At 55.9% G+C, this 56851-nt stretch carries 56 protein-coding genes and 1 tRNA gene (1 of these 57 cut by a window edge); 34 read left to right on the top strand and 23 right to left on the bottom strand.

The window, feature by feature from the left end:
- Positions 1–451: 451 nt before the first annotated feature.
- The 6 genes from B4A77_RS12325 (at position 452) to B4A77_RS12350 (ending at position 6834) form a co-directional block, all read left to right on the top strand.
- Complete coding sequence (locus B4A77_RS12325) at positions 452–1510, top strand: MlaE family ABC transporter permease (protein ID WP_290741107.1); 1059 nt, start codon at positions 452–454, stop codon at positions 1508–1510.
- A gap of 9 nt (positions 1511–1519) precedes the next feature.
- The gene (locus tag B4A77_RS12330; RefSeq protein WP_073114629.1) at positions 1520–2302 is read left to right on the top strand and encodes an ABC transporter ATP-binding protein; all 783 of its coding nucleotides are present in this window, start codon (positions 1520–1522) and stop codon (positions 2300–2302) included.
- Between the two features lie 12 nt (positions 2303–2314).
- Complete coding sequence (locus tag B4A77_RS12335) at positions 2315–3241, top strand: MlaD family protein (protein WP_290741110.1); 927 nt, start codon at positions 2315–2317, stop codon at positions 3239–3241.
- Positions 3242–3250: 9 nt separating this feature from the next.
- A complete protein-coding gene (locus B4A77_RS12340) occupies positions 3251–3853 on the top strand; it encodes an ABC-type transport auxiliary lipoprotein family protein (protein ID WP_290741113.1) in 603 nt (200 codons plus the stop codon).
- 104 nt (positions 3854–3957) lie between these two features.
- Positions 3958–6324 (top strand): CotH kinase family protein, encoded by a 2367-nt coding sequence (locus B4A77_RS12345; protein ID WP_290741116.1) that lies wholly within the window; start codon positions 3958–3960, stop codon positions 6322–6324.
- Positions 6325–6417: 93 nt separating this feature from the next.
- Entirely contained in the window at positions 6418–6834 is a 417-nt protein-coding gene (locus tag B4A77_RS12350) for a hypothetical protein (protein ID WP_290730936.1), read from the top strand.
- A 61-nt stretch (positions 6835–6895) separates the two neighbouring features.
- On the opposite strand, the gene B4A77_RS12355 is transcribed toward B4A77_RS12350, so the two are convergent.
- Both B4A77_RS12355 and xseB read right to left on the bottom strand, forming a co-directional pair.
- Positions 6896–7726, bottom strand: coding sequence for an ATP-binding cassette domain-containing protein (locus B4A77_RS12355; protein ID WP_173382288.1), 831 nt, complete (start codon positions 7724–7726; stop codon positions 6896–6898).
- Complete coding sequence (gene xseB, locus B4A77_RS12360; RefSeq protein ID WP_173365988.1) at positions 7719–7931, bottom strand: exodeoxyribonuclease VII small subunit; 213 nt, start codon at positions 7929–7931, stop codon at positions 7719–7721. The genes B4A77_RS12355 and xseB overlap by 8 nt, the downstream gene beginning before the upstream one ends.
- A gap of 69 nt (positions 7932–8000) precedes the next feature.
- Between xseB and B4A77_RS12365 the strand changes: the two genes are divergently transcribed.
- The 7 genes from B4A77_RS12365 (at position 8001) to B4A77_RS12395 (ending at position 16433) form a co-directional block, all read left to right on the top strand.
- Positions 8001–8750: a hypothetical protein gene (locus B4A77_RS12365; RefSeq protein WP_290733479.1), complete on the top strand. Its 750-nt coding sequence runs from the start codon at positions 8001–8003 to the stop codon at positions 8748–8750.
- Positions 8747–10324, top strand: a complete 1578-nt coding sequence (locus B4A77_RS12370; protein ID WP_290733477.1) for a hypothetical protein — start codon at positions 8747–8749, stop codon at positions 10322–10324. The genes B4A77_RS12365 and B4A77_RS12370 overlap by 4 nt, the downstream gene beginning before the upstream one ends.
- Positions 10317–11720, top strand: coding sequence for a hypothetical protein (locus B4A77_RS12375; RefSeq protein ID WP_290741119.1), 1404 nt, complete (start codon positions 10317–10319; stop codon positions 11718–11720). Before B4A77_RS12370 ends, B4A77_RS12375 begins: the two co-directional genes overlap by 8 nt.
- The gene (locus B4A77_RS12380; protein ID WP_173365992.1) at positions 11717–12340 is read left to right on the top strand and encodes a hypothetical protein; all 624 of its coding nucleotides are present in this window, start codon (positions 11717–11719) and stop codon (positions 12338–12340) included. The genes B4A77_RS12375 and B4A77_RS12380 overlap by 4 nt, the downstream gene beginning before the upstream one ends.
- A 7-nt stretch (positions 12341–12347) precedes the next feature.
- Complete coding sequence (locus B4A77_RS12385; protein ID WP_173382282.1) at positions 12348–13952, top strand: hypothetical protein; 1605 nt, start codon at positions 12348–12350, stop codon at positions 13950–13952.
- 96 nt (positions 13953–14048) lie between these two features.
- Positions 14049–15692, top strand: coding sequence for a hypothetical protein (locus B4A77_RS12390; protein WP_290741122.1), 1644 nt, complete (start codon positions 14049–14051; stop codon positions 15690–15692).
- Positions 15693–15818: 126 nt separating this feature from the next.
- Positions 15819–16433 (top strand): DedA family protein, encoded by a 615-nt coding sequence (locus B4A77_RS12395; protein ID WP_349678219.1) that lies wholly within the window; start codon positions 15819–15821, stop codon positions 16431–16433.
- Between the two features lie 50 nt (positions 16434–16483).
- Here the strand turns inward: B4A77_RS12395 and B4A77_RS12400 are convergent, their stop codons facing one another.
- Positions 16484–17122: a toxin-antitoxin system YwqK family antitoxin gene (locus tag B4A77_RS12400; RefSeq protein ID WP_290741125.1), complete on the bottom strand. Its 639-nt coding sequence runs from the start codon at positions 17120–17122 to the stop codon at positions 16484–16486.
- A gap of 51 nt (positions 17123–17173) precedes the next feature.
- Here B4A77_RS12400 and B4A77_RS12405 point away from each other — a divergent pair, with 51 nt between their 5' ends.
- The 8 genes from B4A77_RS12405 to B4A77_RS12440 all read left to right on the top strand — a co-directional run bounded on the left by B4A77_RS12405 (position 17174) and on the right by B4A77_RS12440 (position 23856).
- On the top strand, positions 17174–18679 hold the full coding sequence (locus tag B4A77_RS12405; protein ID WP_290733471.1) for a B12-binding domain-containing radical SAM protein: 1506 nt from the start codon (positions 17174–17176) through the stop codon (positions 18677–18679).
- 83 nt (positions 18680–18762) lie between these two features.
- Entirely contained in the window at positions 18763–19662 is a 900-nt protein-coding gene (locus B4A77_RS12410) for a hypothetical protein (RefSeq protein ID WP_290741128.1), read from the top strand.
- Between the two features lie 26 nt (positions 19663–19688).
- The gene (locus B4A77_RS12415) at positions 19689–20045 is read left to right on the top strand and encodes a histidine triad nucleotide-binding protein (RefSeq protein ID WP_290730960.1); all 357 of its coding nucleotides are present in this window, start codon (positions 19689–19691) and stop codon (positions 20043–20045) included.
- A 24-nt stretch (positions 20046–20069) separates the two neighbouring features.
- Complete coding sequence (recO, locus tag B4A77_RS12420) at positions 20070–20840, top strand: DNA repair protein RecO (RefSeq protein WP_290741131.1); 771 nt, start codon at positions 20070–20072, stop codon at positions 20838–20840.
- A 105-nt stretch (positions 20841–20945) separates the two neighbouring features.
- Positions 20946–21692, top strand: coding sequence for a 3-methyl-2-oxobutanoate hydroxymethyltransferase (gene panB / locus B4A77_RS12425; protein WP_173382872.1), 747 nt, complete (start codon positions 20946–20948; stop codon positions 21690–21692).
- A gap of 436 nt (positions 21693–22128) precedes the next feature.
- A complete protein-coding gene (locus tag B4A77_RS12430; protein WP_173366708.1) occupies positions 22129–22422 on the top strand; it encodes a hypothetical protein in 294 nt (97 codons plus the stop codon).
- A 77-nt stretch (positions 22423–22499) separates the two neighbouring features.
- The gene (locus B4A77_RS12435) at positions 22500–22868 is read left to right on the top strand and encodes a hypothetical protein (protein ID WP_173382873.1); all 369 of its coding nucleotides are present in this window, start codon (positions 22500–22502) and stop codon (positions 22866–22868) included.
- A complete protein-coding gene (locus B4A77_RS12440) occupies positions 22861–23856 on the top strand; it encodes a phosphatase (RefSeq protein WP_173382874.1) in 996 nt (331 codons plus the stop codon). The genes B4A77_RS12435 and B4A77_RS12440 overlap by 8 nt, the downstream gene beginning before the upstream one ends.
- Here B4A77_RS12440 and B4A77_RS12445 read toward each other — a convergent pair.
- The 4 genes from B4A77_RS12445 to argB are packed head-to-tail and all read right to left on the bottom strand — an operon-like array spanning position 23853 to position 27263.
- The gene (locus B4A77_RS12445) at positions 23853–24812 is read right to left on the bottom strand and encodes a class I SAM-dependent rRNA methyltransferase (RefSeq protein WP_290722597.1); all 960 of its coding nucleotides are present in this window, start codon (positions 24810–24812) and stop codon (positions 23853–23855) included. The two genes, B4A77_RS12440 and B4A77_RS12445, sit on opposite strands and share 4 nt — an antisense overlap.
- Positions 24813–24826: 14 nt before the next feature.
- Positions 24827–25273 carry a transcriptional regulator NrdR gene (gene nrdR / locus B4A77_RS12450; protein ID WP_173366712.1) on the bottom strand — a complete coding sequence of 149 codons (447 nt, stop codon included), beginning with the start codon at positions 25271–25273 and terminating at the stop codon, positions 24827–24829.
- A 12-nt stretch (positions 25274–25285) separates the two neighbouring features.
- Positions 25286–26491, bottom strand: coding sequence for an aspartate aminotransferase family protein (locus B4A77_RS12455; RefSeq protein WP_290741136.1), 1206 nt, complete (start codon positions 26489–26491; stop codon positions 25286–25288).
- On the bottom strand, positions 26472–27263 hold the full coding sequence (gene argB / locus B4A77_RS12460) for an acetylglutamate kinase (protein ID WP_290722595.1): 792 nt from the start codon (positions 27261–27263) through the stop codon (positions 26472–26474). The genes B4A77_RS12455 and argB overlap by 20 nt, the downstream gene beginning before the upstream one ends.
- A gap of 136 nt (positions 27264–27399) precedes the next feature.
- Between argB and B4A77_RS12465 the strand changes: the two genes are divergently transcribed.
- Positions 27400–27597, top strand: coding sequence for a ferredoxin (locus tag B4A77_RS12465; protein ID WP_073115269.1), 198 nt, complete (start codon positions 27400–27402; stop codon positions 27595–27597).
- A 166-nt stretch (positions 27598–27763) separates the two neighbouring features.
- Here the strand turns inward: B4A77_RS12465 and B4A77_RS12470 are convergent, their stop codons facing one another.
- The 4 genes from B4A77_RS12470 to B4A77_RS12485 all read right to left on the bottom strand — a co-directional run bounded on the left by B4A77_RS12470 (position 27764) and on the right by B4A77_RS12485 (position 33834).
- Entirely contained in the window at positions 27764–29206 is a 1443-nt protein-coding gene (locus tag B4A77_RS12470) for a LamG domain-containing protein (RefSeq protein WP_290741139.1), read from the bottom strand.
- Positions 29203–30048, bottom strand: a complete 846-nt coding sequence (locus B4A77_RS12475; protein ID WP_290741142.1) for a TIGR02147 family protein — start codon at positions 30046–30048, stop codon at positions 29203–29205. Before B4A77_RS12475 ends, B4A77_RS12470 begins: the two co-directional genes overlap by 4 nt.
- 134 nt (positions 30049–30182) lie before the next feature.
- Complete coding sequence (locus B4A77_RS12480; protein ID WP_290741144.1) at positions 30183–31112, bottom strand: hypothetical protein; 930 nt, start codon at positions 31110–31112, stop codon at positions 30183–30185.
- A 316-nt stretch (positions 31113–31428) separates the two neighbouring features.
- Entirely contained in the window at positions 31429–33834 is a 2406-nt protein-coding gene (locus B4A77_RS12485; protein WP_290722585.1) for a Tex family protein, read from the bottom strand.
- A gap of 128 nt (positions 33835–33962) precedes the next feature.
- Between B4A77_RS12485 and B4A77_RS12490 the strand changes: the two genes are divergently transcribed.
- Entirely contained in the window at positions 33963–34514 is a 552-nt protein-coding gene (locus B4A77_RS12490) for a pseudouridine synthase (RefSeq protein ID WP_173380852.1), read from the top strand.
- Here B4A77_RS12490 and B4A77_RS12495 read toward each other — a convergent pair.
- Positions 34511–35416: a lysophospholipid acyltransferase family protein gene (locus tag B4A77_RS12495; protein WP_290741149.1), complete on the bottom strand. Its 906-nt coding sequence runs from the start codon at positions 35414–35416 to the stop codon at positions 34511–34513. The two genes, B4A77_RS12490 and B4A77_RS12495, sit on opposite strands and share 4 nt — an antisense overlap.
- A 96-nt stretch (positions 35417–35512) precedes the next feature.
- On the opposite strand from B4A77_RS12495, the gene cysK reads away from it, so the two are divergent.
- Both cysK and putP read left to right on the top strand, forming a co-directional pair.
- Positions 35513–36436, top strand: coding sequence for a cysteine synthase A (cysK, locus tag B4A77_RS12500; protein ID WP_290741152.1), 924 nt, complete (start codon positions 35513–35515; stop codon positions 36434–36436).
- 53 nt (positions 36437–36489) lie between these two features.
- Positions 36490–38031 (top strand): sodium/proline symporter PutP, encoded by a 1542-nt coding sequence (putP, locus tag B4A77_RS12505; RefSeq protein WP_290741155.1) that lies wholly within the window; start codon positions 36490–36492, stop codon positions 38029–38031.
- Positions 38032–38119: 88 nt separating this feature from the next.
- Here putP and B4A77_RS12510 read toward each other — a convergent pair whose 3' ends face one another.
- A complete protein-coding gene (locus B4A77_RS12510; protein ID WP_290741158.1) occupies positions 38120–40681 on the bottom strand; it encodes a VPS10 domain-containing protein in 2562 nt (853 codons plus the stop codon).
- Positions 40682–40872: 191 nt separating this feature from the next.
- Here B4A77_RS12510 and B4A77_RS12515 point away from each other — a divergent pair.
- Positions 40873–40945: transfer RNA gene (locus B4A77_RS12515), tRNA-Gly, on the top strand.
- Positions 40946–41207: 262 nt separating this feature from the next.
- Entirely contained in the window at positions 41208–41798 is a 591-nt protein-coding gene (locus B4A77_RS12520) for a hypothetical protein (RefSeq protein WP_290741160.1), read from the top strand.
- Here B4A77_RS12520 and B4A77_RS12525 read toward each other — a convergent pair.
- The 4 genes from B4A77_RS12525 to B4A77_RS12540 are packed head-to-tail and all read right to left on the bottom strand — an operon-like array spanning position 41776 to position 45523.
- On the bottom strand, positions 41776–42681 hold the full coding sequence (locus B4A77_RS12525; protein WP_290741163.1) for an HAD-IIA family hydrolase: 906 nt from the start codon (positions 42679–42681) through the stop codon (positions 41776–41778). The genes B4A77_RS12520 and B4A77_RS12525 overlap by 23 nt on opposite strands.
- Before the next feature lie 5 nt (positions 42682–42686).
- Positions 42687–43955 (bottom strand): hypothetical protein, encoded by a 1269-nt coding sequence (locus tag B4A77_RS12530; protein WP_290731028.1) that lies wholly within the window; start codon positions 43953–43955, stop codon positions 42687–42689.
- Positions 43948–44610, bottom strand: coding sequence for a hypothetical protein (locus tag B4A77_RS12535; protein ID WP_290722575.1), 663 nt, complete (start codon positions 44608–44610; stop codon positions 43948–43950). Before B4A77_RS12535 ends, B4A77_RS12530 begins: the two co-directional genes overlap by 8 nt.
- 1 nt (position 44611) lies before the next feature.
- Positions 44612–45523 (bottom strand): aspartoacylase, encoded by a 912-nt coding sequence (locus B4A77_RS12540; protein WP_290741167.1) that lies wholly within the window; start codon positions 45521–45523, stop codon positions 44612–44614.
- Between the two features lie 34 nt (positions 45524–45557).
- Here B4A77_RS12540 and dusA point away from each other — a divergent pair, with 34 nt between their 5' ends.
- The 6 genes from dusA (at position 45558) to rph (ending at position 51333) form a co-directional block, all read left to right on the top strand.
- The gene (gene dusA / locus B4A77_RS12545) at positions 45558–46586 is read left to right on the top strand and encodes a tRNA dihydrouridine(20/20a) synthase DusA (RefSeq protein WP_290733427.1); all 1029 of its coding nucleotides are present in this window, start codon (positions 45558–45560) and stop codon (positions 46584–46586) included.
- Between the two features lie 329 nt (positions 46587–46915).
- Positions 46916–47875, top strand: coding sequence for an ornithine carbamoyltransferase (gene argF, locus B4A77_RS12550; protein WP_173365766.1), 960 nt, complete (start codon positions 46916–46918; stop codon positions 47873–47875).
- A 68-nt stretch (positions 47876–47943) separates the two neighbouring features.
- Complete coding sequence (gene bioB, locus B4A77_RS12555) at positions 47944–48918, top strand: biotin synthase BioB (protein ID WP_290741170.1); 975 nt, start codon at positions 47944–47946, stop codon at positions 48916–48918.
- Between the two features lie 49 nt (positions 48919–48967).
- Positions 48968–49582: a C40 family peptidase gene (locus tag B4A77_RS12560; RefSeq protein ID WP_290731037.1), complete on the top strand. Its 615-nt coding sequence runs from the start codon at positions 48968–48970 to the stop codon at positions 49580–49582.
- An 18-nt stretch (positions 49583–49600) separates the two neighbouring features.
- Positions 49601–50452, top strand: coding sequence for a prephenate dehydratase (locus B4A77_RS12565; protein WP_290741173.1), 852 nt, complete (start codon positions 49601–49603; stop codon positions 50450–50452).
- A gap of 155 nt (positions 50453–50607) precedes the next feature.
- Positions 50608–51333, top strand: coding sequence for a ribonuclease PH (rph, locus tag B4A77_RS12570; protein WP_173380839.1), 726 nt, complete (start codon positions 50608–50610; stop codon positions 51331–51333).
- On the opposite strand, the gene B4A77_RS12575 is transcribed toward rph, so the two are convergent.
- The 4 genes from B4A77_RS12575 to B4A77_RS12590 all read right to left on the bottom strand — a co-directional run bounded on the left by B4A77_RS12575 (position 51311) and on the right by B4A77_RS12590 (position 54209).
- Entirely contained in the window at positions 51311–52117 is an 807-nt protein-coding gene (locus tag B4A77_RS12575) for a hypothetical protein (RefSeq protein WP_290741176.1), read from the bottom strand. The two genes, rph and B4A77_RS12575, sit on opposite strands and share 23 nt — an antisense overlap.
- A complete protein-coding gene (locus tag B4A77_RS12580; protein ID WP_290722568.1) occupies positions 52110–52943 on the bottom strand; it encodes a TIGR02147 family protein in 834 nt (277 codons plus the stop codon). The genes B4A77_RS12575 and B4A77_RS12580 overlap by 8 nt, the downstream gene beginning before the upstream one ends.
- Before the next feature lie 225 nt (positions 52944–53168).
- The gene (gene hisH, locus B4A77_RS12585; RefSeq protein ID WP_290722567.1) at positions 53169–53792 is read right to left on the bottom strand and encodes an imidazole glycerol phosphate synthase subunit HisH; all 624 of its coding nucleotides are present in this window, start codon (positions 53790–53792) and stop codon (positions 53169–53171) included.
- A 54-nt stretch (positions 53793–53846) separates the two neighbouring features.
- Positions 53847–54209 carry a hypothetical protein gene (locus B4A77_RS12590; protein WP_290722566.1) on the bottom strand — a complete coding sequence of 121 codons (363 nt, stop codon included), beginning with the start codon at positions 54207–54209 and terminating at the stop codon, positions 53847–53849.
- A 111-nt stretch (positions 54210–54320) separates the two neighbouring features.
- On the opposite strand from B4A77_RS12590, the gene B4A77_RS12595 reads away from it, so the two are divergent.
- A complete protein-coding gene (locus B4A77_RS12595; RefSeq protein WP_290741179.1) occupies positions 54321–55457 on the top strand; it encodes an LD-carboxypeptidase in 1137 nt (378 codons plus the stop codon).
- 29 nt (positions 55458–55486) lie between these two features.
- On the opposite strand, the gene B4A77_RS12600 is transcribed toward B4A77_RS12595, so the two are convergent.
- Together B4A77_RS12600 and B4A77_RS12605 are read right to left on the bottom strand one after the other, a co-directional pair.
- Positions 55487–56194: a hypothetical protein gene (locus tag B4A77_RS12600; RefSeq protein WP_173380835.1), complete on the bottom strand. Its 708-nt coding sequence runs from the start codon at positions 56192–56194 to the stop codon at positions 55487–55489.
- 60 nt (positions 56195–56254) lie between these two features.
- A protein-coding gene (locus tag B4A77_RS12605) for a patatin-like phospholipase family protein (RefSeq protein ID WP_290741182.1) crosses the window boundary here: on the bottom strand, positions 56255–56851 show its 3' portion. 249 nt of this gene lie beyond the right edge of the window; only the last 597 of its 846 coding nucleotides appear in the window; the start codon falls outside the window, past its right edge; the stop codon is at positions 56255–56257.

Consider the following 56851-nt stretch of genomic DNA (forward strand, 5'->3'; position numbering starts at 1 on the left):
CTTGTAAGAATGTTGACGCCGGTCACTTCGTGTTCCTGAGCGACACTTATTGTCCCCACTACGCTATCCGACGGATCAACGGAATTACTACAGGCGACAAGCAAAAATCCCAAAACTAAAAACGGAATATTTCTTTTCACCGTACAATCCAAGACAAATTCATCAGCAATAATTTATTTTGAAACTTTCGCCAAGTCAACAGAAATTCTTGTAAAATAATTCAAACGAATGGCCCGGTACAAGTGCAAAAAATCGAATTTGAGGATAAAAACCAAAAAAAGACGAAGAAACGGGGCAAAACCTTTCATTTTCACCGCAAAAATCAAATTTTGCAACCATTTTTAACCCGCGACAGCAACACTTTGTCGGCAAAACACGCCCGCTATCCCCTTAATGGTCAAAAGCGGGCCTTTTTTGGTTCATTTTTCTATATTTCGCCCGAAATTGTACCATGACGACCATTCTCTTGCCAGATACGCTCACGGCGGCGAACAGCAAAGACCTGCTCAGGAATTGCACGAAGCAGCTCCGCAGCGGTGCGCTGTGCCTTGACGGCAGCAATCTCGCAAGCATGGACTACAGCGGCGACGCGTTTTTTGCGCTCCTCGCCGAACTTTCCGAAAAGACGGGCAACGCGCTCACCCTCGCCCACTTCAACGCCGACATCAAGGCGCACCTTTCGGCACTCCGCAAGATGGAACCGCCCGCAAGGCCCGCGAAGGGCACGAGCAACGTTCTCGAGATGCTCGGCGGCATCGGCTTTGCCGTGCTGAAGGAATCCTTCGAGGTCCTCACACTCCTGTTCATGTCCATCTACTGGACCATCTTCGGGCCGTTCGACAAGGGCAAGATCCATTTTGGCGGTGTCGCCAAGCAGATGTTCAAGCTCGGGAGCGAAGCCATGGGAATATGTTTCTTGATGGTCGCCCTCATCTGCCTTACGATGGCGCTCCAGAGTTCCATCATGCTGAACGCGGTGGGCGGCGGTTCCTACCTCGCCTCGGGTCTCGGTTTCCTCATTTTCGCAGAAATCGGCCCGCTCCTCACGACCATCATCCTCGCAGGCCGCTCCGGCAGTGCCGTCGCCGCCGAAATCGCAAACATGAGCGTGTGCGAAGAAGTCAAGGCCATCAAGTCTATGGCAATCCCTCCGGTGCAGTACCTGGTGGTGCCGCGCTTTATCGCCATGAGCATCGCCACGCCCATCCTCTCGTTCTGCGCCTCCATTTTCGGGTGCTTCTCGGGGTTCCTCATCGCGTACTTCTTCTGCGACATTTCGTTTTCCAACTACATGATGGGCATCCGCGACGGTATCGCCCCCATCACGTTCCTAAAGAGCAGCATCAAGGCTCTCGTCTTCGGCTGGATAGTCACGCTCATCGCCTGCAACAAGGGCCTGAACGCGCACGGCGGCGCAGAAGCCGTGGGCAAGGCAACCACATCGAGCGTGGTCGCCGCTATTTGCTGCATCGTGCTCGCCGACACCCTCTTCGCCTTCATATTCTACTAGGGAGCAGCAATGGAAGAAATCCTGAAAGTAGACCACCTGAAGGCAAGTTACGGGCGCGAGTCCATATTGAAGGATATTTCCTTCGGGGTGAAGCGCGGCGAAATCCGCATGGTGCTCGGGAGCTCGGGCTGCGGTAAGTCAACGCTCCTGAACAACATCCTGAAGTTCATCAAGTCCGACGCGGGTACCATCACCTACTTCGGTAAGACCTTCGGGCCCAAGGAAGGGCTCGACAGCGAGACCCGCATGCGCACGGGCGTGCTCTTCCAGAGTGGGGCCCTCATTGCCGACCTGACCATCGCCGAAAATGCGATGCTCCCGCTCAAGCGCAGCATGCCCTACATGCCCAAGAGCCAGATGGAAGCCATCGTGGCCGACCGCCTGGAGAAGGTGCACCTGCTGCACGCCTTCCACAAGTACCCAGGCGAAATTTCGGGCGGTATGAAGAAGCGCGCAGCCCTCGCCCGCGCCATCGCGCTCAAGCCGGAACTACTCTTTTGCGACGAACCTTCCACGGGCCTCGACCCGGTAACGGCCCGCTCCCTCGACGAACTTTTGCTCGAACTGCGCGACACGCTCAAGGTATCGATGGTCATCGTGAGCCACGAACTCGAGAGCATCAAGATTATCTGCGACCGTTTTGTGTACCTCAAGGACGGCTACGTGCTCAAGGACGCCACGCTGCAAGAAGGCATGGAGTCCGACGACCCCACGTTACGCCACTTTTTCAACCGGCAGTGCCCCAAGGAAGAATACTCCGAAGGACTCTACCACTTTAATTTTATAGATTGATTCGGAGAAACGATGGAAACCACCCGATCCGAAAGAATTAAACTTGGCGCTTTCATGCTGCTGTGCGGAATACTCATCTGCGTATTCTTGGGCTACGTGCTCAAGCGCTACCTGAGCGAACAGTACGACAACTACTACACCATCTTCGACACCTCGGTGAACGGGCTCTTTGTAGACGCGAAGGTCAAGCTGAACGGCATCGACGTGGGTAGCGTCACACGCATCACGATAAACGAAGAGAACCTGAACGAGGTCGTGGTCAACTTCAAGGTGACGCACGGCACGCCCATCAAGATTGGCACCCGCGCGGGCATGACGGCAGGCATGAACCTCACCGGCGAAAAGCAGGTGGTGCTCTCGGGCGGCTCGTTCTCGGAACCGAACGTGCCCGAAGGCGGGCTCGTGCCGGCGGAAGTCTCGCACTTCGACCACATCACGAGCCAGGCGGGCAATATTGTCGCACACGTGGATTCCGTACTCGTTAACATCAACACGCTGCTCTCGGCCGAAAATGCGGAGAACCTGAGCAAGGCCATCAAGAATTTCGAAGCCATGACGGCGAACCTGAGCCGCGTCACGCAGGGCATGGCAAAGCCCATCGAGAACATTTCCAAGTCCGCCGAATCGATGCACCGCGTGATGGGCGAAATCGAAGAAGCGAAGATTGCCGCGAAGGCGGGCGAAGACCTCGACATTCTGAAGCAGAAACTCGACGCCATCGACACGAAGGCGATGAACGAGAATTTGACGAAGGCGATGGAATCCATCAGCCAGCTCTCGAAGCGGCTCGACGGCATGGTCTACAAGAACCAGGACCAGGTGGGGGACGCCATCGTGGAACTGAACGCCGTACTCGAGAACCTCGAGGAGTTCAGCCAGAAAATCAAGAACAACCCCTCCGCGCTCATCCGCGAACCCGCGAAGACCCGCCGCAAATAAGGAGAGAGCATGAAGAAGTTTACGTTTGCATTTTTAACCGCGGCACTTGCAGCCATGACGCTTACCGCATGCTTTGGCGGAAGCACGAGCGAACCCACCCGCTACTTCACGCTCGCCGTCGAAAACATCGACATGCCGGCCGCAGGCGATGCCAGCGGCCGCCTGCAGGTGCGCAAGTTCACCATCGACCAGGCCTACCAGAGGAACAACATCGTCTACCGCGAATCCGCTTACGACTTCATGTTCTACGACCTGGACCTGTGGGCATCTCGCCCCGAGCAAATGGTGGCGCAGGTCGCCGCAGAATACATCGTGAAAAGCGGGCTTTTCGCATCGGTCGATACCCGCGCCTCGGGCAAACCCGATTTTGAACTCCTGGGCCACATCGACGCCATCGAGGAAATCGACGAAGGCAGCAACCAGTATGCACGCCTTTCCCTCAAGCTTACGCTCCAGAAACCCGACAGCGACGCTCCCCTCTGGGAAAAGCGTTTTGACGAAAGGCAATCCGTGAGCAGTCGCGAGCCCCGCCTTGTGGCAGAGGCCATCTCGAAGCTCCTCGGCAAGTACATGGAAGAGGCCGTCGCGGCTATCGGCCAGGCGGCCAAGTGAAGCAAATCACAAAAGCCGACGACAACCTAGAAAAAGCCCCCAAATCCGGTAAAAAATTGTTAGCGCCGTGAACACGGCGCTTTTTTGATTGTAGATTTCTTTTTATGGTAGGTATGGTGTACAAGATGTTTGACAGTTTCTTTACGCAAAAGATTGTCCCCGCGACGCTCGCCTTCGGGCTTGGGCTCGCACTTCAAGGCTGTTCCGACAACCCTTCCTCGGCAAAGGGCGAAGATATTCCTATCCCCAAGGAAGAACTCCACGTCTCGGACAACCCGATTCTTTCCCTTACCGAGATCTCTGCACTCAACCTCTCGTGGCTCGACCACGAAGGCGATGACCCCGCCTGGGTCGAAATCTACAACTCGAGCAACAAGGACATAAACCTCAAGGGTTACTCACTCGTCGAGAATCTCGCGAACCCGCAAAAATGGGTATTCCGCAACGAGACCGTTCCCGCAGGCACCTACCGTACCGTATTCCTCGACAAAAAGGACATCTCCAATATCGAAGGTTTGGTAGATGGAGTCGACGACGAAGGCCACGTACTCCACGCGCGCACGCACACGAACTGGAAACTCGACAAGAAGGGCGGGACGCTCTACATCATCGACAACCACAACGCCATCCACGACAGCCTCCCCTACCCGGAACTCATGCCCGGCATCAGCTATGGCAAGGTTACCGATGGCAGTCTTATGTATTTCGCAACAGCGACCCCCGAAGCGGCAAACAACGAAGCAGGCGCATACGCAACCCTCGCTCCCGCATTCGACTTCGGCACCAAGAGTGCAGGTTTCTACCCTAGCGAAATCACGCTCGACCCGCCCGCCGTACCGGAAGGCACGACAGTCCGTTGCACACAGAATGGCTCCAAGCCGACCGAAGCGTCACCCGAATTCAACGCGCCCAAGGCTATCTCGGCAAACACGGTTCTCCGCTGCGCCGCGTTCCAGCCCGGAGCACTCACCACGAGCGTCATCACCAAGACATTCTTTATCGGCGAAAACGTGCGCATGCCGGTCGTCGCTGTCAGCGTCGATTCCGCTTTTTTCAAGGAGAGCTACATCAAGACCAACGCGGATTCTCCTAAGAGCGCCCCCGCAGGACTCTTCGAAGAAAAAGAATACCCCGTGCATGTAGAATACTTCCCCGACGGCAGCAAGTCCACAGCACCCGCATGGGAAGTCGACGCTGGCATTTCCATCATGGGCGGTTACAGCAGGCTCAAGGACAAGAAGTCCGTCGCCGTCGTGATGCGCGAAGAATACCAGGACGGCAAGATCAACTACCCGCTGTTCGAAACCCGCAAGGACATCAACAGCAAGTTCCGCGGATTCAACCTGAGAAACAACGGAAACCGCTTCGTGAGCGACTACATCGGCGACGCGATGGGTGGAGCAATTCTCGAAGGGAGTGGCGTCGACTACCAGCGTAGCCGCCAGGTGGTGGTGTTCTACAACGGACGCTACTACGGCATCCACGACATGCGCGAACGCTTCAACAAGCATTACGTAGAAACAAACTACGGCATCGACGCGAACACGGTCACGATGGTAAAGCACCTGGGCCACGATGTCACCGCAAGCAACGGATCTGTCGACGAATACAAGACGCTCCTGAGTTTTGTGGCGCAGAACGACTTCAGCGGCGAAGGCAACAAGAACTACGAGATGGTGAAGACTCTCATGGACGTCGGCAACTTCGCCGACTACATGGCGGCCGAAATCTACATCCACAACGGCGACTGGCCGAACAACAACGTCCGCGCCTGGAAGAGCCCTGAGCAGCCGTGGAAGTTCATGGTCTACGACCTCGACCACGGATTCGACTGGATGTGGGGCGTGAACGGAGGCGAGTTCAACCAGAACAACGAGATGTTCCCGTGGATAAAGAAGGGTGGCGGCAACAAGCCCTGCAAGGACGAAGGTTGCTTTGCGAACCTGTACATCCAGCTCATCCAGAACCCGGAATTCCAGCGCGTATTCCTGAACCGCTCCGCCATGATGTTCCAGAACAACGCGAACGGCGATAACGTGACGCGCGTTGTCGACGCGATGACGGCAACCATCGACACGGCCGAAATGACTCGCGACCTGAAGAAATTCAAGCAGAACGAAATGTACTACGAAAACGCCTGCGGCAAGGGATTCAGCAAAACGGGTTCCTGCCTCAAGGAATGGTCTATGATCCGTAACGGGAACGTCGTCGACGAGTACAAAAAAGAATTCGGGCTCTCCGGCATGGTGACCGTGAACCTGAACGTTAGCGGCAGCGGCTACATCTCTGTAGAAGGCCGACCGGCACCCGCCCCCACCTATGCGGGCAAGTTCTTCGCGGGCATCGGGATGCTTATCACTGCGACCCCGACAAACGGCTCCGTATTTACCGGATGGAGCGACGGAGAGACCGCAGCCACGCGATTCATTGTCAACGAAGACGGCGCCACCTACACCGCCATCTTCAAGTAGACCCCTCGTTCTGTCCCAAAATGCACGGGGCACTTGACCCCGTCGCTTTTTGTGTTTATATTGTCTTATGATTCTGAACAAAGGACGGTATTTATGCATAGACAAGATCTTCCCGAATTGGCCAAGTCCTACCTGTTCAACGTAAAGATTACGTTCGAGAACGTCCCTCAAGGCAAGGAAGAAGAATTCGACGACCTTGCAAACAACCTATCAGCTCGCTGCAGAAAGATCAAGTTTCTCAAAGAAAACACAAGCGACGTTTTTACCATCGTAGAAGTATCCTTCGACGAGTTCGAGGACTACCTCGTCACCACCTGCATCAAGAACGAGTACCTCAAGAGCTTCCGCATGGTCATCATCCACTATTCCTCCGACATGAAGCCCGTGTACGAAGAAAAGTTCTTTGACTGCAAGGCAGTCTATGTGGAGGAATTCGCCTACGACAAGTTCGAAACGAACCAGGAACGGATGGTCAAGACCATCGGCATCAAGTGCAAGCGCGGCCACTAGGGAAGCAAGCGCGGCCACTAGGGACGAATCTTAGGGAGGGCCAGCCCCATAGGCGCCCTCCCTAATTTCTTATAGTAGGAACGCACGAAAGCAGTTTTTTCGTATAATCGTGCTGCGGATTCGTCAGCACTTCGTCGGCAACTCCGCGTTCCACCACCTTCCCGAAGTACATCACCAGCACATCGTCCGAGATGGCGCGCACAACTTGCATGTCATGGCTGATAAAGAGGATGCTGAGGCCAAGGTCTCTCCTCAGGTCGTCGAGCAAATGCAGGATCTGCGCCTGGACAGACACATCCAGCGCGCTCGTCACCTCGTCGCAGAGCAGAATCTTAGGCGAGACCATCAGGCTGCGCGCAATACAGAGTCTCTGGCGTTGTCCACCCGAGAATTCGTGCGGGAATTTTTCCATCGCCCCCACCGGGATGGACACCCGTTCCAGAAGCTCGCACGCACGCCTTTGAGCCTGTTCAAAAGAAACCTTCCGCGCCATCAGGGGAGCCGTAAGGATTTCCGATACTGTCTGTCGCGGGTTCAGGCTGCTGAACGGGTCCTGAAAGACCATCTGCACCAAGTCGCAGACGCGCATCGCCTTGCCGCCATCCATGGCGACCTTTCCTTCATGCACCTCGCGACCGAAAAGTTTCACGCTTCCCGAAGCAAGCGGCACAAGCCCCACCAGCGACTTCACGAGGGTCGACTTGCCGCAGCCCGACTCGCCCACCACGCTCAGGATTTTTCCCTGCGACAGAGTGAACGACACTCCGTCGACCGCGGTAAAGTAGTCCTTCACCTTGCCGAGCACACCCCCGCGCACCGGGAAGCGAACGGCAAGCCCATCTGCCTCAATGGCAGGGACTCCTTCAAGGAAAGACGCCTCCTGGTTAGGCATCGGCCTCCCCATCCAGACTTTCTAGCGCAGTCTGCACGCTCTTTTCTGTATCCAAGAGGATCTGACGGCACTTTTTCAGGAGCGTTGTCGCTTCCTGAACATTTTCCGCAAGTTCGTCGATTTCCATCTCCGAATTATCGATGCGCGTAAGAATCGCTTCCAGGCGCTCCATTGCGTTCTTATACTCGAAATTTTCCTTACTCATGCGTCTGAATATAGTTAAACACGGGTCGATATGGATTTTTATTCCCGTCAATAATTACATTTACTCCCAGTGGACAAACTAATGCACCACAACCCGCGAGGCAATTCCGCGGGCATCTTCGGAGGTTTCCGCAGGGCTTGCGGAGCGGTTTTTGCCGTTGCGGCACTCGCGCTCCTGGGCTGCCTCGACATTCCCGACGATCCACAAACGAGCCAAGAAATTGAATCCGTAAGCCTCTACATCCTCCAGGAAGGGTCCCAGGATTCGACACTCCTCAAGATCCGGCCAGGCGACTCCGCCGTTCTCGGGGCGCAGGTCTACCCCAGACAACACAAGAAGGATCTTTCATTCCGCTGGGTCCTGAGGACTTCGGCCGGAGACTCCGTCCTCGGGAGCGAAGCCGTCTACACATTGCCCGCATTTGCGAACGAACTTTCGCTTCCCAACCTCCTGATTCTCGAAGACAGGGTCGGAAACTCGCAAGAGATCCCTGTATCCGTCATCGTCAACACACCTCCCACACTATCACAAAAAACAGAACCCGCGGACGGCGACACACTATACGGAAGCGAAAACACCGCAGTCCTCTTCAAGTGGAAGTCCTCCGACAGCGACGAATCCGACTTCAAGCAACTTTCGCACACGCTCGTCATCGATAGCGTCAGGGCGTCCGTCGGAAGCGTGACCGAAATCATGCAGTCCGGATTTGCCGAGGGCAAGCACACCTTCCGCGTCGTCGTCTACGATTCCTACGGCGATGCGGATTCCCTTTCCGAAAAGACATTCTATATGCTGGATACGCTGAGGGGGCAACGATGACAAAGCGCATGCTCGCCAACATTCCGACATCTCTTGTTGCGCTCTTCGCAGCCCTCGTGTTTTTCGCCTGCACCAACAGCGATGAACTGCTCTACGACGAATCGCAGTCCATCTTTGTCGACATCTCCGTAGAAATGGCGACATCCTTCGATTCAAGCAGCACGCGCATCAAGGCCGACACGGTCCGCGTCGGCGACTCCCTCATTTTCATCGCGAACATCCTTCCCTCAAAATCCATCAAGCTCAAGCGCTACCTCTGGTTTCTCGACGGGAAGCCCTATTCCTTCGACTTCAGTTTCCGAAGCTCCATAGACAAGCCGGGCTACCACGAGCTCGCCTTCATTCTCGAGACCACCTTCGGCGACACCCTGAGCGACACGCTGCGCCTCTGGGTTTCAAACCCACCCATCATCCGCGACAGCGATTTCTTCCCCGCACCAGGCACACAAGGAATCCCGACATCGGGCGGTGTCACGTTTGCTTGGGACGCCTACGACCCCGACTCACTCGCAAGGCTCTACTACCGAATCGTCATTGACAAGTTTGTCGATACGATTGTTCCGGAGCCCCACTTTACCTACTGGGGCAACCTTGCCCCCCTACACCATTACCACTGGTGGGTCGAAGCGATAAACGAATTCGGATTGACCTCCGAAAAAAGACTCCTGGGAGATTTCTACACCAAGGGCGCAAATGACGAGAGCGGCATTTGCGGAACCATAAACACGAGTTACAAAGATAACGGGCAAGGCACTCCGCTCCAGACCATCGCGTTCGACATCTACGATACAACCGGGACGCTCATCCGCACCGACAGCATCAACGGCAAGACACCCCTTTCCTTTTCCATTTCACCCATAAAGGCGGGCACCTACACGATACAGCCCAGAATCTTGAAGTATCCTGAATTCTTTATCGAGCCCATCACGGCAAAACTCTTCCAGAACGAAGTCCTCGACCTGGACATGCTCCTGATGCAGGATACCACCGCGCCCAAGATAGAGCTTGTCATCAACGGGATTCCCATCCAGACCGACACCATCGATTTCACCGACACGCTCACCTTCCTCATCAAGGACTCGGGTTCGACCGCATCCAGCAAACAAGTTTCCATCTATCTGGAATCCTCGCTACTTGTCGAAAAGCAGTCCCTAACCGACTCCTTCACGGTCGTCCTGCCCGAATCGGCACGCTCTTGGAACACCCGGCAACTGAATGTGATTGCCTTCGATGCAAGCCGGAACCGAACCGTCAGGAGCTACATCATCAATCCGTCCGAAAATTGGATAAAGACAAACAGCGACATGACCCTCGATTCGGCACAGGACATCAAGATGTTCATCATCGACAGCAATCCGTACGGCTTTGAGGTCGACTCCTGCATGTTCGAAATAAACGGGAAGCACACGCAATACGGACGTCCCGCGACAGAGTCAATCTGCACGGCTACAGTTCCATCCACCTACATCGCCAGCGGAAAGAACACCATCCGTAGCATCGTGAAATACACAAACGGAATCAGCCTCTGGGAAAAATGGAACATTTTCTATAACGCCGGAGGCGGCAATGACTAAGCTTTTGCAAAAGGCGACATTCGCAAGCCTCTTCGTATCCTTAACGCTTGCTGCAGCCCTTTCGCTGACGGCATGCGGAGAAGACGCGACAATCGAGCAGGGAGATGTCCCTCAGCTTGTCCAGCACATGTTCGTCCTCCCCGACCGAATTACAGGACAGCCCTACAATTATGGCGCAGTACCGGTCACGACCGTCTATCTCGACACAAACGAGACCGTAAAACTGTGGGCGGCCTATTCGATAGACAACATGTATCTGACATCGGACAATGCGGAAGCCCACTATATAAGCCACAGCTGGACCATCGACGACGAGACCTACAACATATCGCCGCTTCGCTACAGCTTTGCAACTCCGGGATTCCACCGCGGCATCCTCAAAACAGTCGACCTCCTTGGCGACACCCTGCAAGACACGCTCAACATATTCGTGAACACTCCCATTTCTATCCGCGCGATAGCCCCCGTCGACGGATACAACCTGTTCGACCCTACACCGGGAAGCGAACTAGATTTGCAATGGGAACTTGCCGGAGTCGACCCATGGGAAACGGCCCGTTGCTTCGTCTTTGCCTCATTCAATGTCGAAGAAGTCTGGAGCGAAAACATCGGCGAAGTAGACTGCTTCCATGAAGCCCAGTTCATCGGTTCTTTCCTCACAAAGAACCTCTTCGATAATATTGCCGCCGGAGTCAAGCCCGACACCTCGATTACCGTCTATTGGGGAATCAAGGCATCCCTGACAACGAGCCAAGGATTCATCGAGCGCGATTCCTCCAAGGTTTCCCGCTTTTCGACACGATACATCTACACCAAAAATTCCAGGATCGACATTCCCATTGTCTACGAGGACCTCCGCAAGTCCGACGTCCGCACCGTCGTCACGATTACCAGTGCACAGGGCGATACGCTCTCCATATTGGAAAGCACCAAGGCTCCCGTCACCCTACACGCATACGTGACCGCACAAACCGGGATCCGAATCAACCTCCGGGACACAAAAAAGACAGAATTCCGCACCGGAGACATCACGCTGAATGTCCAGAGCGGGACCCAGATACAGCTCGACACCGTAAGGTTCTCCGACAAGATCCAGCCCCAAGTCGCCCAACTAGCACCCAGGCACAACCAGCGGGACACCGTCATCTTCTACGCCCTCGACAACGGTTCGGGAATCAACCCCAAAAGGATTTTCGTCACGGCAAACGCAGATACGCTCGAGCACACCTACGAAGAGCCCTTCATCAAGTTCCGCAACACCTGCGCAAGCACATGCAAGCTGAGAATCTCCGTAGAAGACAACGCCCGGAATTCAAATCCGCGACTTTACTGGAAACTGGAACCGGACGCTAACTCTGCCGAGGGACCCTTCTCCGAAATGGGAGGCGAGCCATGAGACGCCTCGTCCTGCTTATCGCCGTCTTCCTCTGCTCCATCGCATTTGCGCAGGATGCTCCCAAGTACCTACACGTATCCACGAACCCCTCCTATGCAGACGCATACGTCGGGACGTTGCACCCGAACCACTCACGCAATCCCGACAGCAAGTTGCCCGGGTTCATCAAAGTTCCCGATGGGGAAAATTCTGTCGCCGTTGCCATTTTCAAGGAAGGTTTCAAGGACACCGTCCTGAATGTCAAGCTTTCGGAATCGGACACCTCCTACCTGATTGTCTCCCTTACCCCAAGCTACGATGACGAGTTTCTCGACGAGCAACGTGCAGCCCTTTCGCGGAGGGCACGACACAACTTCGGATTCCGCCTGATGATCGCATCTGCAGTTCCTTTCGTTACGAGCGCCGTTGCGGCCATCGTCGCAAGCAACAGCATCGACAAGGCAAACGAAAAGAAGAAATTCGTGGAACAGAGTTTATTCCGCGACAGCGAAAGCTACAACCACAACCTCGAACGCTTCGGCGACTATCGAGACCGTGCAGAAACGGCCCGCACGCTATCCATCGACATGCTCATCGCAGGCGCCGCCCTTTTCGGCATCGGAGTCGTCCTTTCCTTCTAGGTATACCATGAAAAAGACCGCCCTATTCCTCATGCTCTTCTTCGTTTCGGCAGCACTTGCCGAAGTTCAGGCCCCGTACGCCCAGGTAGAACTCGTATCGGGCACCAAGCAGAAGGCCCAGTTCCTTGGAATCGCGAATGACACAGTGAGCCTCGGCGGTTACATCAAGAACAAGTTTACCGTCGTCAAGTTTCCCAAGTCGCAGTTCAAAAGCATCGTCGGCGAAGACGGCACCGACCTCCTGAACCTGTTCCCCGCAAAACCGGATTCCACCACCGCAGATACAACTGCAAGAATTGCAGATTCCGCCGCAAGCGAAACAGCAGACTCCACCGCCACTGCGGATTCAGCCGCCATCGCGGATTCTTCCGCGCAGGCCCCCGTCGCAGACGCGAACGGCACCCCCAAGGCAGACTCCGGTACCGAGATTACGCACAAACTATTTCTTGGGTTTGAAACAGTCGTCATCCCCCAACACGGAATCGAAAGGCTCGACGCATTCACGTTCGCCTTGCTGCAGGAACTCGATTCCACCTTCAAAAAGGCAAACATCGAAAGTGCCCCGGGCTGTAGCGACCGCGCCTGCCTCCAGGAATTCTGGAAAGACCGCGGAGAAAGGGACATGTTCTTCGGCAAGGTTTCGCATGCCAAGCACCCCGACTCCGTGGTTCTCGAAATCACGCGCGCATTTTACGAAGAAGAGCTTCCAACCATTTACAGGTCCGCCATTACCGTAAGCAGGAGCAACATGCTCCAGGATATGACCAAGGACGGAAGCGCAACGAACCTCGCGAAGGAACTGCTCGGACTTCCCGTGCAAAAGAAGCTCCCCCGCAGCTATATCCACGTCGAGACAGATCCCGAAAGCGCCACCATCTCGCGACCCGAGAAAGACGCCATCTGCAAGTCGCCCTGCACCTTCGCCGTCACCGACACAGGCAAAATCGAAATCGATGCCTACTGGACCGTGGACCAGCACCTGTGGGGAGCCCAGACCTTCGTTCGTCCGCTTCCCGGAGACACGACCAAGGTATCGCTCAAGCTCAAGCGGATCACTCCCGAAATCAAAATCGTCTCGAACCCCGTCGGCGCCGAAATTTTCCCGGGACAGGGTGAAATCACGCGCAGCAGCGAATCCATCGGCACGACGCCACAGAAATTTTCACTCACCACGCCGGGCATGGCCTACATGCGGCTCCGCAAGGAAGGCTATCGGGACACCCTCGTCCAGTTCTTTGTGGCACCCGTTCCCGAAATCAACCTTGACATCGCCCTGGAACACCTCACGGACTTCGACGAAGTGCGCAAGCAGCAGGACTGGCAACGCGAACGCAACAAGACCCGCATCGGGAAGATTCTGATGGGGTCGTCCGTCGCGCCGGCAATTATCGGAGCACTGTTTCTCTACCTCGCGCAGCAGGATTACGACGAGGCCGAAGATATCAAGGACGCGCTCAAGATGCCGAGCGCCGCTAAAGGCGAGAATTTCAATGCGAAGATCAAGAAAAACAAGGACCTCGTGGATTCCGGCGACAAGAAGAACATCATCGGCGGAAGCCTGGTCGGAGCAGGAGCCGTCCTGTTTGGCCTGGGATTTTTCCTCACATTTTAGCTATTTGGGGTAAAAAAACCTGAAAATGCCCGAAATAGCCTAAATTTCAACCCTCCGAGATTCAAAACCGCCACATAAAAACTAAATTTCAAAACGATGCGTAAACTACTTATCACTTTTTTACTTCTGACTGCAGCGGCCTATGCGGCCGATTTTGAACGCTCCAATTGGCGAGCCCAGATGTACTTGCAGGCAGAACCTGCCTTTGTTCACTTTGAGTCAGACAAGCCCCAGTTGCTGAAGGAACCCATCGACGAAGAACGCCTCACCGTCCCGATGAGCGTGGGTTTCTTGTTCAGCCCCCTCTACACTCCGCTCTTCAAGGCCGACATTCCGTTCACCATTTGGCTTGGCGCCGAAGTGAACTCCATCCAGTTCCGTGAAATCGCAAGCGACCCCGCCTACTGGGGTGTAGATGACAATGGCAAGCCAGACCACAGCGAGGACCTCACGCCAGCCGGAGAGGGACGCACGCTATCGTTCCGTGCCTACGCCCCGTCCGTAGTCGGTGGTTTCTCCGTAAACCTCGCCGGAGATTTCGACCTGCGCGTGCTCGGCGGTTACGGCATGCACTTCTTCACGTTCATCGACAACTACTCCACCAGTACGAAGGACCACACGGAAATGCTCCCGACGGCATTCGTCTCCGGAGCGCTCGAATACCGCATTACCGAAGTTTTCCAGGATGTGGACCTGAAAATCGGCGTAAACGTACGCAAGGAGTTCCTCCCTTACGAAGACCTGAAGGCGACCAATCCCTACAAGTACAACAAGGAAAACCCGACTCCCTCTTCCGGCTATTTGGGAATCACCTTCGACAAGATTTCTTACAAGTGGCCCGTGCGTATCGGACTTGAGCTTTCGCTCGACTTCGGCCGCGAGAGCCACCGCGACCGCCGCATGCGCTTCAACCTGCACGACCGCGACCAGGTGCTGCGAGACAACAGCGAAGTCAAGGATACCCTCAGCGACTGGGACTGCATGGCCATCGAGCGCGACTACCGGTTCTTCCTCGACGAGAACGGCGACCTGCCCGACATGAGCGACGCCTATACCAAGACCCAGTTCTCCGACGTGCTCGAAAGCTTCCTCGCGTTCTGTCACCCGGCAGACCTCGCCACCAAGGAAAAGCTCTACGCGACACTCGATTCGGGCAAGGTCGAACTAAAGGAATACCAGGTTCGCCAGGAAGATTCCCGCTTCGACCAGGTCATGGCGTCCAACGACCCCGAAATGCTCGAGATGTTCCTGCAGTACTACCCCGACTCCCCACGTAGGGGCGAGGTCGAGGCCAAGATCCGCACCCTCAGCGAATACCACAAGTTCCGCGAGATCCAGGCCCAGAACACCTTCAAGGCCTACCTCTCCTACCTGAATGACAATCCGAACGGTGCCTTCCGCGACGAAGCCGAAGCCGGAATCTTCGAACTCGTCCGCAACAGCAACCGCATGAAGGACTACGAGATTTACCTCAAGCGCTTCCCCAACGGCAAGTATGTCGAAGAGGCGAAGGCCGCCCTCAAGGGTGCAAACAGCAGCGCACCTTCCCAGATAGAATACCAGGCTCCGGAATACGTCGAACCTCCTGCAGAGGAACCGGCGGTCGAGGAACCCGAAGAAGAGGCCGAGGAAGAAGAGGAAGAAGCTCCCGCCAAGGTCAAGAGCAAGAACAAGAAGAAATCGAAGAAAGCCGCCAAGGCCGCAAAGAAGAAGAAAGCCAAGTCCAAGAAGAGAAGATAGGCCTTGAAAAAAATCGCCATACTCGCAGCCCTCGCGGTCTCACTCGCTTTTGCAGCCGGGACCGCCACCGCCAGCCAGGCCGATACGACAACGACAATCCAGACCGTAGACACCGCCAAAGTCGGCATCTACGACCAGGTCATCGGCTGGTACAATGACAACCTCAACTACGGGACCATAGCACTGCTCATGGCGGTGGAGTCCTCGTTTATCCCCTTCCCGTCCGAGCTCGTGGTTCCGCCTGCCGCCTACAAGGCAATGCAACCGGAATCGGGACTGAACATCGTGTTCATCGTGATATTTGCGACCCTCGGGGCTCTCGCGGGCGCTTTCATCAACTACTTCCTCGCAAAGCTCCTCGGCAGGCCGATTGTGTACAAATTCGCAGACAGCCGTCTCGGCCACTTCCTGCTGCTGGATTCAAGCAAGGTGACCAACGCCGAGAGGTTCTTCCTCGAACACGGAGCAATCTCCACGCTCGTCGGCAGGCTCATTCCCGCCATCCGCCAGCTGATCTCGATTCCGGCGGGCCTTTCCAAGATGAAGCTCTGGGCATTCACGCTCTACACCGCCATAGGCGCGACCTTCTGGAATATCATCCTCGCCATTCTCGGTTACATCGCGCACGGGCAGAAAGACCTAATCCAAGCCTATAGCCACGAGCTTTCTATCGGGCTCGTTGGGCTCGGCGTATTGTTTATCGGCTACATGACCTGGTGCGCGCTCAAGCCGAAAAAATAGAAGGCGTGAAATCCGTCATTTCACACCTCACACTCCACACTTCACATTAGTTAAAAGTCGCAGTTCTCTTTGCAGCGGTTGTTTTCGAAAATCGCCTCGAGAGTCTTTACGCCCTTGGTGAAGCGGCGGTACGGCCCGTTGCGCAGTCCGTTCTCGAACGTCATCTCTTCTTTGATTGCGCCCAGTTCGTCAAATATTTTTGCAACGCCATGGATACGGCCGTTCACATACGGAATCTGGCGCCACAGGAGGCCGCGCTCGTTCCACTCCTCGCTCATGCCGTTCAGCACGCCCGCCTTGTAGATTTCTCGTTTTTTCTTCCGGCCATCCTCGTAATAATCCGTCGTCGCACCTTCCTCCACACCGTCCTTGTAGCCTATAGTCTGCCACAAGTGGCCGTTCTCGTAATAGCTCCTGAACACGCCGTCGAGCTTGCCGTTCTTGTACGGGGCCTCGATAGCGATCTTGCCATTCGGATGATAGCTCACGGACAACCCCTCTCGTATATCGGTTCCCTTCTGGAGCGTATAGATGCGCGAAAGGGCTCCATCCGCAAACGTCTCGCGGACCGTGTCAAGAGTAGCCTCGTTCTGGGGTGCGTCAGGCTTCTTGACCGCCGCCTTTTTGGGGACAGCAAAAGCGCAAACGCAGGCACAACCTAGAAGTATCACGGAAATTTCTTTTCTCATCAACGATAAATGTAGTTTTATCGTCGAGAATTATGTATTTTGCTGTTGCTTATGCGTATTACTTTTTTGAATCCTCCGTTCCATCCGATGTTCAGTCGCGAGTCGCGCAGCCCCTGCGTGACCAAATCGAGTACACTTTACTGGCCCATGTTCCTGAGTTACGCCGCCGGCACTGCCGAAGCGGATGGCAACGAGATTCAGCTGATTGACAGCCCCGCCATGGAGCTTGACCTGCCCAAGACGCTGGAGGGCATCAAGAAATTTGACCCGGCACTGGTCGTCTGTAGCACGAGTACGCCGAGCATTCTGAACGACCTCAAAGTAGTGCATGCCATCAAGGATACGCTCCCGAACGTGAAGGTCGCCATCATGGGTACGCATGCGACGGCAGAACCGCTCGAGAGCCTGGAGATGGAACCCGCGCTCGACTTCGTGATTATCGGCGAGGCGGACTACACCTGCCGGAACCTCGCGAGGAGCCTGCGCGGCGACGGTGTTCCCGTAAACCAGATTGCGGGTCTCGCCTTCCGCAAGGAGGACGGCACCACAGACTTCCAGCCCGAGGGCCCGAAGATCGAGAACCTGGACGAACTCCCGTGGGTCTCGAAAGTTTACCGCAAGCATTTGTACAGCTGCTACAAGAAGTATTTCTACGGCGCGAACCTCAACCCGCTGATTGTGATTTTAAGCGGGCGCGGTTGCCCGAACCGCTGCAGCTACTGCGTGATTCCGCAGACGCTCAACGGTCACAAGTTCCGCCGCCGCACGCCCAAGGACGTGGTAGACGAACTGCAGTACATCAAGGACAATTTCGAGGATCTGGGCGAAGTCTTCTTCGAAGACGACACATTCACCGCAAGCCACGAGCATGTGCGCGAAATCTGCAACCTCATCCTGGAACGCGGCCTCAAGATTACGTGGAGCTGCAATGCCCGCGCCGACGTACCGCTGGATTTGCTCAAGCTGATGAAGAAGGCGGGCGGCCGCGAGATGTGCGTCGGTTTTGAAAGCGCCAGCCCCGTGGTACTCGAGAACATCCACAAGGGCGTGAAGAACACCGACAAGGCAATCGAGTTCACGAAGAACGCCCGCAAGGCAGGCCTGCTGGTGCATGGCTGCTTCATGGTGGGCAACCCGGGCGACACTCCGGAAACACTCCGCATGACGCTCGACTACGCCAAGAAGTTGAACCCGAACACCGCGCAGTTCTACCCCATCATGGCGTACCCCGGTACCGAGGCCTACAAGGAAGCCCTCGAAAGCGGCGCATTACAGACAAAGGATTACAACCAGTGGCTGGACAAGGACGGGTTCCACCGCACCACCATCCAGCGCGGCGAACTCAGCAGCCAGGCACTCGTGGACTTCTGCGACAAGGCCCGCCGTGAGTTCTACCTGCGTCCGAGCTATATTCTGCGTCAGGGAATCATGGCCCTCAAGAACCCGCGCGAACGTTACCGCGTGATGCGTGGATTCGGCACGCTCGTGAAGCACCTGTTCCGCAAGCACGGACAGCTCGCTCCTGTGGCGCGCCAGGCCCCGACGATCAAGCAGTAGCACACGGGTCGCTAACCCTCCGCTCTTTTTAAATCCCGGCCCCTGCGCCGGGATTTTTTCTACATTGACCAGCAGAGGCCAATATGATTTGCAAGAAGTGCGGAAGGGAATACGATGACGACATGCCGAAGTGCCTGTGGTGTGACGCACCGAACGACAGCAAAGTCGATTCCTCGGCCACAAACCCGGCAGACGGAACCGAGCCGGAGGAAACTGCAACCCTCTCGGAATACGAGATTTACTGTAAGAATGCAGTTTTCTGGCTCAGTTTTTTCTTTATCGGCTTAACCATTCTCGCTATTCCGACGGAAATTTCAATTGCAACTCATGGTGGCTTCGACAATTACTTTGGAGAATTGCTTAAAGGATTTTTGCTTTCGGGAATTTTGGGCATATTCGTTCCATTCATATTTCTACAGTTCCTTTCAGGAACAAGAGCAAACGCAGTCGGCGACCTCCTGGGCTTCGGCATCATCATAAACTTCTTCCTGCTATTTGTACATCTCTTTGTCACCTCTTGGATTGCCATTTACAAGTTTTGCGCTTGGCTCCACTGCGTCATCAAGGAACAGCAACGTTATTCAGAAACCGATTTTACACCCCGTGGAGCAATATTCTTTGCCCTGATCCCCATTATTTTTCCGGTATATCACTATATGATTTTCAAGGACCTACTCGCCCGGCAAAAAGAGGCTCTCGGACAAAACAGCCTAGAAAACGCTCACCTTCCCGGCTGGATGCTCAAAGCAATCCTCTTTCTCGGCTTCACTATACAAATTGGCTGGTTCCTGGGACTCTTCGTTGCAAAAGGCCTCTTCGCGGCACGGGTACTCAGCATAATTCTCAGCATCATACTCTTGGTCTGCTACATCAAAGTTATCAAGGCCATCACCGCGAACACCAGAGCGCTGAATTCACAGACAACGAACGACGCACCCCGCGACGAAACAAGCAAAAACACCCTCCCGCAGGAAAATCAGTAAGCATTTTTACTACTATTTATAATACTATGAGTGAAAATTGCCTTTTCTGCAAAATCATCAAGGGTGAAATCCCTTCCAAGAAAATCTACGAAGACGACGACGTTTTCGCATTCTACGACATCGCCCCGCAGGCCCCCGTGCACTTCCTTGTGGTGCCGAAGCGCCATATCGCGACCATCATGGACATGAAGCCGGAAGATTGCGAACTCGTGGGTAACATGCTTTACCGCGCACAGCTTATCGCGAAGGACCTCGGCCTCGAAGAGGGCGGCGCCCGTTTCGTGTTCAACTGCAAGGCCGATGCGGGCCAGACGGTGTTCCACATCCACCTGCACGTCGTTGGCGGGCAGCAGATGGGCTGGCCTCCGTTCCCGAAGGCTTAATAATCGCGGCGCAGCCGCCATTCTATGATTAAAACCCGCGCGATAGTCCTGCACCGCTTCCCCTACAGCGATTCCAGCTGGATCGTGAAGGCGCTTACGGAAGAAACCGGCACAGTCTCCTTCATCGTGAAGGGAGGCAAGCGCAAGGACAGCCCGTTCAGGGGGGCGCTCGACCCGCTCGCCCTGTGCGAGATAGTGTATCGCGAGAACCCGAATACGGAACTGCAGTTCCTGAAGGAAGCGAGCGTCATCAACTGGCACGCGCACCTTCGCGAAGACCTGCTCGCCCTCGCGAAGGCACAGGTGATGGCCGAAATCGTACTGCGGTACGCACCCGCGGGTGTCCCGCTGGAAGGGGAATTCGCCCTGCTGGAAGAGGCGCTCGCGGCGCTTGACGAACCCGCGGGCAATGCGCCGGCATCTGAACAGCCCGCGAACAGCAAGTCGGGTGTTTTCGCCCGCTGGCTCCTGGACACCTGCGAACTCTGGGGCTACCACCTGGACATGAGTTCCTGCAGCCGCTGCGACCACCAAATCGAAGGCGCTCCGGCCGATTTCCATCCGGAAACAGGCGCATTCATCTGCAAAAGTTGCCTCGGGGTCGAAACTCCCCGCGCGCGGCCCGAGACGCTCGCCGGTTTCGAGGCGCTACGCACCGGCAAGGCAATCGCGCACCCGGAATACGTCGAGAACGCGCTCCTCGCCTACCTGCGCAGCCACATCGGGTTCATGCGCGAAATAAACTCGCTCAAGTTCCTGAACGAGACGCGCAAACTGTTCCCGGCTATGCGCTAGGAAGTAAACAGGCGCGAAAAAGCCATCCGTGCAGAAAAAAACTATCTTTTACACGCTGTGAAAAGCGCTGTTCACAGAAAGCGCGGTTCATAAATAGGAGATGCTATGCTTACTGCGGAAGATATCCGCGCCTTGAAGGGCACGGGCAAGAAAGTTTCGATGATTACCGCCTACGACTTCGCGTTCGCCCAGATGGCAGAAGCCGCCGGAGTCGACCAGATTCTCGTGGGTGACAGCCTCGCGAACACCATGCTCGGCTACAAGAGCACCCGCGAAATCGGCATGACCGAAATGCTCATCTTCGTCGCCGCCGTCTGCCGCGGCGCACCCAACACGCACGTAGTGGCCGACATGCCCTACAGAAGCGACAAGGATCCGCAAACCGCATACGATAACGCTAAGCGCTTCATGGACTTAGGCGCGGCAAGCGTCAAGCTCGAAGGCACCCCCGCAGGCGTCATTGAGTACCTCCGCAGCAAGGATATTCCCGTCTGTGCACACCTCGGGCTGCTCCCGCAGACCGCCGAGAACTTCAAGCAGAAGGGCAAGACCGAAGAAGAGGCCCGCGCCATCGAAGACGCCGCCAAGTTCGTGGATAGCCTCGGATGCTTCGAGACGGTGCTCGAGCACATCCCCGAAGAACTCGGCAAGAAGATTACCGGCGAGGTGAAAAGCGTCACCATCGGCATCGGCGGCGGTAAATTCACCGACGGACACGTGCTCGTGATGCACGACGCGCTCGGAATGCACCAGAAAAAGCTCCCTCCGTTCGCGACGAAGTTCGTCGACATGTATTCCCTGGGCGTAGAAGGCTTCCGCAAATACGTGGAGAGCGTGAAGAACGAAGCGTAACGCACCGCAAAGAGAAATTTTTCTCGACGCAAACCCAAAAAGTTGTCTCCGCATAGAAAAAATTCTCGAATGACTGAAAATTTTTCTCTCGCGATTGAAAAAAAATTCTGGTGAAAAGAAAAAAATCTCGTCGATGGCGGGATTTTTTTGCAAGTGTTACGAAAATCACAAGTAATCCTTTGAGCATCATCAACTTACAATCAAAAAATATTGTATGGTGCAAAAAATGCCAAATCGTCTGGAATGCCCGTATTTATTGGGCTCGCGCTATTTTACATACAAAGTAATTTCATTTTCCTATAAGACTTTTTTTCTCGATTGTCAATAGACTTTTGAAAAAAAATGAAAAAAATTTTAAAAAGGTGTTGATTTTTTGTGAAAATAAAGTTATTTTAAAGTCATCAAATCATTAAACCCTCAAAAAAGGAAGAATACAATGGCTACAACAAAGAAACCCGCTGCTAAGAAACCCGCCGCCAAGAAGGCTGTCGCCGCCAAGAAGCCGGCCGCCAAGAAGGCTGCTCCGGCCAAGAAGGCTGTCGCCGCTAAGAAGCCCGCTGCCAAGAAGCCGGCTGCCAAGAAGGCTGCTCCTGCTAAGAAGGCTGCCCCGGCCAAGAAGGCTGTCGCCGCTAAGAAGCCGGCCGCCAAGAAGCCGGTTGCCAAGAAGGTTGCCGCCAAGAAGCCGGCTGCCAAGAAGGCTCCTGCTAAGAAGGCCGCTGCCAAGAAGTAATTCTTACAGTGCTCTCTTTTTGGAAAGGACTCGCATCTCGCGAGCCCTTTCTTTTTTCTTATTGCTATCTTTACCGCATGATTTCGGAAAAAGACCTCGAAGAACTCCAGAAAATTCCCCTAGACGAACGCGTCAAGCGCGTTGAGAAACTGCTCGAAGCAAAGGAATCCCCCCGCGGATTCGAACTCGGGCTCCTGCTAGCCCTCAAGATGGGCCAGGAAATCCGCGAGAAGAAGCCCCTCGGAAGCGAATCGGGCGAACTAGTCGCGAGCTGGAACGGAAAGTATTCCGAATACGTCATCGAGGAAGCCATCGCGTCGGCCAAGGAATTCCTGTTGCACCCGGCGAATATCGCCGAGAAAATCAAGGCGGGAATGGACAAGTTCAACAAGGCTCCGGAAGAAACCGAGCAAAACAACTCCGGAAACGAGGCCGAGAATGGATAACAAGCTCCAGGCCACCATCGATATCGGGAGCATGAGCTGCATCATGCTCATTGCCGCCTTCGAGAGCACCCAAGGCGAAGAAGGCCAGGATCCGCGTCAAGTCCTGGTCCCGAAACTCCAGAAAGTCAAAATCTGCAAGCTCGGCGAAGACATCTACGAACACGGGCGCATTTCCGAAAAGAAAATCGAGGAACTTGTCGCCGTCATGACATCGTTCCGCATGGACCTTCACGCCCTCGGGGCCGACATCAAGGCCGTGGCCATGACCGAAGCCATGCGCAGGGCCGAAAACCAGGACGAAGTCATCGATGCGGTCGAAAAGGCGCTCTGGTTCCGCCCGCGCATCATCAGCGGCGAAGAAGAGGGCAAGCTCACCTACCGTTCCGTGAAGGAATGGCACGGAGAAGGCATCGTCACCATTGATATCGGCGGCGGCTCCACCGAACTCAGCAACGGCGAGACCACGTTCTCGATTCCCGTAGGCGCGCTCAAGATGTTCAAGGCGATGGGCCCCATCCCCGGCCCCGAATACAAGAAATTCGTGAAGGAGACCTTCAAGGAAGTCAGCTTCAAGGGCATGACGAAAAAGCCGGTCTACCTCATCGGCGGTACAGGCACCGCGCTCGCCATGGTGTTCCTGAACAAGCAACAGTTCGACTACAAGGCCATCGAGGGGCTCGAAATGAGCATCGCCGACCTCGACGCAGTCACCACGCGCATATCGAACCTTTCGAAGGAGCTCCGCGCGATGCTCCCGGGGCTCGAGAACGGCCGCAGCGACGTCATCATCTGCGGGCTCTTCTGGCTCAAGTCGCTCCTGGAAAAGCTACGCGTCGAGACGTTCCGCATCAGTACCGCGGGCATCCGTTTCGGCCTGCTGTACCCGCCGGAACCCGAACCGGAAGCTAAACCGAAAGCGAAAAAAATTCCGCCCTGGCTCAAGAAGAAGGAAGAAGAGAATTCTGCTGAAGAATCGGAAGGCGCCTAGGCTTCTACGAGTGTCGCGACAAGGCAAGAATCCTTAGTCGCACCGCTCCCCGCGAAATCGATATCCTGCCCGCGCTTCCAAGCAGTGCGGGCTTCCTTATGCACCGAACTGACGGCAGCAAGCACATCCCGCGCAAAGGAGTCAAGCGCGAACTCGCTGTAGTTGGAACTTACCATGATGAATCCGCGCGGATTCAGAACCTGCGCGCATTCCGAAACAAGCGGCATCAGGTGTTCACGCACGTTGAAATTGAAACCCTTGAAGCGCGCAAAGCTCGGCGGATCGAGCACAATACCGTCGAACTTGAGTCCCTTCTTGATGGCCCAGCGCACATATTCGAGCGCGTTCCCGCGGAAAAATTCGCCAGGACGCAAGTCGAGCCCGTTCAGCGCGTAGTTTGCGCGGCCCTTGTCAAGAATCTTGCCGCTGATGTCGGCGTTGGTGGCGACCGCAGCACCCCCGAGGCGCGCATGCACCGAAAAACTGCACGTGTAGCTGAATAAATTGAGAAAGCGCGGGCCTTCACTTGTCATCGCACGAAAACGTTCCTCCACCTCGAGGCGTACGTGCCGCATGTCGAGGAACAGCCCCGGATTGACGGTGTCGAGCAAGTCCACATGGAACCGCGCATTGCCTTCGCGCACCGTACCTACGGCAGCATCGCGAGTCCCGAAAGCAACCTCCATGGGCGCGTTCTCTAGCGACTTGCCCGAACGCGAAAGCCTCTCCTTCACAATGATGCAGGCCGGTTCAAACACCGCTGCCACAGCATCCACGAATTCGCGACGACGGGCAAGCATTTCGGGTCCAAAGAACTGCACCTGGAACCGGTCACCGAACCTGTCGAGCGTAAGCCCCGGAAACCCGTCGGCCAATCCGTTCACGATGCGATAGGCATCCGTCACCGGAAACAGCGGCGAACGCTTTTCATTAGCAACTTCTAGGAGACGACGCATGGAAAACTCCGCGTCTAAGCCTTGTCCATCGACTTGATCTGGTCCACGAACTCGCCCACTTCCTTGAACTCACGGTAGATGGAGGCAAACCGCACGTAGGCGACCGCGTCGAGCTTCTTGAGTTCCTGCATCACGAGGTTCCCGATGGTATCGTAACCCACTTCGGAATTGTCGTTCACCGGCAGGGCGTTTTCGACACGGGTCGCCAGTTCCTCGATATCCTCGGATGTAATCGGGCGCTTCTTGCAAGAGTTCATGATGCCGCGAATCAACTTTTCACGCTGGAAGGGTTGCTTTTCGCCGCTCCTCTTCACGACAGTCAACGGCTGGAGTTCAATATACTCACGCGTCGTGAACCTGCGACCGCAGGCCAGGCATTCACGCCGTCTGCGGATGGCGGTTCCACTCACGCGGCTATCGACCACCTTGTCGTTGTCGTTCTTGCAAAAAGGGCAGATCATGGCTAGAATATATTATTTTGCGGCGGCCGTTTCAAACGCCTTGCCGAGCTTTTCCAGTGCTTCGTCCACTTCCGCGGCACTCACGTTCAGCGGCGGAAGCATACGCAGCACGTTGCCCTTGGCGCTAAGCACCATGAGATGCTCGGCCCGGGCGGCAGCGATGATGTTACCCACCGGCATCTCTTCGGCGAGTGCCACACCGAGAATCAGGCCTTCGCCGCGGATTTCCTTGGCGAAGCTGTACTTTTCCACAAGGGCAGCCAAACCGGCCTTCAGCTGGGCAGAGCGTTCGGCGACATTCTGGAGCAAGCCCGGAATCTGCTTCACGACAGCGAGACCTGCAGCGCATGCAATCGGGTTACCGCCGAATGTAGTACCATGGTCGCCGGCCTTGAGCTGGTCGGCAATCTTCTGGCGCAGGAGCACCGCACCAAGCGGGAGACCGCCACCGATTCCCTTGGCAAGCGTTACGAGGTCCGGATTCAGGCCGTACTTTTCGAAACCGAGGAAGGTTCCGAGCCTGCCCACACCCGCCTGCACTTCGTCAACGATGACGAGGCAGCCGAATTCCTTCTGCAGGCTGTTGATGGTTGCAACCATTTCGGCAGAGAGCGTCATCACGCCACCTTCGGCGGCCAGCGATTCCAGCATGATGGCACAGGTATTGCCATCCACCTCGGCCTTCAAGGCAGCGCAGTCATTCCAAGTCACGTGAACGAAGTCGCCCGGCATGGAGCCGAAGCCTTCCCTGATAGCCGGCTGGCCCGTCGCAGAAAGCGCGGCGTATGTCCTGCCGTGGAAGCTGTTCACGAACGTGATAATCTTCTGCCTGTTCTTTTCGCCCTTCCGATCGAAGTACTTACGTGCAAACTTGATTGCACCTTCGTTCGCCTCGGTACCCGAGTTGCAGAAGAACGCCTTGTCGAACTTGGTGATTTCAAGGAGTGCCTTGCCGAGATTAATCTGCGGGTAGTTCGGGTAAAGGTTGCTGATGTGGTTGAAGTGGTTCATCTGTTCCACCACAGCATCCTTAATCGCCTGGTTCTGGTGACCGAGCGCATTCACGGCAATACCCGCGACGAAGTCCAGGTACTGAGTGCCCTGGTCGTCATAGAGGTAAGAGCCCTCGCCCTTCACGAAGTTGATGTCTGCCTTGCCGTAGAGCGGCGCGATAATTTGTTTGTCCTGTTCGAGCAGGTTAGCGCAAGATTGTGCCATAGTTTAAATCTCCATTAATTTGTTTACCAAAGTGTTCCGCGTCCTTCCAACCCACAATGTGGATGCTCTTGAGTCCTCGTCGGATCGACTTGAAACTCTCGCGGACTTTGGGAATCATACCGCCGGAGATGACGCCAGCTTCGATCAGCTTTTCGGCGTCCGCTTCGCTCAGTTCGGGAATTACATTCTTGTTTTCGTCCATCACGCCCGGCACATCGCTCACCAACACGAACTGGTCGGCCTCCAGCGCCACAGCCAGTTCGCTTGCAGCCGTGTCGGCATTCACGTTCCAACTCACGCCGTTACCGTTAGCGTCAGGACCAATAGAAATCGGGCTCACCACGGGAACAAACCCCGCACCCCAGAGTGCGGTCACGATGCCGGGGTTCACCTTCTTGATTTCGCCCACCAGGCCAAGGTCCACCTTGCCCTGCTTCTTTTCCACCTGGAACAGGTTTGCATCTACGCCCGAAATACCGACTGCACCGCAACCATTGTTCAGGAGCATGCGCACGAGCTTCTTGTTCACGTAACCGGAGAGGGTCATCTCGACCATCTTCATGATGCCGGGGGTTGTGACTCGGAGACCGTCGATGAATGTCGGTTGTTCCTTGAGCAAGGCAATGTTTTCGTTGATGTCCTTGCCACCGCCGTGAACCACGGCCACCTGACAGCCTGCACCTGGGAGTGTAGAGACTGCCGACACAAAATCAGCGAGCTTGGCTTCGTCGATTGCCAGGCTGCCACCAATTTTTACAACCACTTTTTTCATCGCTCGGTTTGTTCCTCTCGAGTTTTGCCTTGCAAGGCAGTGAAATTACGGCGGAAAATTTAGAAAAAATACCCGCGTCTTCAATGTTTTTATTATATTATACCCATAATTCAACCAAAGACACAAGAGGTATATTATGGCAATCACGAAAGTTTGGCTCGACGAATCCAACGACGAGTGCGTTTCCTGCGGCGCTTGCGAAGCTACCTGCGACGCAGTGTTCGAAGTTCCCGAGAAGATGAAGGTCAAGGAAGGCGTCGACTATTCCGCTTACGAAAGCGAAATCAAGGACGCTGCAGACAGCTGCCCGGCCGGCGTGATCAAGTACGAGTAATACCGAAGGCGAGTGTCGCAGAGAAATGCTTGCATTTCTCTATGACCGAGCCGAGATATTGACGCCGTAGTGAAACGAGGCGTCCGTAATCTTCACTCTTACTGAAAACTTTTAAAGCCCCGTCTTCGTGACGGGGTTCTTTTTTTGTAACTCTCCAAGAAAACGATTATTCCGGTTTCAATGCCTCGTACGTCGCCCTTATCCACTCGGGGCTGCGGGCGCGGGTTTCGATGCTCACGCGGTCGATGACGCCGTTCCAGGTTTCTGTCCTGATTTCGTCGCCCCCCACGCGGAACGGGACACTGCGGTTCAATTCGTTCGGCACGAACTCGCCTGCAAATTCGGTACCGTCGCTATTAGCAATCGCTACGGGTTTGCCGTTCACGTACATGCTTACCTTGTGGTCCTTTGACACTAGTGCGATGAACGCCCACTCGCCAACGGGCACGGAAGTCGAATCCCCGAAGAACACCACCTCGGGGTAGCCGGGCATGCTCTTCATCACGGCGAACGAACCGCGATTCACTTCGTAGTGCCACTGGAATCGCGACGTAGAATCGCTCCAGTAGGCACGCTGGCAGAACAGCACCTGATGCTCGCCGTTGGGGCCGTTCCACTTGGTCCACAGCGACAGCGTGAAATCGCCGCCGGTCGGGTTGAGCGTATCGAGGTCGATATACTGGCCTGCACCGAGCAGCACGCCCTTGCCGCTCACGCCATCCACGTAATTCACACTGTCAGCCAGTCTGCCGTCGTGGTCGAACACGTACTCGTCGCCATTCATCTCAATATTCACGGTTGTCCAGCCGGTATCGGACCAGCGAACATAATCGGTATGGTAAGAGTTAAACCCGTACGCATCCGCAAGCATAGGCAGGTCAGGGTTCCAGAGGAAACCGTCGTAGTTTTCAAGCTGCGGCAATACAACGGTATCGCCTTCATCTTGTATGGTAAACGGAATATAGCCCAGCACGGAATCGCTTTCCGAGTAAATTAACTCTTCCTGCATTCCCGGTGGGATAGAATCGAAACTGAACGAGCCATCTTCTTGCACGTCGGCGCTAAGATGCGTTCCGCCGATGTGAACCTTGCCCGAAGTCACACCGGACATGCTCCCGCGCAGGGCCTTGCGCGAACCGACACGAACCTCGGTCGCCTTTCCACTCGGCGGAAGCGAGATACCCGAAAGGGACCCCGACCGTGCATACAGATAAACACCCGCAAACGCATTTATCACATCCCTTGCTGAATCCGCATACTGGATGGCAGTCGTCCGCCCGTTTTGCAGGTAACCGTGCATGTCATTACTTGCGACCTTGAATTCGAACTGCGCATTTGAATCGGCAACAGCCTCCAGAGAATCCTCAATCGCATAACCGTTATCCCAGTACAGCGTGAGCCGTGCGGCAGGCATCTTGTTGCCCTGCATGTCGACAACGGTCCCTGCAATCTTTGTCGTATCTGGTTCACGTGCAATAGAGTTCCCGATATCGGTAACACCGCCTGCAACATCGTCGCCGTTCGAGCAGGCAAAAAACGCAAGGGAAGCGGCAAGGGCGAGCGCCCACGCACGGCGAGGCTGTTTTAGATAAACAATCAAACGTTTCATCTTTCAACCTCCGTTCCGACTTTCTTGCTCATCGGGAATGCCACGAGCATCATCTCGTAAACGCGTTCCACGTTCGTGTCGTTGGACGCACGCGCGATAATCTTCTTGCGGGCTTCTTCGAGGACTTCCACGGCATAATTATAGGAACTTTCGCTCATGGCAAGCGTCGTGAAGGCGGCAAAGCGCTCATCCTTCGGCATGGACTCCACCGCGCCTATCGCATGCTGGATATACTCGCGACGAATCTGCCGGAGGGCAATCGGCGGGATTTCTGCAGCATCGAGCATCTGCGAGGTCTGCACGTAACGTTCGCCCTCCTTTTTCAGGAGGCCCCATTCCAGCAGGTTCTTCACCGCATCGCGCGCCTCTTCCGTAGTTATCTGCGGGGTAAGCGAGCGGGCCAAAATCCGGTAGTCGCCGTGCCACTGCGAATCTGCCGCGAGTTCACGAATTACCGGGTAGTACCACTTGCTGAAGTAGGCCTGCTCGCGCGTGGTGACGTGCGTGAATTCAATCTGCTTGCGGATTTGCAGAATCTGCTTCCAGGCCTGGTCGCGCTCGTCCACCTGCTGCGCCTGGTTGTACTGCACCAGCGCCTCGAAGTATTCCTTTTGCAGGGGCTCGAAATCCATCGCCTTCGAAATCTTCTCGATAGATTTCGGCGTGAGGTTAAACCGCCCGCGAATCACGTTCAGGCAGTACGAGGAACTACTGAACCCCGCCTTCGCCGCAAAGAAACGGTGCGAAAACACGGAGCGCATTTTCTTTTGCTCTTCGAAATAGTCCTGCATGAACTTGCGGAAGTCATCGTAGTCAAAAAGATGTTCCAGCGCGATACTCATGCCCATAAACTACATTATTTTTACACAAAAAGGCCGTTTTTGAGTAAAAAAGCGTGTAAAATGCGTTTAAATCGGCAATTTTTACAACACAGGGGCGTGTAAAAAACAAGCCTCGCACACCGGCGTGGCCAAAATCAGGCCGCCTGTCGCAAGGTGAACACGACCGAGAGCGGATCCCCCTCTTCGTCCCTCTCGACGAGGATAAACGACAGCTGGACCGCACCGTGCAACTTTCCCTGGCATTCCGCATAAATCATGCTCTGCTGATCCAGACGGGCCGGGAGCGTATTCAAGTCCAGGAACTCGAACATGCGCTGCTTGTCCACGTTTTCCACAAGAGCAAAGACAGCCCTTTCAATGTTCGTCGCAAGATTGTCCTCGTCGCGCACAACATCCGACACAAAGCGGTCGCGCTGCACCACCTCGTAGCTCATGTTCTTGAGATTTATCACGTAGACGCACTGGTACAGGGCCGTAACGGCACGGGTGACACGGTCCTTGTGTTCCTCGTCGCGGTACTTCTGGTCGATAACAATATTGCTGGTATAGATGCTCCTGAAGTGATTCGAAATGCGCTTGCACAGGTAGTATCCGGCAACGCCAATCGCAATGGATTCAATCGTATAGCCTCCCATCACCGCGACAAACCAATCCAGCGGATTATGGAAATCGAGACGGTCGAGGGAACGGAAATCGCTTACCAGCACATTCGACACCAGAATCATCACGTAGTTCATGGCGACGCTTATGAGGTAGATGTTCTTCTCGCAATAGAACAGGCTCACCATGGGCACTAGCGCATAGGTAATATACACCCCGACCTTGGCCATGCACATGAACGTAAGCACGCACATAAAGCCCACAAGCCCCCAAAACACGGTCACGATGCTCAAGGGATAATAGCGGTTCAGGAGTTTCTGCCCTACCGAGAGGAGGACAAGCAAGAGGCTTACCAGGGCGCACGACAAGTACGAGACATCGCAATAACCGAGGAAGCGGTCGAGCGCGATTGCAGGGCCCGCAAAGGCACAAAAGAGAAGAATCCTCGACATGGATTCATTCATAGAGCGCCGGTTCTTAAGGACAAATTCCCTATAACGATTGTTTTCGCTACCTTGTTCTGACATATTTTCTCCGCTTGATTATTTGATAAAATAATCAAATTGCATTCAAAGGAACATAATGCAATTATTTTATAACAAAAAAAGGCGTATTCTTACCCAAAAAAGCAGGTTCCACCTTTGGTGGAACCTGCTTTCCAAATCATCGAACGCGAGCTTATTCCCGCGACGCTCGCCTACCGGCCTTGGCGCTGCTACGCAGCGCTAGGCACCGTAGATTTGCCAATGCCGGAACGCAATCGTTCCGTCGCTGTCAAATCTACCTGCCTTTTTTCATCTGCTTCAGGAGGGCGCTCATTTTCTGCGGCTGGGCGACCACGGGCTTCTTGGGAGCAAAACCCGGGCGATCCTTGCCCGCAATCTTGTTCTTGAGGTCTGCGATGGTCGCATGGCCCTGGATGCCGCCCTGCGGGCGGGCATTGCCGCGAACACCATCGCGGCCGCGGCCACCGAAGTTGCCGCGGGGACCGCCAACTCGCTGGCCGCGAGGGCCACTCACACCCGCACCTGCCACACCGTCGGTAGATTCCTGCTTCATCGAGAGGCTGATACGCTTCTGGTTCGCATCCACGGCAACAACGCGCACCTTCACCACATCGCCCACAGTCAGGACTTCCTTCGCGTCGGTCACGTACTTGTCGCTGATTTCAGAAATATGCACGAGGCCATCCTGGTGAACGCCAATGTCCACGAACGCGCCGAAGTTCGCCACGTTCGTGACCACGCCTTCCATCCAGCTGCCCGTAACGAGGTCGTTGATGGTCTTGATGCGGTCATCGAATTTCGCATAACGGAATTCCTTACGCGGGTCGCGGCTCGGCTTCTGCAGTTCCTTCACGATATCGTCGAGGGTAGCCTTACCCACCTCGTCGGAGAGGAACTCATCCACCTTGATACCCTTCACCGCTTCGGCATTGCCCACGATATCCTTCACGGGGACGCCGACCTTCTCGGCCATCTGTTCCACGAGGGCGTAGTTTTCGGGGTGCACCGCGGAATCATCCAGCGGATTTTCGGCCCCCGGGATGCGCATGAAGCCCGCCGCCTGCTCGAAGGCCTTCGGACCGAAGCCCTTCACCTTCTTCAGGTCTTCACGGCTTGCAAACGCGCCGTTCTCTTCGCGGTACTTCACGATGGCTTCCGAAAGCGTATTGCTGAGGCCCGCCACATGGGCAAGGAGCGGAGCGGATGCGCTGTTCACGTCCACGCCCACCATGTTCACGCAGCTTTCCACCACTTCGTCGAGGCGCTTCTTGAGTTCGCGCTGGTTCACGTCGTGCTGGTACTGGCCCACGCCGATAGACTGCGGGTCTACCTTCACGAGTTCGGCAAGCGGGTCCTGCAGGCGGCGGCCAATCGAAATTGCGCCGCGGGTCGTCACGTCTTCCTTCGGGAATTCCTGGATGGCAATCATGCTTGCACTGTAAACGGAAGCACCGGCTTCCGAAACGATGACGCGCGGCGGAACCTTGCCCTTGAACTTGAGGGCCATCTCGCCACAGAAAGCGTCGGTCTCGCGGCTCGCGGTTCCGTTACCGATGGCGATGAGGTCAATCTTGTACTTATCGATGAGTTGCATCAGGTACACAGCGGCACCGGCCTTGTCGTTCCACGGTTCATGCGGCTTGATAATGCCATGATCCATGAACTTGCCGTTTTCGTCGAGCACAGCCACCTTGCAGCCCGTACGGAAACCCGGGTCGAGAGCGAGCACGGCCTTGTGACCCGCGGGGGCGGCAAGCAGAACGTCTTGCAGGTTCTTGCTGAACACCTTGAAGGCTTCCTCTTCGGCGGCGTCCTTGAGCATCAGGCGCACTTCGCTTTCCATGCTCGGCTGCAGCAGGCGTTCCCAGGCGTCCTGGCACATGGCCTCCAGGTACGGAGTCCAGGTCGTTTCGCCCTTGATAATCTGGGTCTTGAGGTAGCCGACCATTTCGTCGTTCGGCACTTCGATGGTGAGGCGCAGCACCTTCTCCTTTTCGCCACGGCGGAGCGCAAGCATGCGGTGGCTCGGAATCTTGCTGACCGGCTCGCTGAAGTCGTAGTAGTCCTTGAACTTTGTCTCCTGCTTCTCGAAATCCTTCTTGACCTTGGAAACCATCACGCCGGTCTTTTCCATCTTGGCACGGAGGTACTGGCGGAATTCGGTATTGTCGGCAACCTCTTCGGCCAAAATGTCGGCGGCACCCTTGAGGGCGGCCTTCGGGTCGGCAAGGCCCTTCTCCTCGGAGAGGTAGATACGGGCGATTTCTTCGGCGGTGTTGCCGGTATTTTCCTGTGCCCACATCAAGCGAGCCAGCGGTTCAAGACCGAGTTCCTTCGCGATGGTCGCGCGGGTGCGCTTCTTGGGCTTGTACGGGGCGTAAATATCTTCGAGGAGAGTTTTGTCCTTGCAGGCCTCGATCTGGGCCTTGAGTTCGGGAGTGAGCTTGCCCTGTTCCTCGATGCTCTTGAGCACCGTTTCCTTACGGTCGGCAAGTTCCTGCAGATAGTCGCGACGGTGGCTGATGTCGCGCAGTTCAATTTCGTTCAGCGTACCCGTCTGATCCTTGCGGTAGCGGGCGATAAAGGGGACCGTGCCTCCCTGGTCCATGAGTTCAAGCGCCTTAGCGACGCGCCATACTTCGAGCTTCAGTTCTTCGGCAATAATTGCGGAAAAATCCATTTTCTATTCCTATATGTAGATTCCGTTTCCGGTTTTTAGGGTCATAAATGCCCTGGGTTGACAGAATCGCAATATAGCAAAAGAAAGTGTCAATTTTGTGACAAAGTGGTAATGCTATATTTTTTTTGATGTCCAGCGTCATCCTCTTCAACAAGCCCTTCGGCGTCCTGAGCCAGTTTACCCCCGAAGCGGGGCACCCGGCTCTCGACCAGTTCGGATTCCCGCCCGGAATCTATGCCGCCGGAAGACTAGACCACGACAGCGAAGGGGCCCTTTTGCTCACGGACGACGGAAAGCTCATCAAGAGACTCCTCGACCCAAAATTCGAGCACCCGAGAACCTACCTCGCGCAGGTCGAAGGCAAAATCACGAAAGAAGCCGTCCAAAAGCTCATGCAGGGAGTCTCCTTCAAGGGCTACCGTTCCAAGCCGTGCACCGCCGAAATTGCAACCGAACCGGAATGGCTCTGGCCACGCAACCCGCCCGTCCGATTCCGCGCCAACATCCCCACTTCGTGGGTCCGGCTCACGCTTATCGAGGGGAAGAACCGCCAGGTGCGCCACATGACTGCCGCGGTCGGCTTCCCGACGCTGAGACTCATCCGCACCAGGATCGGGAACGTCGAGCTCGGCGACCTGCAGCCCGGACAGTGGCGGGCCGTAACGGAGAAAATCCTTTAAGCGGATTTTTCCTTATGCGGACTTTTCCGCGCGTAGATTTCCGGATTCCTGGAATAGAACCTGCGATGAGTCCAGCCGTACCAGAGGGCCGGATTTTCTTTTATGCGGGATTCGAGCCAGATGTTGAAGGCGGGCAAGACATCGCAGGATGCGGATGCGCGGGGCAGTTCAATCGCATGGAGGACGCGCCGGCAGCGGGCATCTTCCAGCCAGCAGATATACACGGGCGTCTCGGGGCGGTGCCGGAGCAAGAAATCCGGAAGCGGGTTGTTACGCACGGGCCTGTGCATGAACTCGCCCTCGAGCGCACTCGGGATTCTGCTATCCTGGTCAGCCAGCAGACAAACTAACTTCTTGCTATCGAGCAGGCGCAAGAACTCCCGCGGGGTGCGCGCATCAACGCCGTAAGGGCGACCATCGACGGCCCGAATTCGTTTATCCAGAATGCGATTGAGCCACGCGGGCCTTAGCGGGATGTAGCTCGCCACCAGCGGTATGCCGAGGCGACAGAGCCACGGGCCTATCGCCTCGTAGTTTCCGAAATGAGCCGTAAGAAAAATTCCGCCAGCACGCATTTTCTCGAGAACCGGGGCAGAACCTTCCGCGAGGGCAAAGTTCCAGCCGTCGATGCGGCAAGGATATGCGGAAAGTTCGCGGGGCAACTTCTTGAACGAGCCGAACCGGAAAAGGATTTCGCCCGCATGGCGCGTGAGGTTGCAGATGAGCGTGCGGTAGAACGTTCCCGGCCGGGAAATGCGCAGCGGGCTCCCTTCACGGGGTTCCGCGCCATCCACGTGTCGCAAGTTCGCGTAAACCGTCCCCTTTTTCCACCCGCAGGTGCAAAGCACGAAACCGGCGGTTCGCGCGAACACTTTTGACATGATGGAACGGAGCACAGGCATATTTGCATAAAATATACTTAAACGGGCGCGGCCGGCACACAAAAAATAATACTAGATTGTTTGCCAGCGCGGCACGTGTCGCGACGGAGTTTTTTTATGGCAATTTTCAATAGCATTCTCGAAACTATCGGCAACACACCACTCGTACGCATCAACAAGTTGAACAAGGGCGGGGCCGAAGTCTACGTAAAACTCGAAAGTTTCAACCCGCTCGGAAGCGCGAAGGACCGCGTGGCGTTCAACATGATTGAACGCGCCGAAAAGGAGGGCAAGCTCAAGCCGGGCGCGCTCATCATCGAGCCGACCAGCGGCAATACGGGCGTCGGGCTCGCCTACGTGGGTGCGGTGAAGGGCTACAAGGTGGTGCTCACGATGCCTGATTCCATGAGCATGGAACGCAGGCTGCTATTGAAGGCGCTTGGGGCCGAGGTCGTGCTGACCGAAGGCGCAAAGGGCATGGCAGGCTGCATCGAGAAGGCAAACGAGATTGCGGCGCAGAACCCGGGGAGTTTTATTCCGCAGCAGTTCGAGAATCCGGCGAACCCGGAAGCGCACTACCTCACCACGGGGCCCGAAATCTGGCGCGATACCGACGGCAAGGTGGACGTATTCATCGCGACGGCGGGCACGGGCGGAACCGTAAGCGGAACCGCGAAGTACCTCAAGGAAAAGAACCCGAACGTCTACGTCATCGCGATTGAACCCGATGATTCCCCGATGATATCGAAGGGCGTGGCGGGTCCGCACAAGATACAGGGAATCGGCGCGAACTTTATCCCGAAAATCTACGACCCGAAGGTGGTCGACGAGGTGTACCTCACCAGCACGGAGAAGGCGGGGAACGCGGCCCGCGCGGCAGCAAGCGAAGAAGGCATCTTTGTCGGGATTTCGTCCGGAGCGGCTCTGGAATGCGCGTTGACGGTCGCCAAGCGCCCCGAATTCAAGGGCAAGCGGATTGTCGCGCTCCTCCCCGACACAGGCGAACGCTACCTGAGCACCTGGCTCTGGACGGAAAAGTAGCCTGTATAGTTATATTTCAATAAACAAGTATTCGAAAATAGGAGATTCACCAAATGGTCATTACCGTATTTATCCTGTACCTGCTGATGATGCTCGGTATCGGATTCTACTTTTCCAAGAAGGCGAACAGCCTGAACGCCTACTACCTGGGCAACCGCGGCATGAACAAGTGGGTCGTGGCCATGTCCGCGCAGGCCTCCGACATGAGCGGCTGGCTCTTGATGGGCCTCCCCGGCGCCATCTTCGTGAGCGGTTTCTCCGAAGCGTGGATCGGCATCGGACTTGTCATCGGCACGTACCTCAACTGGAAAATCGTGGGTCGCAGGCTCCGCAAGTACAGCCACTTCTGCGGGGACTCCATCACGCTGCCCGACTTCTTTGCGAACCGCTTCCGCGACAACAAGGGAATCATCCGCGTCATCGCCTCGATTTTCATCCTCGCGTTCTTCCTGTTCTACACGGTTTCAGGCTTTGTCGCGAGCGCCAAACTTTTCGGCACCATCTTCAACATGAACTACACCACGGGCCTTATCATCGGTGCGGTCGTCGTGGTGAGTTACACCTTCATGGGCGGTTTCTTCGCCGTGTGCTGGACCGACTTTATTCAGGCGACCATGATGCTCATCGCCGTCATCGCCATTCCCTCGATTATCATGGCAGGTTCGGGCGGTTTTGCAGCCACCATGGATGCGGTGAACGCGCAGAACCCCTACCTGATGAGCCTGTTCACCAACGCCACCACCGGCAAGTCCATCGGGCTGATTGCGTTGATTTCTAGCCTCGCGTGGGGCCTCGGCTACTTCGGCATGCCGCACATCCTGGTGCGCTTCATGAGCATCAAGAACGCCGAAGACATCAAGTTCTCCCGCCGTGTCGCCATGACCTGGGTCACCATCTGCCTTGGTGCCGCCATCATGATTGCCATTCTCGGTCGCTACTACGTGGAAGCGAACGGCATTACCGTCGCCGACCCGGAACGCATCTTCATGATTCTCTGCCAAGCGCTCTGCCATCCGGCTGTCGCCGCCATCCTCATGGCCGCTATCCTAGCCGCTATCATGAGTACCGCCGACTCGCAGCTGCTGGTTTCGGCTTCGGCCTTCAGTAACGACCTCTACAAGCACCTGTTCCGTAAGAATGCGAGCAACAAGGAAGTCATGTGGGTGAGCCGCGGCGTGGTCGTACTCATTACGGTTATCGCGGTCATCGTCGCCATGCAGGGAGCGCCCAGCGCCGACGGCGCTGCACAGGGCAAGAGCTTCTTGGATGTGGTGATGAGCCTCGTGAGCTTTGCCTGGGGCGGATTCGGTGCCACCTTCGGCCCGATTATGCTCCTTGCCCTGTTCTGGAAGCGTACCACGCTTCCGGGCGCCATCGCGGGCATGCTCGTGGGCGGCATCACCACCTTCGTGTGGAAGTTCTACCTCTCCGGATTCTCCGCCGAAATCTTCCAGATTTACGAACTCGTGCCCGGCTTCGTGCTCAGCTTCGCGACCATCGTGATCGTGAGCCTCTGCACCAAGGCCCCGAGCAAAGAGATTCAGGAAGAGTTTGATGCTGTGGAACACACGCGCCTGAGCGATATGAAGCTGTAATCCACCGAAAAGGCTTTAGCATTTATTTCATTTGAAAAACACCCTGCGTAAAAGCAGGGTGTTTTGTTTTTACATTGAGGTAAATAAACTATTTCAGCGTCACGAACTTGTTCGCAAGCACCTTCCCGCGGGCATCGAGCAGCTTTGCCACATAGCGGCCCGCAGAGATTTTTTCAAGCGAGACGTGTGCGAGCCCTGCCACCTGCTTGGAAAGCACCGTCTTGCCCGTCACGGCAAAAAGCGAGAGCGTACTGCCCGCAGGCGCGGTCACATGGAGCAAGCGTTTTTCCAGTTGCAGGGACGGCACGAAGTTCGCCACCTGGCGTGCAGCACGAACAGTAAAGAATTCCGTACCTTCGGGCGCTCCGACAATCGTCCCGCGGCCCACGGTGCTCATGTACACCACGCCGAAGTTGTTCATGTCGCCCTGCACAAAGTTCCCGTTACCCGGGCCGCCGAACTGGTGCTTGTCGTCGTTGATGCGTTCGAATGTCTTGCACTTGTCGGTACTGCGGTAGATTCCAATCGGGTCGCCTTCCTTCGCGGCACCCCAGATAAATATCGTCTCGTAGTCGGCGCCTTCCTTGGCCTTGCCGATACCCACCGCGATGGCCGTCTTCGCACCCTCGCAGCGCGTCCAGTCCTTGCCGCCGTTCTCGCTGTAGGCAAGCCCGTTCTCGCTGAAGCCCTTCGGGAGCCACATCTGCGCCTGGTCCATCGGGACCCACACGTGGCCTTCCCTGCCCGGCACCGTGCGGATGAGGCCGCCGCCGTTGTAGTATTCGCCCGCGGCGTCGTTCTGCAGGCGCGCACCGTATTTCGCGAAGCTCTTGCCGCCGTCGTCGGAGCGGTACAGGTTCGCCTGCGCATCCATCACGTAGAACACGTCCGGATTCACGGGGTCCGCGACAATGCGGGAATTCTGTGTCTGCCCGCCGTCGAGTTCCACCGCGGTCCAGGTCGCGCCGTTATCGGCGGAGCGGTACGTGGTCGAGCCCATCTCGGGGCGGTGCAGCATCACCTTGCCGTCGGCAGAGAGCACCACCATGCCCTTCGGGCCCTTGAGCGTAGTCTTCACGCTGTCCCAAGTCTTGCCCATGTCGTCGCTGCGGTACATCACGTTGTAGTTGATGCTCTCGTACTGGCCGTACACGGTAATCACGCCCGTGCGCAGCAGGCTTCCGCTGAGCGGCGCGAAGGCCATCGTCTCGGTGGAGCCGACCGTCGGCGTGTGCCTCTGGGCGCTTGCATTGATATCGGTATAGACAGCGCCGTCGTAGTCGCCAATCGCGGTCACCAGCGGGCCGCCCGGAATGCTCACGATATCGAGCGGGACAGTCTCCTCGATGCCGCGGGACATAAACTTCCACACGGGAACCTTCGCGGTGATGTCTTCGGTCATGAATATGCCGTTGCCGCTCGTGACCCACGCCTGCTTGTTGTCGAACGGGTTAATCTCGAGCGAACCCGCCCAGTGGATGGCGTTGCCCGGAATCCAGTCCGTGCCGTTCGCGTCGATGTTGATGCCGTCGCCGTAATGCTGCCCGTGAATCCACGTCTTGCCGCCATCCGTGGTCGTGTAGATGCGGTCGCCGTAGTTGTCGCGCTCCTCGCCCTTCGCGTTCTTCGCGAGGTGACGCCCCGTGTACTTGCCGAGCGTCGAGACCACGATGTGCTTCGGGTCCTTCGGGTCGATGGAAATGCCACCGTAAGAACTATAGTCCTTCTCGTAGGTGGTGGGGCTCTGCTCGTGCGTCACCGAATCGCTCGGGGTGATATCTTCCCACGTGCCGCCCGCGATGTTGTACTTGTAGACCGCGCCTCTGTTGATGTTGTGCGGGCCCGGACCATCGGCGTAGGTAATGTACATGTCGCCACCCACAATCTTCGCGCGGTGGGGCATCAGATTCGCGGGGCCACCCGATATGGCCTTCCAAGTGGCGCCGCCGTCGTTACTCACCTGCAGGTTGTCCTTCGTTTCGGAGATGCCGATGTAAATCGTCTTGGTCGAGCCATCGGCATTCGTGCCCTGCGCCTCGTCGAACATCACGAAGCTGATACCGTTCACACCGTTCAGGCTCGATTCCTTCGCATCGGAAAGCGCGACCTTGTAGGCGCTCGTCCACGTCTTGCCGTAGTCGGTACTCTTGTAGAGGCCCTTCGTGCGGCTCCCGCAGAAGATAATGTTCGGCTTGTTCGGGTCCACCGCGAGCTTTTCGCCGGTCTGGCGGCCCATGCCGTTGCCGTGGGCGAGCATTTCCACGTAGCTCGTGTCCCAGGTGGCACCGTAATCCTCGCTCCGGAGCACGGCAGTCCGGCCCTGGCTAAAGTAGCCCGTCCCGCCGAGCACGTAGATGCGCTTCGGGTCGGTCGGGTCGAGCGCGAACGCCTCGGTGCCGTACAGGCCCTTGTCGTTCTCCGAGATCCAGTCCATCAGCGGGATCCACCTCTTGTTCTCGAAATCGAAGCGGTAGATGCCGCCCACGTCGGTTCGCGCATAGAGCACATTTTCGGCCTTCGGGTGGAAGATTACCGCCGACACGAAGCCGCCGCCATCGAAGCGGACATTGCCCCAGTTGTAGTTTTCGGCCTGCGAAAGGCCCGCACCCGCCGCGACCAGCGCGGCACCCAGCATCAATTTTTCGAACATATTCTTACCAAACATAAAGGTACAACACCCCCATACACCGGATATGAAAATATATTATTGGGCTCCGGTGCGCCACGAAATGCGGCAAGGGCGCCCCAAAAGCGTTTATGCAAACACAACAAGGCAAAAATCGCCCCAAATTTCCAGAATCCCTTTACAAAACGGCCTTTTTTATTAAATTTGGAACACTCGCGGGAGTAGCTCAGTTGGTAGAGCGCGACCTTCCCAAGGTCGATGTCGAGGGTTCGAGACCCTTTTCCCGCTCTAAAAACAAAGAAGACGCCACCAGGCGTCTTTTTTGTTTTTTAGAGTAGGGAGAAAAAGGTGGCGAGAACCCTCGAAGAGGGTTCGGCACAAAAGTGCCGTGGGCACGAAGTGACCATGTAATAGGCACTTTTTGAGCTTGATGCGAGTCCCACGAGCATCGAGCCCGTAGGGTTGACAATCAGCCGCGCAGCGGAGTCTGATTGTCAACAAACCCTTTCTCCGCTAGAAAAGAGTCCACTTTTTTTTCTATCATTGTCGCATGCATTTCCGCAAAAACGTTTTCAGTATCTTCGCAGCGACCATCGTGCTCACCGCTTTCTGCGCAAGCCAGAGCGCCGCAGAAGAGGAAAAATCCCTGTGGCAGCGTTTCGTCGACTGGTTCAAGCCCGCACCCTCGCTCGAAGGCGAAGGCCCGCTTTACGACGAACTTCGCGAACTGGAGACCCAGATTGACCGCATCGAAGGACGCTACTCGCGCGAACGCAGGCCCGGCAACAAGACTCGCCTGAAAAAGGAAATGGAAGACCTTAAAACCAAGCGCGAAAAGCTTATCGACAGGATCCGCGAAGAGGAAAAGGCCAAGAAGAACGCGCAGGGCGCCACGGCAAACAGTGCAGCCTCTCCAGCAAGTTCCGCAAGCAACGCGCCGACAAGCAGCACCCCTTTGACAGACGCTTCGACAGGTGCTTCGGCAAGCTCAGCATCCTTATCACAGGCAGTCTGCGCACACGACACCGTCTTCGTGCGCGACACGGTCATCGTTCACGATACGTTGTACGTAATCGTTTCAGGTAAGCCCGGCGAGCAGCAGGCACCCGCGGATTCCGCTACGGTTCCAGGTAATAAGTAGGCCTCACGCCCAGCAGTTTCTCGTCGGCATCCAGTTCTGCCGCCGGCTCATTGCGTCCGACAACAAGCGCGCTGTCAAAACCAGCGACATACGCGCCGTACACATCCGTCCCGAGCGTATCGCCAATCATAACCGCCTTCGCGCCCGCGGGCAAAGTCGCGCGGACCTTCTGCCATATTCCGGGGAACGGTTTGCCGAAATATTCCGCAGCGCAGCCCGTCTCCCGGCGCAGACGTTCGCAAAGTTCGCCCGAGACAGGCGCGCGAGTCCCGTCAATCCGCGGGGCCCACGCATCCGGGTTCAAGACCAGCAACAGCGCTCCGGGCCGGCGCAAGATAGCTACCGCCTGCGCGTACATCTCGTCTGTCGCCGTCGAAGAAGAAATCGCCACCACGGGCGAAACCGGATTCTCCACGGCAGCAATCCCGCATTCGGCGAGCACGTTCACGCCCGTCGCACGCCCGATGTAATAGACCTCGCGACCGGCACCAAAAGGCGAGCCACCCGCAGGCAGGCCCGACAGCCAACCCTTCAGCAGGCTACCGGAAGAAATCGTTTCTGCGACAGTGAAATCGAACCCGCGGGCATCCGCCTCTTCGGCGAGGGCCTGGTCCAGGTTCGACGCCGCATTCGTGACCAGTCGGATTTGCTTTCCTGCACGCCTCAGCGCGCCAAACCACTCCTTCGCGCCCGGGTACACGAAGTCGCCACGGTTGTACAGCGTGCCGTAACCGTCAAAGCAGAAGGCATCGTACTTATCGATAATGTCGGAGAGGCGCACGTGAACAGGTTCCCCCGCAGGACGAGTGCTACCGGCAAACGCGCCCGACTTTTCAACAAGCGCGCGGTACCGCCCGTATATTTCGAGTTCGAGTGCTTCCATGCAAACTAACGGCGCTTGACGCCGAACACCCGCGAGAGGTTTTCCGGTTGCAGGTCGCTTCGGTAAATCACCTTGCCCCCGTATTCAACGGCAGCAAAGATATTCGCGATATATGCGCCCGTCGATACGCGGCGATGGTGCATGTCCATCAGGTTCCACCGCAGCGAGAGGAACGTAGGCTTGTGTTCGAACCTCGAGTCGCTCCCCTTTATTTCGTAGGATGTCCCCACAACATACGCTCCGAGATTCGTATAGATCCGGACACTGTAGGTAATCTTCAGTTTCGAAAGATCAAGGGGGGCATTTGTCTCCATCTTTTCTGCATTACGGATGGCATCTTCAAAACTCTGCCCGAGAACTTCCATTGTCATCCGCCACCTGTGGTAGCCATCATTCTGCTCTTCCTCTTCCGACAAGAAGTCCAGTTCGAAAATCGGCTGGTCATCTGCAACCGAGGTTTCCTCGTCCTCGACAAGTTCCGTCACATTCAGCAGGAACGGATAGAAACCATCCACCTCCACGAACCTGCCATTCTTCAACACGGTATTCGACGAGGTATCCTTGATGCAACCGCTGGTTAGGCGAAGGGAGTCTCCGGGAGAAAGCCTCACATTGAGCGAAAGGTCCTTGTCAAATATGAACAGCGCCTTAGTGGCCAGCTGGCTCCACTCTACCGAAGATGCAGGCAGGTAGCGCACCGTCGAATCGCCAGTCTTCTTGAATTCCAGCATTGCGTCGCAACCGTCGACAGCCTCGGCCCACTCGGTAAAATTCACCTGAAGCGTATCAGCCCTGTTTCCGCGGTAGCTCTTCAAATGCGCCTCCCGAATCGCAGGCGACATACCATCCCGCATTACCACATGAAATACCGAACTGTCCGCAAGATACAGATCAACCCTGCCATATGGTCTCACCGACATAAACGCCGAAGAGATTGTCGTAATGCGCTCAAAATTTTTCTGATTCACGCCGACCAACATCTGCCGTACGTTCGTCGTATCAAGCCGCATATCCGCAGGGAACGCAACAAAGTGGGAAATCAAGCCCGTCGTGTCAACCCAGGTATAAGTGAGGCTGTCGATTTTTTCGTCAATATAGTCCTGGCTTATTGCCCCCAGGAACCTTACGACAATCCGGTCCATGCGACCGTCACCGTCGGTATCGCGGAAAAAGTTCTGCTTGGAGCTCGGCGGAATCGGATTCTGGATAAACGCCGCAAACGCCCCACTGCACAGCAGGGCAACCGCAAGACATATTTCCAGAACCTTACGCATCACTCCTTAATATACCATAATCTCGGCCTTCAACGGGAATCACCAGCTGCATCTTGGCCAAAGTTTTGATGTATTTCTGGAAAACGGCCTTGAAATCCTCGCCCAGCACCTCCTCGTCGTCGTTATCGAGGTTGTAGGCGACGTAACTTCCGTCCGCAAAAATGGAAATACAGCAGTCCCAGGTGATGTCGCCTTCCAGTTCTTCCTGGTCGTCGTCTCGGTCCTGGCTTTCGAGCATGAGCATCGGGCGCGGAGCCGGGATAGCCTCCGCATGGCCGTTCTCGTAGACAAAGTAATTGCGGCTGATGAGTTCGTGTTCGAGCGCCATCGTGGAGGGCTCGCGTTCAAACTCGCCACGCAAGCGGCGGATGTTTCCGAGGTCATCCTCGTAGGGGTCCTCGAAATCCTTCGGGAGCACAATCTGGTAGTAGTCGAACTGCTTGCCGCTCGCCGCATAGTTGTCGAGCCAGGCCTGCGGCGGTTCGGGGCGCAACGTCAAGAAGTCCTCGAAAGAATCGAGAATGTCGTGAAGGCGGGATTCCCAACCCTCGCCCCTCTGGGCTTCAATCAACTGCATCAGGTTACCCAGGCGCTCTTCGCCCGGGATGGAAGTGAGTTCCTCTCCCGGCACGCCACTCATGTCAAATTCAGCCATATTACCATTCCTCCACGCTCTTTACGGTCAGGCTCATCGCAATGTCCTTCTCGTAGTACGCGGGCTCGTTGATGAAGATGGGCCACACGCTCTCGCGCCCGTCGGCCTCGCCTTCGTACAGAATGTCCTTGCCTTCGAAGGTGCGGAACAGTTTGTCGCCCTTCTTAAGTTCGCGATAATCCGCCCCAAGCAAATCGGGGTGGATCATCGCCTCGATGGGGGCGCCCGCCCATGCCTTCGGGTAACCGAGGTCGCGCAACTGCGTGTAGACTTCCACCTGGATTGGCGCACGCTTCTGCAGTTCCCCGCGGTTCCATTCGTCCGCAAGTTCCAGGTAACGCTTCACCAGTTTTTCCGCCTGTTCAAAGAGGCGGGCATCCAGCGTGCCGTGCTGCTGCGGGCCAATTTCAATGCACACGTCCGCCTTCGCGACCGTGCCAAAGTAGGGCGACGCACTGCGCTCCTCCGGCTGGTAGTAAATCCAGGCGTCATCGAATTCCTGTGTCAAGACGGCGGAGGCCTTCATCGTGAACGGGTCACGCGCCGAAAGAATCAGGCACAGCCCCATGTTCGAGCCCGTGTTGTGCACGTCGAGCAACAGGTCGGTCTTCGTGTTTGCACCCTTCGGGCCGTAAATGCGGTTCAGTTCGCGCGCACGCCTAAACTCGTACTGTTGCGGTTCAAGAGAAGCGTCGAGACAGACCTGCGAAAAGGAACGGTTCAAATCAAAATCGCGATAACGCCGGTTAAGCCGCATGGCCTCCGGGTTCGCAAGCACCAGCGAAACATCTGCGCTGGGGCAGCACGCGCCGTAGCATTCGGGGCACGCCATCCACTTTTCGACCAAGCGAACACCCGTCCGCTCGTTCCCGTGCGTCCCGCCAGCAACGACAATTTTGCGAATTAAGCTCATATAATATATTATAGTAATTTCTACATTTGCGCGCATGGACCTGGACTTCAACCGCAAGCTTTCCATCGCGCCGATGCTCGACTGCACCGACCGTCACGAGCGCTACTTTCTGCGCCTGATTTCAAAGCATATCTTGCTCTACAGCGAGATGGTTGTCGCAAACGCGGTGCTCCACGCAAAGCCGGAACAGTTCCTCGGGCACGAAGCCTTCGAGCACCCCGCAGTTCTGCAGCTCGGGGGCAGCAACCCGGCCGACCTCGCGCAGGCAAGCAAGCTCGTGGAAACCGCGGGTTTCCAGGAAGTGAACCTGAACTGCGGATGCCCTTCCGACCGCGTGCAGAACGGGAACTTCGGGGCTTGCCTCATGAAGGATAAGAACCTCGTGGCCGACTGCTTCAAGGCCATGCGGGACGCAGTTTCCATTCCCGTCTCCATCAAGTGCCGCATCGGGGTCGACGAGTTCGACAGCTGGGAATTCTTCACTGATTTTGTACAAACTATCAGCAATGCAGGTTGCAGGGTTTTCATCGTACATGCGCGCAAGGCCTGGCTCCAGGGACTCAGCCCCAAGGAGAACCGCGAGGTCCCGCCGCTGCACTACGACTTCGTGCACCGCCTCAAGGCCGAGATGCCAGGCCTGAACATCAGCATCAACGGCGGCATCAAGACGCTCGACCAGGTGGAAGAACAACTGCAGGACCTGGACGGAGTGATGGTCGGACGCGAAGCGTACGAGAACCCGTGGTTCCTGCACGACGCCGACGAACGGATTTTTAACGACCTGCGACCGGCGAGCGACAACCCCGCAGACATTATCGCCGGCAAGGCACGCCCCGCCACCCGCAAGGCGCTGCTCGAGGCCTACCTCCCCTACGTGGAGAAGCAGACCGCCGAAGGCTGCCCCGCGACCATCCTCGTGCGCCACCTGTACGGGCTATTCACCGGACTCCCCGGCGCCCGCAAGTTCCGCCAGATGCTGAGCAACAACGCCCCGCGCGCCGCACAGTTCGGCGGGGCCGCGGCACTTATCCGCCAGGCGATGGACCAGGTGACCGAAGCCTAGCCCAAAACCGTCCCCGACCACCATCGCCCGTCCGGCCATAAAAACCCAGCCCTTTTGCAATTCCCCTTGACAAAAGGCCAAAAATTTTCTCTATTTGGGGGCACATTTTTAAGTTTAACCTTTAACGGAGATACAACCATGCCTTGCGGAAAGAAAAGAAAGCGCAGGAAGATTGCGACCCACAAGCGTAAAAAGCGCCGTCGTCGTGACCGTCACAAAAAGAAACTTCGCTAATATCCGTTAGCATCTTCTTGTGATTTCCAAAAGACGGAGTGAAGAACTCCGTTTTTTAGTTTTTTTATTTTTAGGGCTTGCCCAAAGGAATCAAAATGATTGATCGCAACAAGCACTTCCTTCGCCTGATGGACTGGAGTGAAGAAAAAATCCTCGAAACCGTCGAAATCGCCTCCCGCCTGAAGGCCGAGGTTCACGCCGGCAAGGTGTCCGACCGTCTGCACGGCCAGAACATCGCCATGTTCTTCGAGAAACCCTCGCTGCGCACCATCACCACGTTCCAGGTGGGCATGAACCAGCTCGGCGGCCACGCAGTGCTCCTCGCACCGGATTCCATCGGGCTCGGCAAGCGCGAAAGCGTCAAGGACGTGGCCCGCTGCCTCAGCCGCTGGGTGAATGCCATCGTAGTCCGTTGCTTCAAGCAGCAGCTCGTGGAAGAACTCGCCGAATTCGGTAGCGTCCCTGTGGTGAACGCTTTGACCGACGACTGCCACCCCTGCCAGGCAATCGCGTTTGCGCAGATGATTTGCGAGAACCTCGGCGGTTTCAAGAACGCCGACGGCAAGCCGAAGACTGTCGCCTTCATCGGTGACGGCAACAACGTGGCAAACTCCTTCCTCGCGCTCGCCTCCAAGGTGGGCATGAACTTCACGCTCGCCTGCCCCAAGGGTTTCGAGCAGCCGAAGAACGTGGTGGAAGAAGCCGCCGCCGGCCTCAAGAAGCACGGCTGCCAGTACCGCGTGTTCAACGACCCGAAGGAAGCCGTCAAGGATGCCGACATCCTCTATAGCGACGTCTGGGTGAGCATGGGCCAGGAAGGCGAAAAGGCCGAAAAGCAGAGCCACTTCCTCCCGTTCCAGATCAACGACGAACTCTTGAAGCTCGCTCCGGCCCATTGCAAGGTGAGCCACTGCCTGCCCGCACACCGCGGCGAAGAAATCACGGACTCCGTGATGGACAACCTCGACGTGAACATGAGCTTCGAAGAGGCTGAGAATCGCCTCCATGCACATAAAGCCGTATTGTGGCAAGTGATGCAACCGTTTAACGCTTAATAGCGGGAAAAAGTTAAAATTGTCATGCCCGCCTTGTGCGGGCATCTCCTTTTTTAAGGAATCGAAAAATGTCCTTCATTCAAGATCTAAAGAACAAGATTATTAACGACGGTTACGAAATCAACCGCGAGGAAGCCATTAAACTGCTCGACGCCGACCTCGGCGAACTCACGCAGTCCGCAAACGAAATTCGCGAGAAATTCCACGGAAACGATTTCGACTTCTGCTCCATCGTGAACGCCCGTAGCGGACGCTGCTCCGAAAACTGCAAGTATTGCGCACAAAGTAGTTACTACCACACGGGCGCCCCTGAATACAAACTGCTCAGCGCCGACGAAATCGTGAAAGACGCCAAGAAGAAAGAGGCCGCCGGCATCCCCCGCTATTCCATCGTCACCTCGGGCCGAACCCTTTCGAATCGGGACGTGGAGCAGATTTCCGAAGCCATCCGCAGGCTCAAAAAGGAGACGAAACTTTCCGTCTGCCTTTCGGCAGGGCTCTTGAATAGGGAACAGTTCGACAAGCTGAAAGAGGCCGGCCTTACCCGATTCCACAACAACCTGGAAACTTACCGCAGGCACTTCCCCGACGTTTGCACCACGCACACCTACGACGACAAGATTGGCGCACTCCAGAACGCCCTTGCCGCAGGTCTTGAAATCTGCAGCGGCGGCATCATGGGCCTCGGCGAAACCATGGAAGACCGTATCGACATGTGCCTCGATCTCCGCAAGCTTGGCGTCAAGTCCACCCCGGTAAACGTGCTGAACGCTATCCCGGGCACGCCTTACGAAAACTTGCCCAAACTCACGAACGACGAGTTCTGCCGCATCGTGGCGATTTACAGATTCATCAACCCGAAGGCTTTCATCCGCCTCGCGGGCGGGCGCGGCGTCCTGGGCGACGACGGCAAGCGGGCATTCAAGAGCGGCGCGAACGCGGCCATCACCGACGACATGCTCACTACCGCCGGCGTCAACAGCTGCAAGGATTTCGAACTCGTGAAGGGCCTCGGATTCAAACCGCACGGATTCATCGGATAGGAAAGCACAGCCCCCTAAAGGGAGCGCATTTTAATTACATTTCGTAGCGATGGTTTCGCTTTCGAAAATCGCAAGTTTGGCGTTAGTCCCGATATGTGCGGGCCTGATTGGCTGCACTTTCCCGACGCGCACGGGCTACGACAGGAACATCGGCGACTACAAGCCCATTGCGCAAGCATCGGCAGAACAGGAGAACTCTTCAAAAAAAACGCCCGCCCAAACCGGCAACCACAAGACTTCCGCAGGAGACATCAAGCAGGCCGCCGCAAAGAAGTCTATCCCGGAACCGCCCGCCCCGAAAACAACCTTCGAAGAATACGCCAGCAAGTGGCTCGGCACGCCCTATGTCTACGGTGCAAATTCCACCAAAGGGACCGACTGCTCCGGCTATGTCATGCAAGTCTATAAGGGCTTTTTCAACATCGCCCTCCCCCACAACGCCCACATGATGTACAAGGACGAACGCGGAAAATCCGTCAGCCGAGGGAGCCTGCGCGAAGCCGACCTCATCTTTTTCGGAAGTTTCTGGAAAATCAGCCACGTGGGAATCTACCTCGGCGGCGACAGGTTCATCCACGCCAGTTCCAGCCGCGGAGTCATCATCTCGAACCTGAACGAGAAATACTACAAGAACAAGTACCAAGGCGCACGAAGGTTCAAGTAGCTTTCTATCTTTCGCACTATGAAAAAAATCGCATTTCAGGGCCGTCGCGGGGCCTACAGCGAAAGCGCCGCATATCACTTGTTCGGAAACGATATCGAAGTTGTCCCGATGGACACGTTCGAGCAGATTTTCCAGGGCATCGAGACCGGCGCCGTGGATGGTGGGGCAATCCCCATCGAGAACTCCACCGCGGGCTCCATCTACGACAACTACGACCTGCTATACAAGTGGCGCCACCCCATCGTGGGCGAAGTCAAGCTCCAGATTTCGCACAGCCTGTGCGCGCTCCCCGGGGCAAAGCTTGCAGACCTGAAGGAGGTGCTGAGCCACCCGCAGGGGCTTGCGCAGTGCAGCCGTTTCTTCGGGCGCAACCCGAAAATCAAGAGCACCGCGTTCTACGATACCGCAGGCAGCGCCGAAGAGGTTGCGAAGCGCGGCGATAAAACCGTAGGCGCCATTGCGAGCGCCTACGCCGGCAAGTTCTACGGCCTGGATATCTTGGCCGAAGGTATAGAGAACTTGCCGGGGGTGAACTTCACCCGGTTTTACGCCATCCAGAAGACGGCAAACCCGCTCCCGGAAACAGGAACGATAAAGACAACGTTGTTGTTCATGCTGAGCGATTCCGGCAAGTCCGGCGCATTGCATGCCGCACTCGGGTGTTTCGCGAAACGCGACCTGAACCTCACCCGCATCGAGAGCCGCCCGCATCCTGATCGCCCGTGGGAATACATATTCCACCTCTCCTTCGAAGGGAGCCCGAAGGACCCTGCCGTCATCGAGGCACTCAAGGAACTGCAAAGCTACTGCGACTTCGTGTACCGCCTCGGGAGTTTCCGCGAAGGCACGACGGAGAAGTTGTCGTATTAGACGAAAGAACGGCTCTGCGAGCCTATAGACGAAAGACGAAAGGAAGATGAAGCCGCCAAACTTTAACCACAAAGTGGATAACGCCGTAACTGAGCCCATAGTTCGACAGGTTCACCAACCACTAGCCACCGTTTACTAACCACTATTTTATCACTATGACTTACACACGTACAGACAGAAAACCTGAAGAATACCGCAATCTCAAGATGACCACCGGCTTCATTTCGAGCGCCGACGGTTCTGTGCTCATCGAGATGGGGCGCACCCGCGTCATCTGCAACGCAACCCTCCTGCCGAAAGTTCCCGACTGGCTCGCCGGCCGCGGTACCGGATGGATTACCGCCGAATACAGCCTGCTCCCGCAGAGCACGGGCAAGCGCGTAGAACGCGAACGCAAGGGCGCGAGCGGCCGTACGCAAGAAATCCAACGCCTGGTGGGCCGCTCGCTTCGCGGCGCAGCCGACCTGGCAGCACTCGGCGAGAACGCAATCGTGGTCGACTGCGACGTGATCGAAGCCGACGGTGGCACGCGTACCGCGAGCATCATCGGCGGCTTCGTGGCCCTTGCCATTGCCCTCAAGAAAATCAAGGAACGCCTCGGCATCACGCAGCAGATTCTGAAGCACGGCATCACCGCAATCTCCGTGGGCGTCGTCTCGGGCAAGCCGCTCTGCGACCTGTGCTACGTGGAAGATTCCGCCGCCGACGTCGACATGAACGTCGTGATGCAGGATGCGAAGAATTTCATCGAGGTTCAGGGTACGGGCGAACACGCGAGTTTCGACCGCAATATGCTCAACACGCTCCTCGACCTCGGCGAAAACGCCTGCAAGGATATTTTCAAAAAACAGATGGAACTTATTGGCGGAGAACTTCCCTAGTTCCGTCGTCAACCGATATATTCACTCCGTCAATATCCGTACTGACGTTTGACCCACCGGGACGGATTTGATATATCTCGAACGCGCCCTCGTAGACGCCACTATCCAGCTGGACCTCAAACCTGAGTTCCGTCATGTAATCGAAGAACGCCTCTTCAATCGTAATCGAAGGTCCGAATCCCTGCTGTTCGAATTCGGTCCAGCTCAGGCAGCGGAGAACCATATTGCCAACATCCTCCGGCTTGATGAGGGTCGCCTGCGGCAAGTCATACTCCAATTCTCTTTCTTTCACGGGCGACATGCCCATCTTCAGGACAATCGGCGCATCGGAGGTCAGCATATAGCAGGCGCCACCGGTCCAGGTCTTCATCTCGGAGAACACATCCGGGCCTTCCCCGGCAACACGGATTGCCACACCGAACTCAGCGCTGCGTCCCGCATCCGGCGCTCCCAGCATCGACAATCTCCTGTACGAGATTTTCATATTATCATCTTCGCCCCTTTCTATCTGCACATCCAGCTGGCGCTCGTCGACACTATCGCCCCAATACGGCAACCAGTAAGGCAAGTCCATAATGCTGTTCTCTGGCGGTACCTCCGAGCCACTCGAAGCAGGCATTCCCGGACCGGACGAACTCGACGTTCCGGAGGAAGAGGACACGCTGGACGAAGAATCGTTTTCCGCAAGAGCGTTATTTTCATCCGTAGTTCCGGCGACATGCGTCGAGCATGCGACAAGGAGAAGCAGCAGCAAGCCGGGCAGGCACTTCAAACGCTCAAGCATCGTTTTCCTCCGGCACGGGCCAAGAAAGGGGAAACAGTTGCAAATTTAGCCTATAAACCTGCTTCACGTTTTTCGAGGAATTCGCTATCGTCACGATACGGCGGCGAAACGCATCCATCTCGCGTATAATTTGTTCGTAAGTTTCCCGATCGACACCCATGGTAACACCCTGGAAGTTGCGATCCGATATCGCAAAGTCGTCTACGGCCGCCACGGCGAATTTCGCCATATCGCGGTGCATGGAACGGATCGCCACGGGCATGACCTCGGAATCTCCCCTCAGCGCCTTGTCTGTCTGGGTGTAGCAGCCGTTCCTGTCCTTCTTCAGGAGGCTCACCTTGGTCATGAAGTCCAGGGACTCGCGAACTTCACCCGCCGAGATTTCCTGGCAGCAGCGTTTCGCGATGTCCCCGGGCTTCGCCCCCGGCATCACCGGGGCCAATTCGCGGACTACGGGATTCTTCCATGACTCAAAATAAGCGAAAGCGTCGCCATCGACTACTTTCACCTTGTTCTCCTTTGCTATGCCCAGCATCTCGTCGTACGCCTTTTTGCGGTCGTAGTCCGTCTTTGCATGCGCATACCTAACCATCGCACGGAAGTAATCTACTTCGTATCCGATCAGCCCCATGGCCCGGGCGGTCCGATCCACGCCATCGTTCTTGAGCCTTGTCTTGCCTTCGCAGACAAGCTTCAGATACGTCGGCGATACGAAACCGGATAACCGAGCGAATTCCCGCCACGTGAATGCGGAATTCCTTTTCTCCTCCTCATAGAATTCCTGCATGTAACGACGGTAATCCTGATACTCGGTTATCGGTTTCATACGTGCATTAATATAGCTCTTTTTTATTCGTTTGTCAATAGTCTACGATACAAAATTAACGATTTTACAAAGATTTAAGCACTTTTTTAGTTGTTTATAAAAAAACAAAATCCATGATACAAAAAGCGCGAAAACCAGATAAATTAGGGGAACCCCCTCAAAAAGCCTTAACATGAAAAAACCGGGCTACAGCCCGGAATTGTAAAAAAATCTTTCAATGGACGTCTAAACGTTCCAGTCGCAGAAATTTTTCAGCATGGCAAGGCCCACGTCGCCGCTCTTTTCCTGGTGGAACTGGCTTGCAATCAGGTTGTCCTTGCCGATAAGCCCCTGGAAAGTCTGCGTGCCGTAGGTCGTCTCGGCGAACGCATATTCCGCAGGCACCACCGGATGGTAGGAATGCACGTAATAGAAGTCAGAGCCGCTGCGGATTCCCTTCATGATCGGGTGTTCGCGGGTGAAGTTCACCTGATTCCAACCCATGTGCGGAATCTTGAGACCAGGTTCGTCCTTGAAGCGCACCGCACGCCCGGGAATAAGGCCGAGAGTCTTCACGCCGCCGTCTTCCTCGCTCTCTTCGAGGATAATCTGGCAGCCGATGCAGATGCCGAGAACCGGATTTCCCGCCTTCACAACAGCCTTGATGGCGTCTCCGATGCCCGTGCGCGTAAGCGTCTCCATCGCAGATGCCGCAGCGCCCACGCCCGGAAAAATCAGGCGGGTCGCCTTCGCGATTTCATCCGCATCGCGGCTCGACTTCGCATCCGCACCGATATGTGCAAGCGCGTTCATCACGGATGTCAAGTTACCGGCGTTGTAGTCGACCACGATAATAGGATTTGCAGACATAGAGACCTCTCTTTGCATGCGCAAAGATAAAAAATTTAGGGAGCAGGGAAAGCGCTACGCATTCAAAAAGTCGAGCGCCTCGCCCGCAAGCTCCACGCAGCGGTTGCATGGGATGACCTTGTTCGGGCGGATTTCACCGCACTTGGTAAAACCCTGGGCGCCTCGCTTGAAAAAATCCTCGATGGCATCGGCATGGTCGGGCTGCATCATCTTTGCCGCATAGAGCGCCCCGCAGGCGCCGTTCGGGGCCTTCCCGCCACCGAACGCACGGAACATCTCTGCCGCCTCAACAGCTTCTGCTTCAGACTTGCCTGTCGCACGCGCATAGCCGTAGGCCACCGACATTGCGCAGTTGCCGCGGTGTTCCGCATGGAAGTTTTTCGAGATTGCCGCAACTGTATTCATCTTTTCTGCCATATTCGCTCCTTTAGGAGAAATATACAAATTTTGATATTGCGCACACCCTATCCGCACTTTCCTTGAAATATTTCACTTTATTGTTATTATTTGCCGCAAAAGAGGTGTATAATGAATGGTTTTAAATTCTTTGGCAGTTCGGCTGTTGTGGCAACGTTTTTCAGCCTGACCCTTATCGCATGTTCCAACGACTCGTCGTCCGAGGCTTCGATTCCCGAACCTTCGCAGATCGAGGAATGCGTAGCACCCGCCTTCCTCAAGAAAGGCGACAAGATAGCCCTGCTCTCCCCCTCCTACCACACGCCCGATTCTAACGTCGAGAACACGGCGAAAGTCCTGGAAGACTGGGGATTCAAGCCCGTCATCGGCAAGCACGTGGGTGCCATCTACGCAGGCAAGTACGCAGGGAACGCCGACGAACGCGCCGAAGACTTTATCGACGCGCTCAAGGATACAAGCATCAAGGCCATCCTCACCAACCGCGGCGGCTACGGCGCCATCCACCTCATCGACCGCGTCGACCTGAAAACCGTCAGGGACAACCCCAAGTGGCTCATCGGCTTTAGCGACATTTCCACGCTCCACGCCATGGAAACCAAGGCGGGCGTCATGAGCATCCATGGCACCATGAGTTCCTTCATCGGCAAGACCGGCGGCGAAGACGACAACAGCATCTACATGCGCGACCTGCTCCTGGGCAAGGTCCCCAAATACAAGGTCCCCGCCAACAAGCTAAACATCAATGGTAAGGCGAAGGGCGTCCTCGTCGGCGGCAACATGGCGACTTTCGTCCCTCTCGCAGGAAGCCCCGTCGACGTCTACTCCGAAGACGGAATCATCCTGTTCCTCGAAGAACTGGAAGAAACCATGCGCAATCTTGACCGCATGTTCAGTTCGCTCGAGCTCCGCGGAGTCATGGAAAATGTCAAGGGCGTCGTCCTGGGCGAATTCGAGGAATGCGGAACCGACCTTGATTTCGACAGTCCCGAAGCTATGCTCATCGAGCGCCTGAAAAAATACAACATTCCCGTCATGGCCGGATTCCCCGCAGGCCACGGCGACATCAACCTTCCGATAGTCATGGGAGCAACCGTCACGCTCGATGTCAAGGACAAGGAAGCTACGCTCGCATTCAACATCAACGGCGGCGACGAAGTGGATGTCGACACGGACAAGCTGACAACGGAAAAGCCCATGCCCAAGGCTCTCCGCAAGATGCTCTCCGGAAAATCGTTTGACCTAGAATAAATTAAATCGAAATGGCTTAGGCGAAGGCATTATTTCTTCTTGTTCTTTTGAGAAATAATTTCCATCGCCTCGTCATAGAACGGAATATAGTACGGGAGTTCATCGACCAGTTCGAGTTCTCCCTTTTTGTTATAGCCCAAAAGGTAGCGGTCGTTCACGACGAACAGCGGTTCCACCATCTTGAACGGCGAGAATTTCGACAGGTACACCATTTCCTCCGTACTGATAGAACGGATTTTCGGCGTTTCTGACGGCGTTTCCGGAGTTTGTTCGGAATTGAGAATTCTCTGCTTCACGACATTCCACGCCTTCTCCGCAGACTGCTCGTTCTGGGGAATGGCATAGTGGAACTTGAATTTCTTTTTCTTGGTCACCTGGACCTCGAACTTTCCCTTCTGCCTCTTGAACTTGCTCTTGAACGCTTCGTCGTCCTTGATGCTTTCCCAGGATCCCGGCATCAGGAACAGGTACTTTGCCAGCACGACACCTTCGTCGGATTCGAGAGCCTTCTTGAGATCGCCATGGACGGCGACGACAAGCGAATCGCTAGCGACGACATATTCGACATCGTCCGGAAGTTTCTGGTACTTGAGATTTTCAGGCCTGTTGTTATCGGCCTTTCCCGTGTATGCACCACCGGGAATGGCCTTATGGGAAGCCAAGGCTCTCGGACTCGAGGCACAGCCGAAAAGCAAGCTTACGGCCAGCAAGGATATAGCGATTCGAGCAATTTTCATAGCAGACTCCTTTTATGGGACCTGCTCTAGATATAGAAATATCGAAACGGGCGTCAACCGCTAGATTTCTAAAAAAGCCTTCAAGTCGTCCATGCGGCGCTTGGCCATCTCGATTCCATGCTCGTAGGACTCGTTCATCTTGTCCATGTCGGTATCGAACTGGTCGCACAGCTCGATAAGGGGGCGGACCAGGAACAGCCTCCCCTCCTTCTCGAGCTTTTCCATCTGCACGAACATCTTCTCGTAGCGTTTGAGGCGTACCATCAGTGCACGGAAAAGTTCGGGGTACTTGCGCTTGTACATCGGGTTGAGGATGGCGCGGTACTTGCGGAAATCCGTCACGTCCTCGCCCGGGTAATGCGTCGAAACAGCCACCACCTTGTCGCAGCCCTTTTCAAAAGCGCGTTCAAACGGGATGGGAACCGTAATGCAGCCATCGGCATAATGCTTGCCGTCAATTTCGGCCATCGGGAAAATCATCGGGAGGGCGCAACTCGCGCTAATCAGGTCCAGCAGGCGCTTCTTGTCATGCTTTTCGGACTTGAATTCGGCGCGGCCGGTTTCACAGCAAGTGAGACCAATTTCAAATTCAGTCTTGGAATTCCGGTATGCCTCAAAATCGAGAGGCATCTTGCCGTCAGCCGAGAGGTAGTTGAG

Source organism: Fibrobacter sp. UBA3718 (assembly GCF_002371935.1).
GTDB lineage: Bacteria > Fibrobacterota > Fibrobacteria > Fibrobacterales > Fibrobacteraceae > Fibrobacter.

Coding starts and splice junctions, on each gene's coding strand:
- B4A77_RS12325 (WP_290741107.1), top strand. CDS start 452: ATGACGACCATTCTCTTGCCAGATACGCTCACGGCGGCGAACAGCAAA.
- B4A77_RS12330 (WP_073114629.1), top strand. CDS start 1,520: ATGGAAGAAATCCTGAAAGTAGACCACCTGAAGGCAAGTTACGGGCGC.
- B4A77_RS12335 (WP_290741110.1), top strand. CDS start 2,315: ATGGAAACCACCCGATCCGAAAGAATTAAACTTGGCGCTTTCATGCTG.
- B4A77_RS12340 (WP_290741113.1), top strand. CDS start 3,251: ATGAAGAAGTTTACGTTTGCATTTTTAACCGCGGCACTTGCAGCCATG.
- B4A77_RS12345 (WP_290741116.1), top strand. CDS start 3,958: ATGGTAGGTATGGTGTACAAGATGTTTGACAGTTTCTTTACGCAAAAG.
- B4A77_RS12350 (WP_290730936.1), top strand. CDS start 6,418: ATGCATAGACAAGATCTTCCCGAATTGGCCAAGTCCTACCTGTTCAAC.
- B4A77_RS12355 (WP_173382288.1), bottom strand. CDS start 7,726: ATGCCTAACCAGGAGGCGTCTTTCCTTGAAGGAGTCCCTGCCATTGAG.
- xseB (WP_173365988.1), bottom strand. CDS start 7,931: ATGAGTAAGGAAAATTTCGAGTATAAGAACGCAATGGAGCGCCTGGAA.
- B4A77_RS12370 (WP_290733477.1), top strand. CDS start 8,747: ATGACAAAGCGCATGCTCGCCAACATTCCGACATCTCTTGTTGCGCTC.
- B4A77_RS12375 (WP_290741119.1), top strand. CDS start 10,317: ATGACTAAGCTTTTGCAAAAGGCGACATTCGCAAGCCTCTTCGTATCC.
- B4A77_RS12380 (WP_173365992.1), top strand. CDS start 11,717: ATGAGACGCCTCGTCCTGCTTATCGCCGTCTTCCTCTGCTCCATCGCA.
- B4A77_RS12385 (WP_173382282.1), top strand. CDS start 12,348: ATGAAAAAGACCGCCCTATTCCTCATGCTCTTCTTCGTTTCGGCAGCA.
- B4A77_RS12390 (WP_290741122.1), top strand. CDS start 14,049: ATGCGTAAACTACTTATCACTTTTTTACTTCTGACTGCAGCGGCCTAT.
- B4A77_RS12400 (WP_290741125.1), bottom strand. CDS start 17,122: ATGAGAAAAGAAATTTCCGTGATACTTCTAGGTTGTGCCTGCGTTTGC.
- B4A77_RS12405 (WP_290733471.1), top strand. CDS start 17,174: ATGCGTATTACTTTTTTGAATCCTCCGTTCCATCCGATGTTCAGTCGC.
- B4A77_RS12410 (WP_290741128.1), top strand. CDS start 18,763: ATGATTTGCAAGAAGTGCGGAAGGGAATACGATGACGACATGCCGAAG.
- B4A77_RS12415 (WP_290730960.1), top strand. CDS start 19,689: ATGAGTGAAAATTGCCTTTTCTGCAAAATCATCAAGGGTGAAATCCCT.
- recO (WP_290741131.1), top strand. CDS start 20,070: ATGATTAAAACCCGCGCGATAGTCCTGCACCGCTTCCCCTACAGCGAT.
- panB (WP_173382872.1), top strand. CDS start 20,946: ATGCTTACTGCGGAAGATATCCGCGCCTTGAAGGGCACGGGCAAGAAA.
- B4A77_RS12430 (WP_173366708.1), top strand. CDS start 22,129: ATGGCTACAACAAAGAAACCCGCTGCTAAGAAACCCGCCGCCAAGAAG.
- B4A77_RS12435 (WP_173382873.1), top strand. CDS start 22,500: ATGATTTCGGAAAAAGACCTCGAAGAACTCCAGAAAATTCCCCTAGAC.
- B4A77_RS12440 (WP_173382874.1), top strand. CDS start 22,861: ATGGATAACAAGCTCCAGGCCACCATCGATATCGGGAGCATGAGCTGC.
- B4A77_RS12445 (WP_290722597.1), bottom strand. CDS start 24,812: ATGCGTCGTCTCCTAGAAGTTGCTAATGAAAAGCGTTCGCCGCTGTTT.
- nrdR (WP_173366712.1), bottom strand. CDS start 25,273: ATGATCTGCCCTTTTTGCAAGAACGACAACGACAAGGTGGTCGATAGC.
- B4A77_RS12455 (WP_290741136.1), bottom strand. CDS start 26,491: ATGGCACAATCTTGCGCTAACCTGCTCGAACAGGACAAACAAATTATC.
- argB (WP_290722595.1), bottom strand. CDS start 27,263: ATGAAAAAAGTGGTTGTAAAAATTGGTGGCAGCCTGGCAATCGACGAA.
- B4A77_RS12465 (WP_073115269.1), top strand. CDS start 27,400: ATGGCAATCACGAAAGTTTGGCTCGACGAATCCAACGACGAGTGCGTT.
- B4A77_RS12470 (WP_290741139.1), bottom strand. CDS start 29,206: ATGAAACGTTTGATTGTTTATCTAAAACAGCCTCGCCGTGCGTGGGCG.
- B4A77_RS12475 (WP_290741142.1), bottom strand. CDS start 30,048: ATGAGTATCGCGCTGGAACATCTTTTTGACTACGATGACTTCCGCAAG.
- B4A77_RS12480 (WP_290741144.1), bottom strand. CDS start 31,112: ATGAATGAATCCATGTCGAGGATTCTTCTCTTTTGTGCCTTTGCGGGC.
- B4A77_RS12485 (WP_290722585.1), bottom strand. CDS start 33,834: ATGGATTTTTCCGCAATTATTGCCGAAGAACTGAAGCTCGAAGTATGG.
- B4A77_RS12490 (WP_173380852.1), top strand. CDS start 33,963: ATGTCCAGCGTCATCCTCTTCAACAAGCCCTTCGGCGTCCTGAGCCAG.
- B4A77_RS12495 (WP_290741149.1), bottom strand. CDS start 35,416: ATGCCTGTGCTCCGTTCCATCATGTCAAAAGTGTTCGCGCGAACCGCC.
- cysK (WP_290741152.1), top strand. CDS start 35,513: ATGGCAATTTTCAATAGCATTCTCGAAACTATCGGCAACACACCACTC.
- putP (WP_290741155.1), top strand. CDS start 36,490: ATGGTCATTACCGTATTTATCCTGTACCTGCTGATGATGCTCGGTATC.
- B4A77_RS12510 (WP_290741158.1), bottom strand. CDS start 40,681: ATGTTCGAAAAATTGATGCTGGGTGCCGCGCTGGTCGCGGCGGGTGCG.
- B4A77_RS12520 (WP_290741160.1), top strand. CDS start 41,208: ATGCATTTCCGCAAAAACGTTTTCAGTATCTTCGCAGCGACCATCGTG.
- B4A77_RS12525 (WP_290741163.1), bottom strand. CDS start 42,681: ATGGAAGCACTCGAACTCGAAATATACGGGCGGTACCGCGCGCTTGTT.
- B4A77_RS12530 (WP_290731028.1), bottom strand. CDS start 43,955: ATGCGTAAGGTTCTGGAAATATGTCTTGCGGTTGCCCTGCTGTGCAGT.
- B4A77_RS12535 (WP_290722575.1), bottom strand. CDS start 44,610: ATGGCTGAATTTGACATGAGTGGCGTGCCGGGAGAGGAACTCACTTCC.
- B4A77_RS12540 (WP_290741167.1), bottom strand. CDS start 45,523: ATGAGCTTAATTCGCAAAATTGTCGTTGCTGGCGGGACGCACGGGAAC.
- dusA (WP_290733427.1), top strand. CDS start 45,558: ATGGACCTGGACTTCAACCGCAAGCTTTCCATCGCGCCGATGCTCGAC.
- argF (WP_173365766.1), top strand. CDS start 46,916: ATGATTGATCGCAACAAGCACTTCCTTCGCCTGATGGACTGGAGTGAA.
- bioB (WP_290741170.1), top strand. CDS start 47,944: ATGTCCTTCATTCAAGATCTAAAGAACAAGATTATTAACGACGGTTAC.
- B4A77_RS12560 (WP_290731037.1), top strand. CDS start 48,968: ATGGTTTCGCTTTCGAAAATCGCAAGTTTGGCGTTAGTCCCGATATGT.
- B4A77_RS12565 (WP_290741173.1), top strand. CDS start 49,601: ATGAAAAAAATCGCATTTCAGGGCCGTCGCGGGGCCTACAGCGAAAGC.
- rph (WP_173380839.1), top strand. CDS start 50,608: ATGACTTACACACGTACAGACAGAAAACCTGAAGAATACCGCAATCTC.
- B4A77_RS12575 (WP_290741176.1), bottom strand. CDS start 52,117: ATGCTTGAGCGTTTGAAGTGCCTGCCCGGCTTGCTGCTGCTTCTCCTT.
- B4A77_RS12580 (WP_290722568.1), bottom strand. CDS start 52,943: ATGAAACCGATAACCGAGTATCAGGATTACCGTCGTTACATGCAGGAA.
- hisH (WP_290722567.1), bottom strand. CDS start 53,792: ATGTCTGCAAATCCTATTATCGTGGTCGACTACAACGCCGGTAACTTG.
- B4A77_RS12590 (WP_290722566.1), bottom strand. CDS start 54,209: ATGGCAGAAAAGATGAATACAGTTGCGGCAATCTCGAAAAACTTCCAT.
- B4A77_RS12595 (WP_290741179.1), top strand. CDS start 54,321: ATGAATGGTTTTAAATTCTTTGGCAGTTCGGCTGTTGTGGCAACGTTT.
- B4A77_RS12600 (WP_173380835.1), bottom strand. CDS start 56,194: ATGAAAATTGCTCGAATCGCTATATCCTTGCTGGCCGTAAGCTTGCTT.